This window comes from Neorhizobium sp. T25_13, from assembly GCF_002968675.1.
GTDB classification, from domain to species: Bacteria; Pseudomonadota; Alphaproteobacteria; order Rhizobiales; family Rhizobiaceae; genus Neorhizobium; species Neorhizobium tomejilense.
Window position 1 is genome coordinate 112,730 of the sequence record NZ_PVBI01000013.1, and the last position, 45,211, is coordinate 157,940.

Annotated in this window: 50 protein-coding genes and 9 pseudogenes (1 of these 59 only partly in view); 29 read left to right on the forward strand and 30 right to left on the reverse strand. The window is 60.0% G+C overall.

Going from position 1 to position 45,211, the window contains the following annotated elements; translation table 11 throughout:
* Positions 1 to 55, reverse strand: the start of a protein-coding gene (locus C5J22_RS24955; protein ID WP_105440427.1) for a zinc ABC transporter substrate-binding protein. The gene continues 950 nt to the left of window position 1, outside the view; the window shows 55 of its 1,005 coding nt (coding positions 1-55); it begins with the start codon at positions 53 to 55; the stop codon falls past the left edge of the window.
* Between the two features lie 95 nt (positions 56 to 150).
* Between C5J22_RS24955 and C5J22_RS24960 the strand changes: the two genes are divergently transcribed.
* The 3 genes from C5J22_RS24960 to C5J22_RS24970 are packed head-to-tail and all read left to right on the forward strand — an operon-like array spanning position 151 to position 2,316.
* Positions 151 to 1,059, forward strand: coding sequence for a metal ABC transporter ATP-binding protein (locus C5J22_RS24960; protein ID WP_105440428.1), 909 nt, complete (start codon positions 151 to 153; stop codon positions 1,057 to 1,059).
* Complete coding sequence (znuB, locus tag C5J22_RS24965; RefSeq protein WP_105440429.1) at positions 1,052 to 1,876, forward strand: zinc ABC transporter permease subunit ZnuB; 825 nt, start codon at positions 1,052 to 1,054, stop codon at positions 1,874 to 1,876. The genes C5J22_RS24960 and znuB overlap by 8 nt, the downstream gene beginning before the upstream one ends.
* Positions 1,876 to 2,316 carry a Fur family transcriptional regulator gene (locus C5J22_RS24970; protein WP_046667152.1) on the forward strand — a complete coding sequence of 147 codons (441 nt, stop codon included), beginning with the start codon at positions 1,876 to 1,878 and terminating at the stop codon, positions 2,314 to 2,316. Before znuB ends, C5J22_RS24970 begins: the two co-directional genes overlap by 1 nt.
* Here C5J22_RS24970 and C5J22_RS24975 read toward each other — a convergent pair.
* Entirely contained in the window at positions 2,313 to 2,840 is a 528-nt protein-coding gene (locus tag C5J22_RS24975) for a gamma carbonic anhydrase family protein (RefSeq protein WP_105440430.1), read from the reverse strand. The genes C5J22_RS24970 and C5J22_RS24975 overlap by 4 nt on opposite strands.
* A gap of 23 nt (positions 2,841 to 2,863) precedes the next feature.
* Positions 2,864 to 3,550: a fumarylacetoacetate hydrolase family protein gene (locus C5J22_RS24980; protein WP_105440431.1), complete on the reverse strand. Its 687-nt coding sequence runs from the start codon at positions 3,548 to 3,550 to the stop codon at positions 2,864 to 2,866.
* Between the two features lie 235 nt (positions 3,551 to 3,785).
* On the opposite strand from C5J22_RS24980, the gene C5J22_RS31950 reads away from it, so the two are divergent.
* Positions 3,786 to 3,920 carry a hypothetical protein gene (locus tag C5J22_RS31950; protein ID WP_256386163.1) on the forward strand — a complete coding sequence of 45 codons (135 nt, stop codon included), beginning with the start codon at positions 3,786 to 3,788 and terminating at the stop codon, positions 3,918 to 3,920.
* A gap of 50 nt (positions 3,921 to 3,970) precedes the next feature.
* On the opposite strand, the gene C5J22_RS24985 is transcribed toward C5J22_RS31950, so the two are convergent.
* Complete coding sequence (locus C5J22_RS24985; protein WP_105440432.1) at positions 3,971 to 4,876, reverse strand: AraC family transcriptional regulator; 906 nt, start codon at positions 4,874 to 4,876, stop codon at positions 3,971 to 3,973.
* Positions 4,877 to 4,975: 99 nt separating this feature from the next.
* On the opposite strand from C5J22_RS24985, the gene C5J22_RS24990 reads away from it, so the two are divergent.
* Positions 4,976 to 5,722, forward strand: coding sequence for an SDR family oxidoreductase (locus C5J22_RS24990; RefSeq protein ID WP_105440433.1), 747 nt, complete (start codon positions 4,976 to 4,978; stop codon positions 5,720 to 5,722).
* A gap of 103 nt (positions 5,723 to 5,825) precedes the next feature.
* Here C5J22_RS24990 and C5J22_RS24995 read toward each other — a convergent pair whose 3' ends face one another.
* Both C5J22_RS24995 and C5J22_RS25000 read right to left on the reverse strand, forming a co-directional pair.
* Entirely contained in the window at positions 5,826 to 6,830 is a 1,005-nt protein-coding gene (locus C5J22_RS24995; RefSeq protein WP_105415953.1) for an inorganic phosphate transporter, read from the reverse strand.
* Positions 6,830 to 7,474 carry a DUF47 domain-containing protein gene (locus C5J22_RS25000; protein ID WP_105403532.1) on the reverse strand — a complete coding sequence of 215 codons (645 nt, stop codon included), beginning with the start codon at positions 7,472 to 7,474 and terminating at the stop codon, positions 6,830 to 6,832. Before C5J22_RS25000 ends, C5J22_RS24995 begins: the two co-directional genes overlap by 1 nt.
* 94 nt (positions 7,475 to 7,568) lie before the next feature.
* On the opposite strand from C5J22_RS25000, the gene C5J22_RS25005 reads away from it, so the two are divergent.
* Entirely contained in the window at positions 7,569 to 8,102 is a 534-nt protein-coding gene (locus C5J22_RS25005; protein WP_105440434.1) for an NUDIX hydrolase, read from the forward strand.
* Here C5J22_RS25005 and C5J22_RS25010 read toward each other — a convergent pair.
* A complete protein-coding gene (locus tag C5J22_RS25010; protein ID WP_105440435.1) occupies positions 8,099 to 9,778 on the reverse strand; it encodes a Na/Pi cotransporter family protein in 1,680 nt (559 codons plus the stop codon). The genes C5J22_RS25005 and C5J22_RS25010 overlap by 4 nt on opposite strands.
* A gap of 245 nt (positions 9,779 to 10,023) precedes the next feature.
* On the opposite strand from C5J22_RS25010, the gene C5J22_RS25015 reads away from it, so the two are divergent.
* The 11 genes and pseudogenes from C5J22_RS25015 (at position 10,024) to C5J22_RS25075 (ending at position 16,848) form a co-directional block, all read left to right on the forward strand.
* A complete protein-coding gene (locus C5J22_RS25015) occupies positions 10,024 to 10,467 on the forward strand; it encodes an SRPBCC family protein (protein WP_105440436.1) in 444 nt (147 codons plus the stop codon).
* A gap of 128 nt (positions 10,468 to 10,595) precedes the next feature.
* On the forward strand, positions 10,596 to 10,928 hold the full coding sequence (locus C5J22_RS25020; protein WP_105440437.1) for a hypothetical protein: 333 nt from the start codon (positions 10,596 to 10,598) through the stop codon (positions 10,926 to 10,928).
* 108 nt (positions 10,929 to 11,036) lie between these two features.
* Positions 11,037 to 11,564 (forward strand): DUF4142 domain-containing protein, encoded by a 528-nt coding sequence (locus C5J22_RS25025; RefSeq protein WP_105440438.1) that lies wholly within the window; start codon positions 11,037 to 11,039, stop codon positions 11,562 to 11,564.
* A gap of 150 nt (positions 11,565 to 11,714) precedes the next feature.
* The gene (locus C5J22_RS25030) at positions 11,715 to 12,767 is read left to right on the forward strand and encodes an AI-2E family transporter (protein WP_105440439.1); all 1,053 of its coding nucleotides are present in this window, start codon (positions 11,715 to 11,717) and stop codon (positions 12,765 to 12,767) included.
* A 98-nt stretch (positions 12,768 to 12,865) separates the two neighbouring features.
* Positions 12,866 to 13,306 (forward strand): DUF2267 domain-containing protein, encoded by a 441-nt coding sequence (locus tag C5J22_RS25035; RefSeq protein ID WP_105440440.1) that lies wholly within the window; start codon positions 12,866 to 12,868, stop codon positions 13,304 to 13,306.
* 21 nt (positions 13,307 to 13,327) lie between these two features.
* Positions 13,328 to 13,792 carry a YbhB/YbcL family Raf kinase inhibitor-like protein gene (locus C5J22_RS25040; RefSeq protein WP_105440441.1) on the forward strand — a complete coding sequence of 155 codons (465 nt, stop codon included), beginning with the start codon at positions 13,328 to 13,330 and terminating at the stop codon, positions 13,790 to 13,792.
* A 17-nt stretch (positions 13,793 to 13,809) separates the two neighbouring features.
* Positions 13,810 to 14,235, forward strand: a complete 426-nt coding sequence (locus tag C5J22_RS25045) for a CBS domain-containing protein (protein WP_105440442.1) — start codon at positions 13,810 to 13,812, stop codon at positions 14,233 to 14,235.
* Between the two features lie 6 nt (positions 14,236 to 14,241).
* Positions 14,242 to 14,361, forward strand: a pseudogene (locus tag C5J22_RS25050) (glutathione-dependent formaldehyde dehydrogenase); the annotation flags it as partial.
* Positions 14,362 to 14,839: 478 nt separating this feature from the next.
* Positions 14,840 to 15,298, forward strand: a pseudogene (locus tag C5J22_RS32095) (hypothetical protein); the annotation flags it as partial.
* A complete protein-coding gene (locus C5J22_RS25070; protein WP_245440530.1) occupies positions 15,291 to 15,617 on the forward strand; it encodes a type II toxin-antitoxin system RelE/ParE family toxin in 327 nt (108 codons plus the stop codon). The pseudogene C5J22_RS32095 and the gene C5J22_RS25070, both read left to right, overlap by 8 nt.
* Before the next feature lie 282 nt (positions 15,618 to 15,899).
* Positions 15,900 to 16,848, forward strand: a protein-coding gene (locus C5J22_RS25075) for an IS630 family transposase (RefSeq protein ID WP_105440444.1) whose coding sequence is annotated in 2 segments (ribosomal slippage) — positions 15,900 to 16,235 and positions 16,237 to 16,848 — 948 coding nt in all. Because the reading frame shifts where the segments join, the coding sequence is not laid out codon by codon here.
* Positions 16,849 to 17,443: 595 nt separating this feature from the next.
* Here the strand turns inward: C5J22_RS25075 and C5J22_RS25080 are convergent.
* On the reverse strand, positions 17,444 to 18,040 hold the full coding sequence (locus tag C5J22_RS25080) for a TetR/AcrR family transcriptional regulator (RefSeq protein ID WP_105440445.1): 597 nt from the start codon (positions 18,038 to 18,040) through the stop codon (positions 17,444 to 17,446).
* Positions 18,041 to 18,238: 198 nt separating this feature from the next.
* On the opposite strand from C5J22_RS25080, the gene C5J22_RS25085 reads away from it, so the two are divergent.
* Positions 18,239 to 19,072: a class I SAM-dependent methyltransferase gene (locus C5J22_RS25085; RefSeq protein ID WP_172746772.1), complete on the forward strand. Its 834-nt coding sequence runs from the start codon at positions 18,239 to 18,241 to the stop codon at positions 19,070 to 19,072.
* Positions 19,073 to 19,098: 26 nt separating this feature from the next.
* Here C5J22_RS25085 and C5J22_RS31770 read toward each other — a convergent pair.
* From C5J22_RS31770 to C5J22_RS25115, 8 genes and pseudogenes are all read right to left on the reverse strand, one after another.
* Positions 19,099 to 19,313, reverse strand: a pseudogene (locus tag C5J22_RS31770) (MFS transporter); the annotation flags it as partial.
* A 140-nt stretch (positions 19,314 to 19,453) separates the two neighbouring features.
* The gene (locus C5J22_RS25095) at positions 19,454 to 20,734 is read right to left on the reverse strand and encodes a hemolysin family protein (RefSeq protein WP_105440447.1); all 1,281 of its coding nucleotides are present in this window, start codon (positions 20,732 to 20,734) and stop codon (positions 19,454 to 19,456) included.
* Positions 20,735 to 21,189: 455 nt separating this feature from the next.
* Positions 21,190 to 21,456: a DUF2076 family protein gene (locus C5J22_RS32100; protein ID WP_371412664.1), complete on the reverse strand. Its 267-nt coding sequence runs from the start codon at positions 21,454 to 21,456 to the stop codon at positions 21,190 to 21,192.
* Positions 21,407 to 21,766: a DUF2076 domain-containing protein gene (locus C5J22_RS32105; RefSeq protein ID WP_371412665.1), complete on the reverse strand. Its 360-nt coding sequence runs from the start codon at positions 21,764 to 21,766 to the stop codon at positions 21,407 to 21,409. Before C5J22_RS32105 ends, C5J22_RS32100 begins: the two co-directional genes overlap by 50 nt.
* Before the next feature lie 28 nt (positions 21,767 to 21,794).
* Positions 21,795 to 22,322: pseudogene (locus C5J22_RS25105) on the reverse strand (Bax inhibitor-1/YccA family protein); the annotation flags it as partial.
* Positions 22,311 to 22,922: pseudogene (gene trkD, locus C5J22_RS31510) on the reverse strand (potassium transporter Kup); the annotation flags it as partial. The pseudogenes trkD and C5J22_RS25105, both read right to left, overlap by 12 nt.
* Positions 22,923 to 22,935: 13 nt before the next feature.
* Positions 22,936 to 23,166 (reverse strand): annotated as a pseudogene (locus tag C5J22_RS25110) (DUF982 domain-containing protein); the annotation flags it as partial.
* A 421-nt stretch (positions 23,167 to 23,587) separates the two neighbouring features.
* Positions 23,588 to 23,851, reverse strand: a pseudogene (locus C5J22_RS25115) (Zn-dependent hydrolase); the annotation flags it as partial.
* Here C5J22_RS25115 and C5J22_RS32110 point away from each other — a divergent pair.
* The gene (locus C5J22_RS32110) at positions 23,769 to 24,077 is read left to right on the forward strand and encodes a LysR substrate-binding domain-containing protein (protein WP_105440478.1); all 309 of its coding nucleotides are present in this window, start codon (positions 23,769 to 23,771) and stop codon (positions 24,075 to 24,077) included. The pseudogene C5J22_RS25115 and the gene C5J22_RS32110 sit on opposite strands and share 83 nt — an antisense overlap.
* Before the next feature lie 38 nt (positions 24,078 to 24,115).
* On the opposite strand, the gene C5J22_RS31355 is transcribed toward C5J22_RS32110, so the two are convergent.
* Positions 24,116 to 24,292, reverse strand: coding sequence for a hypothetical protein (locus tag C5J22_RS31355; RefSeq protein ID WP_172746774.1), 177 nt, complete (start codon positions 24,290 to 24,292; stop codon positions 24,116 to 24,118).
* A gap of 172 nt (positions 24,293 to 24,464) precedes the next feature.
* A complete protein-coding gene (locus tag C5J22_RS25125; protein ID WP_245440525.1) occupies positions 24,465 to 25,310 on the reverse strand; it encodes a LysR family transcriptional regulator in 846 nt (281 codons plus the stop codon).
* A gap of 145 nt (positions 25,311 to 25,455) precedes the next feature.
* Here C5J22_RS25125 and C5J22_RS25130 point away from each other — a divergent pair, with 145 nt between their 5' ends.
* Positions 25,456 to 26,514, forward strand: coding sequence for an alpha/beta fold hydrolase (locus C5J22_RS25130; protein WP_105440449.1), 1,059 nt, complete (start codon positions 25,456 to 25,458; stop codon positions 26,512 to 26,514).
* 228 nt (positions 26,515 to 26,742) lie between these two features.
* On the opposite strand, the gene C5J22_RS31775 is transcribed toward C5J22_RS25130, so the two are convergent.
* Positions 26,743 to 26,970 carry a DUF982 domain-containing protein gene (locus C5J22_RS31775; protein ID WP_105440450.1) on the reverse strand — a complete coding sequence of 76 codons (228 nt, stop codon included), beginning with the start codon at positions 26,968 to 26,970 and terminating at the stop codon, positions 26,743 to 26,745.
* Positions 26,971 to 27,207: 237 nt separating this feature from the next.
* Positions 27,208 to 29,529 (reverse strand): xanthine dehydrogenase family protein molybdopterin-binding subunit, encoded by a 2,322-nt coding sequence (locus C5J22_RS25140; RefSeq protein ID WP_245440527.1) that lies wholly within the window; start codon positions 29,527 to 29,529, stop codon positions 27,208 to 27,210.
* Between the two features lie 8 nt (positions 29,530 to 29,537).
* Here C5J22_RS25140 and C5J22_RS31360 point away from each other — a divergent pair, with 8 nt between their 5' ends.
* Positions 29,538 to 29,849 carry a hypothetical protein gene (locus C5J22_RS31360; protein WP_172746775.1) on the forward strand — a complete coding sequence of 104 codons (312 nt, stop codon included), beginning with the start codon at positions 29,538 to 29,540 and terminating at the stop codon, positions 29,847 to 29,849.
* Between the two features lie 322 nt (positions 29,850 to 30,171).
* Here C5J22_RS31360 and C5J22_RS25150 read toward each other — a convergent pair whose 3' ends face one another.
* From C5J22_RS25150 to C5J22_RS25170, 5 genes and pseudogenes are all read right to left on the reverse strand, one after another.
* The gene (locus C5J22_RS25150; protein ID WP_105440451.1) at positions 30,172 to 31,158 is read right to left on the reverse strand and encodes a xanthine dehydrogenase family protein subunit M; all 987 of its coding nucleotides are present in this window, start codon (positions 31,156 to 31,158) and stop codon (positions 30,172 to 30,174) included.
* A gap of 4 nt (positions 31,159 to 31,162) precedes the next feature.
* On the reverse strand, positions 31,163 to 31,828 hold the full coding sequence (locus C5J22_RS25155) for a 2Fe-2S iron-sulfur cluster-binding protein (RefSeq protein ID WP_105440452.1): 666 nt from the start codon (positions 31,826 to 31,828) through the stop codon (positions 31,163 to 31,165).
* Between the two features lie 136 nt (positions 31,829 to 31,964).
* Complete coding sequence (locus tag C5J22_RS25160; RefSeq protein ID WP_105440453.1) at positions 31,965 to 32,849, reverse strand: helix-turn-helix domain-containing protein; 885 nt, start codon at positions 32,847 to 32,849, stop codon at positions 31,965 to 31,967.
* A gap of 157 nt (positions 32,850 to 33,006) precedes the next feature.
* Positions 33,007 to 33,849 (reverse strand): annotated as a pseudogene (locus tag C5J22_RS25165) (Tn3 family transposase); the annotation flags it as partial.
* A 22-nt stretch (positions 33,850 to 33,871) separates the two neighbouring features.
* Entirely contained in the window at positions 33,872 to 34,312 is a 441-nt protein-coding gene (locus C5J22_RS25170; RefSeq protein WP_105440454.1) for a hypothetical protein, read from the reverse strand.
* A 247-nt stretch (positions 34,313 to 34,559) separates the two neighbouring features.
* On the opposite strand from C5J22_RS25170, the gene C5J22_RS25175 reads away from it, so the two are divergent.
* Positions 34,560 to 35,048, forward strand: coding sequence for a DUF1403 family protein (locus tag C5J22_RS25175; protein ID WP_371412666.1), 489 nt, complete (start codon positions 34,560 to 34,562; stop codon positions 35,046 to 35,048).
* A 644-nt stretch (positions 35,049 to 35,692) separates the two neighbouring features.
* Here the strand turns inward: C5J22_RS25175 and C5J22_RS25185 are convergent.
* Together C5J22_RS25185 and C5J22_RS25190 are read right to left on the reverse strand one after the other, a co-directional pair.
* On the reverse strand, positions 35,693 to 36,052 hold the full coding sequence (locus C5J22_RS25185) for a DUF982 domain-containing protein (RefSeq protein ID WP_105440456.1): 360 nt from the start codon (positions 36,050 to 36,052) through the stop codon (positions 35,693 to 35,695).
* 31 nt (positions 36,053 to 36,083) lie between these two features.
* The gene (locus C5J22_RS25190; protein ID WP_105440457.1) at positions 36,084 to 36,326 is read right to left on the reverse strand and encodes a DUF982 domain-containing protein; all 243 of its coding nucleotides are present in this window, start codon (positions 36,324 to 36,326) and stop codon (positions 36,084 to 36,086) included.
* A gap of 513 nt (positions 36,327 to 36,839) precedes the next feature.
* Between C5J22_RS25190 and C5J22_RS25195 the strand changes: the two genes are divergently transcribed.
* The 6 genes from C5J22_RS25195 (at position 36,840) to C5J22_RS25230 (ending at position 41,042) form a co-directional block, all read left to right on the forward strand.
* The gene (locus C5J22_RS25195; protein ID WP_105440458.1) at positions 36,840 to 37,256 is read left to right on the forward strand and encodes a hypothetical protein; all 417 of its coding nucleotides are present in this window, start codon (positions 36,840 to 36,842) and stop codon (positions 37,254 to 37,256) included.
* Positions 37,257 to 37,451: 195 nt separating this feature from the next.
* Complete coding sequence (locus C5J22_RS25200) at positions 37,452 to 37,877, forward strand: hypothetical protein (protein WP_105440459.1); 426 nt, start codon at positions 37,452 to 37,454, stop codon at positions 37,875 to 37,877.
* Between the two features lie 176 nt (positions 37,878 to 38,053).
* A complete protein-coding gene (locus C5J22_RS25205; RefSeq protein WP_172746776.1) occupies positions 38,054 to 38,566 on the forward strand; it encodes an invasion associated locus B family protein in 513 nt (170 codons plus the stop codon).
* A 247-nt stretch (positions 38,567 to 38,813) separates the two neighbouring features.
* Positions 38,814 to 39,116 carry a hypothetical protein gene (locus C5J22_RS25210; protein ID WP_105440460.1) on the forward strand — a complete coding sequence of 101 codons (303 nt, stop codon included), beginning with the start codon at positions 38,814 to 38,816 and terminating at the stop codon, positions 39,114 to 39,116.
* A gap of 723 nt (positions 39,117 to 39,839) precedes the next feature.
* Positions 39,840 to 40,217 (forward strand): hypothetical protein, encoded by a 378-nt coding sequence (locus C5J22_RS25225; protein ID WP_105440463.1) that lies wholly within the window; start codon positions 39,840 to 39,842, stop codon positions 40,215 to 40,217.
* A gap of 378 nt (positions 40,218 to 40,595) precedes the next feature.
* A complete protein-coding gene (locus C5J22_RS25230) occupies positions 40,596 to 41,042 on the forward strand; it encodes a MarR family winged helix-turn-helix transcriptional regulator (protein WP_105440481.1) in 447 nt (148 codons plus the stop codon).
* Between the two features lie 882 nt (positions 41,043 to 41,924).
* Here C5J22_RS25230 and C5J22_RS25240 read toward each other — a convergent pair.
* Both C5J22_RS25240 and C5J22_RS25245 read right to left on the reverse strand, forming a co-directional pair.
* Entirely contained in the window at positions 41,925 to 42,695 is a 771-nt protein-coding gene (locus tag C5J22_RS25240; protein ID WP_105440465.1) for a hypothetical protein, read from the reverse strand.
* 734 nt (positions 42,696 to 43,429) lie between these two features.
* Positions 43,430 to 44,413, reverse strand: coding sequence for an aldo/keto reductase (locus C5J22_RS25245; protein WP_105440466.1), 984 nt, complete (start codon positions 44,411 to 44,413; stop codon positions 43,430 to 43,432).
* Between the two features lie 69 nt (positions 44,414 to 44,482).
* On the opposite strand from C5J22_RS25245, the gene C5J22_RS25250 reads away from it, so the two are divergent.
* Complete coding sequence (locus C5J22_RS25250; RefSeq protein ID WP_105440467.1) at positions 44,483 to 44,878, forward strand: MerR family transcriptional regulator; 396 nt, start codon at positions 44,483 to 44,485, stop codon at positions 44,876 to 44,878.
* 215 nt (positions 44,879 to 45,093) lie between these two features.
* Here the strand turns inward: C5J22_RS25250 and C5J22_RS25255 are convergent.
* Positions 45,094 to 45,211, reverse strand: a pseudogene (locus tag C5J22_RS25255) (IS630 family transposase); the annotation flags it as partial.

A 45,211-nucleotide genomic window follows, 5' to 3' on the forward strand; every position in this document is an offset into this window, starting at 1 on the left:
CAGCACCGATGGAGAACACCGCGGCGGAGAGGAGGGAGATCGAAGCCGGCTTCATGCTGTGTCCTTGCATTGTGTCGTAATGTTATTACATCAATTGCGTTATGCTATAACGTGTGTCATAGCCGTTGACAACAGGGAATCCCGAAAAACATGCTGATGTCCAATCGGGCTCGCGCCCCCAAAACCGAAAGCCAATTGGTATCGCTTGCCAATGCCGGCATTCGCCGGGATGGCCGATGGCTGGTGCGGGGCGTCGATTTCTCGATCCGCCGCGGCGAGGTCGTGACGCTGATTGGCCCGAACGGCGCAGGCAAGTCGACGACCGCAAAGCTCGCCATCGGTGTGTTGCGCCCGGACGAAGGATCGGTCGCAAGACTGTCTGGCCTGCGTGTGGGCTATGTCCCGCAGAAATTGTCGATCGACTGGACCATGCCGCTTTCCGTGCGCCGGCTGATGCGGTTGACCGGCCCGCTTGACGACGCCGATCTGCTGGCGGCGCTGGCGTCGACCGGCATTTCCCATCTCATCGATGCCGAGGTCCGGTACCTCTCCGGCGGCGAATTCCAGCGGGCGCTGCTTGCCCGGGCGATCGCCCGCAAGCCGGACCTGATGGTGCTCGACGAGCCGGTGCAGGGCGTCGACTTTGCCGGCGAGAGTGCGCTTTACGACCTGATCCGCTCGATCCGCAATTCCACCGGCTGTGGCATCCTGATGATCTCGCACGACCTGCATATGGTGATGGCCGGCACCGATACCGTCATCTGCCTCAACGGCCATGTCTGCTGCCGCGGCACGCCGGAAGTGGTGAGCCAGAGCGCCGACTACCTGAAACTCTTCGGCAATTCTCGTTCGCTGGCGGTCTACAACCATCATCACGATCACACCCATCTGCCGGACGGCAGGGTGATGCATGGCGACGGCTCGGTCACCGACCACTGCCATCCCGATGACGGGCACCATCATCACGATGCGCATGATCACGACCATTCCGACCATGACCATCATGGCGGCCACCATCACGGCGATCATGCCGAGGCGAAAGGAGAGGGCCGTGTTTGACGACTTCTTCACCCGCGCGCTCGTCGCCGGCGTCGGCGTCGCATTGACTGCCGGGCCGCTCGGCTGTTTCGTCGTCTGGCGGCGGATGGCTTATTTCGGCGATACGATGGCCCATTCGGCGCTGCTCGGGGTAGCGCTGTCGCTGTTCTTCCAGATCAACCTGCTGATCGCCGTCTTCGGCGTCGCGGTCGTCGTGTCGCTGCTGCTTCTGGCGCTGCAGCGGCGCCAGTCGCTATCGGCGGACGCGCTGCTCGGCATTCTCTCCCATTCGGCTTTGGCAATCGGCCTCGTGCTCGTCGCCTTCATGACCTGGGTCAGGATCGACCTCATTGCCTTCCTGTTCGGCGATATCCTCGCTGTCACGCGCACCGACATCGCGCTGATCTGGGGCGGCGGCGTGCTGGTGCTGGCGGCGCTCGTGTGGCTCTGGCGGCCGCTGATCGCGTCCACGGTCAGCGAGGATGTGGCCGAAGCCGAGGGCATGAAGCCGGCGCAGACGCGGCTGCTCTTCATGCTTCTGATGGCGCTTGTCATTGCCATCGCCATGAAGATCGTCGGCATCATGCTGATCACCGCGCTTCTGATCATCCCTGCGGCGACGGCCCGGCGGTTTTCCGCAAGCCCGGAGCTGATGGCGGTGCTCGCCTCGCTGATCGGCGCGCTGGCCGTGGTCGGAGGTCTGTTCGGCTCGCTGCACTATGATACGCCGTCCGGCCCTTCCATTGTGGTCGCGGCGCTCTTACTTTTCATTTTAAGCCTGCTTCCCGCAGCGGGTAAAAACACGGCCGAGAAGGCCGGCAACCAAGGAGTGCGATGATGAACGCACCAGTTTCGACACCGACATCCGCTCCGGCGCTGACCAAGAACCAGTCGCTTGTCTTTGACGTTCTCGACCGGTCCGATGCGCCGATGAGCGCCTATACGATCCTCGATCGGCTGCGTGACCATGGTTTTCGTGCGCCTCTGCAGGTCTACCGGGCGCTCGACAAGCTCCTCGAATTCGGCATGGTGCATCGGCTGGAAAGCCTCAACGCCTTCGTCGCCTGCGCCCATCCGGAAAGCGAATGCTGCGGCAAGGGGCATGGCCACGGGCACGGCACGGTCGCGTTTGCGATCTGCGAGAGTTGTGGCCACGTCTCGGAGTTCCACGACCACGAGGTCGATCACCGCCTCGGCGCCTGGGCGAAGGCCAAGAACTTCAAGCCTGCCAAGACGACGATTGAAATCCGCGGGCTGTGCGGCGCCTGCGCGGCCTAGAGAAGCCGGAGATCGCGCGCAAAGCGCTTCCAGTTGGCGACATAACGGACAGCCGACTGTTTCAGCTTCTCGACCGCTTCGTCGTCCAGCACCCGCATCACTTTCGCCGGCGAACCCACGATCAGGGAGTTGTCGGGAAATTCTTTGCCCTCGGTGACCAGGGCATTGGCACCGACCAGTGATTTCCGGCCGATCTTCGCGCCATTCAGGATCGTCGCGCCCATGCCGATCAACGAATTGTCGCCGATCACGCAGCCATGGATGATCGCATGGTGGCCGATCGTGCAGTTTTCGCCGATCCTTACCGGATAGCGCGGATCGGTGTGGATCATCACGCCTTCCTGGATGTTCGAACCCTTGCCGATGACGATCGGCTCGTTGTCGCCGCGAAGCACCGAACCGAACCAGATGCCGACATCCTCGCCGAGCTCGACCTTGCCGATGATGGTCGCATCCGGCGCCAGCCAGAAACGGTCGGGACCGGGCGTTTTCGGTTCGAATTCTCCAAGTGCATAGATCGGCATGGTTTCCTCCCGTCGCGGTTTCGTCAGACGACCGTCAGCGACAGCGTTCCGACGCCATCGATGCCGCAGGTGACTTTGTCGCCGCGCACGACGGCGCCGACGCCGGCCGGCGTGCCCGTCATGATCACGTCGCCGGGGGCGAGGACGAACAGTTTCGACAGTTCGGCGATGATCTCCGGCAGTTTCCAGATCAACTGATTGAGATCGCCCGACTGTTTTCGTGCGCCGTTGACGTCGAGCCAGACCGCGCCTGCCTGCGGATGACCGATCTGTTCGGCCGGGACGAGGGCGGAGACGGGGGCCGATCTCTCAAAGGCCTTGGCAGCCTCCCACGGACGGCTCATCTTCTTGGCGACATCCTGCAAATCGCGGCGGGTGAAGTCGATGCCGACGGCATAACCGTAGACCTTGGACAGCGCGTCCTCTACCGAAATATCGGCGCCGCCGCCCGAGAGCGCCACGACCAGTTCCACTTCGTGATGGACGCTGGAGGAGAGCGGCGGGTAGGGGAAGGTCTCGCCGTTATAGATGTTGTCGGCATTCTTCTGGAAAAAGAACGGCGGCTCGCGGGTCGGATCGCCGCCCATTTCGATCGCGTGGTCGGCATAGTTGCGGCCGACGCAATAGACCCGGCGAACCGGAAAGCGCTCCGCCACCCCCTCGACCGGCAGAAGAACGGTTTCGGGCATGGGGATCACGGTCGCAAGCATGGAAGACATCCTGGGAAAACTGTGGGCACAGAGCGATAAAGACGGCGCCCTTTGTCTCCCAATTCGTCGGTTAATCCTAGTACTTTTTCAAGAGCGCAACAAAAGTCCCGAAGAGCGACTTGCGCGCTTTTATCGCGTGCCTTCGTAGCCCATGCCGGCCGTCAGGAGCGATATTCCAATCTTCAGAAAGCCCCAGAGACGCTCATGGAGCGCAATTTTCAACCCATGATGATTCGTGCTGGATTATTTCAATGATTCGCTGCTCAAGAGCGCCGCGACCGCGGAAGGCGTGGAGATCTTGCCAAAACCCTACAGTCTGCGGCAGCTTTCGGAGGCTCTCCTGGCGACGATCCCGGACGCCAGAGAGTAGACACCCCGATGATTGCCGGAGGCCCCGATCGAAGCGCCGTTGTGCGAACTTCATGTTTGGATCGCTCCGCGCGCATAACGCGTCGGCGGCAATCCGACAACGCGGGTGAATGCGACGCTGAACGCGCTTGCGGAACTGTATCCGACACGTTCGGCAATCTCCTTCATGCCGCCGTCGCCACGCCGCAGAAGGTTCTTCGCCAGAGCCATGCGCCACGAAAGCAGGTACTCCATCGGGGTGACGCCCATGGCGCGTCGGAATCGATCGAAGAAGGCGGAGCGGGAGAGGGCGGCTTCCTGGGCCAGTTGCTCCACCGTCCAGTCCTGGGTCGGATCTTCGTGCATCCGACGGATCGCGACCGCGAGCCGTCCATCGGCCAGCCCGCGCAGAAGCCCGGGCGGCGCTGCGGTGCCTGCCGTGGATCGGAGCGCCTCGATGAGCAGAACTTCCAACAGGCGCGCCAGGATCATGTCCCGCGCAGGCCGCTGTTCGCGAGCCTCTTCGCGCACCAGCTTTACAAGGGTCGCAAGCCGTCTCTCGCCGCGAACGTGCACGAGTTGGGGCAGGAGCGTCACCAGCAGGGCAGCGTCCGGCGACCCGAAGACAAAACGGCCGACCATCAACCGGACTTCGGGCGGCCCATCCGGATTGCCATGTCTTATTTCGTCCGCCAACTTGGTGACGGTCAAGGGATCCACGCCCTCCGACGGCATCGGTTCCAGGTTCGACATGCTGAAGCCATAGGCCGACGGGATCAGAACGAAATCGCCCTCCCGCAGGTCGATCGGTTCCTGTCCGTCGACAGTCAGGCGGGACGAACCTTCGAGGATCACGCAGTAGAAGGGCTGTCCCGTTTCCAGGCGCTGAACACACCAGGCGCCGGCGCCGCTGACGAGTTTCGTCGAGGGGACGCTGGGTTGGAGCAATGTGACTACTTCGGCAAATGGATCGACCATTTCAGGACTCTCGCGAATGACAACCGGACTTTTGATTGTAGCCAGTCCAGTCTCTGCGGTCTAGGTTTCAGGTGCTGCAAAACACATGAAGGAGCCGCCATGAAAACCGTTCTTATCACCGGTTGCTCGTCCGGGTTCGGTCTGGAGATCGCCAGGTATTTCCTTGACCGCAATTGGAAGGTTATCGCGACGATGCGTTCGCCGCGCGAGGATATTCTGCCTTCCTCCGAGCACCTCCGGATACTCGCCCTCGACGTCACCGATCCGGAAAGCATTCGCCGAGCCATCGATGCCGCCGGACCAATCGACGTGCTGGTCAACAATGCAGGCATCGGCTGGCTGAACGCCCTTGAAGGCACATCGATGGATATCGTCCGCGAGATCTTCGAGACGAACACTCTCGGGACGATGGCCGTGACACAGGCGGTCCTGCCTCAATTCCGGCAACGGAGAACCGGCGTCGTGGTCAATGTTGCGTCGAGCGTGACGTTGAAGCCGATTCCGCTGCTTTCCGTCTATACGGCAAGCAAGGCTGCGGTGGATGCTTTCACCGAGGTGCTGGCGCTGGAACTCCAGCAGTTCGACGTGCGGGTGCGCCTGGTACAACCGGGAAGGGCGCCCGACACCCGTTTCGGGGATAACGCGCGGTCCCGCATGCAGGCTCATGGCGGCTTCCCCGAGGCGTATGCCGGTCTGGTACAATGGGTGTTCGCCGAATGGGAGCAGGAGCACTCGGCCGTCACCCGGTCACTCGACGTGGCCGAGGCAGTCTGGCTTGCGGCAACCGATCCGTCGTCGCCGGCTCGCATTCCTGCCGGCGCCGACGCCGTGGCACTGGCCGGCTGACGCTGGCTGGCTGACACTGGCGCCAACTATCTTTCAAGCGCCACGAACTGGCTTGCCGCGGAGGCCCCTCCGCGGCAAGCCGACCTTCTGGCCAAGGTTGCACCTACGGCAGCAGATCCGCCAAGCTGTAAAACGCCGCCGATATCGCGGCAGTTGCCGGCATCGTCACGATCCAGGCGATCACGATGTTGCCGGCGAGCCCCCAACGTACCGCCGAAACCCGCCTTGCGGCGCCGACGCCGACGATCGCTCCTGTGATCGTGTGTGTCGTCGAGACGGGAATGCCGAGCCAGGTCGCTCCGAACAGCGTCAGCGCTCCGCCCGTCTCGGCGCAGAAGCCTTGCATCGGGTTGAGCCTGGTGATCTTCGAGCCCATGGTATGGACGATCCGCCATCCCCCGAAAAGCGTGCCGAGAGCCATCGCGGATTGGCAGGAGATCACCACCCAGAAGGGCACGTAGAAGGTCGAACCGAGATATCCCTGGCTGAACAGAAGCACCGCGATGATGCCCATCGTTTTCTGCGCGTCATTGCCGCCGTGGCCGAGGGAATAAAGCGAGGCGGAGATAAACTGCATCACGCGGAATGTCCGGTCCACCGCAAACGGCGTCTGCCGGACGAAGAGCCAGGAAACCAGGAGCACGAGCACCAGGGCAAGCAGGAAGCCGATGGCCGGCGAGAGGAAAATCGCCCCTACCGTCTTCCCGAGACCGCTCCAGACAATCGAGCTGAAGCCGACCTTTGCCAGGCCGGCGCCCACCAGCCCGCCGACGAGCGCATGCGAGGAACTGGACGGAATTCCGAAAATCCAAGTGAGAATATTCCAGATGATTGCCCCCATGAGGGCGGCAAAGATCACCTGGGGTGAAACGATCCCGGGATCGATGATGCCCGTGCCCAGCGTTTCCGCCACGTGCAGGCCGAAGAAAAGAAAGGCGATGAAATTGAAGAACGCCGCCCAGGCGACCGCATATTGCGGCCGCAGGACGCGGGTCGAGACGATCGTCGCGATGGAATTGGCCGCATCATGAAGACCGTTGAGGAAATCGAAGAACAGAGCGAGTGCGATCAGCCCGAAGAGAAGTGGCAAGGCGAGAGAGATATCCATCAAACGTTCTCGATAACGATGCCGCTGATCTCGTTGGCGACATCCTCGAAACGGTCGACGACCTTTTCCAGTTCGCCGTAGATCTCGCTGCCGATCATGTAGGCCATCGCGTCGCCGCTCGCCCCGTGACGCCGGTACAGGTCTTTCAGGCCCTGGTCATGAAGGTCGTCCGACCGGCCTTCCACGCGGGTAATCTCCTCGGCGATCGCGGCAAGGCGGTGAGCATTGGAGCCCACCTTGTTGAGGAGGGGAATTGCTTCCGAAATGAGGTCCGCCGCCTTGACGATTTCGCCACCCATCTGCTGCATCAGCGGATCGAAGCCGGACTGCTCGAACAGCCGGATCGTCTTGACCGTTTTATGCATCATGTCGATCGCGTCATCCATCGACTGGATGAGGTCCTTGATGTCGCCGCGGTCGAAGGGCGTGATAAAACTCCGCCGGACGGCGAGAAGAACCTCCCGCGTGATGTCGTCGGCCTCATTCTCCAATGCGACGATCAGCTCGCAGTTCTTCTCGATCTCGTTGCCCTTAAGGAGCTGGTCAAGCGCGTGGGCTGCTGCAACGACAGCTTTCGAGTGCTGGGAAAACATTTCAAAGAAACTGTCTTCACGCGGCATCAGCTTCCGAAAAATACTCATCATACCGTGCGACCTTCCATGCGGCTGACTGTCATAAATGTGTCATAAACATGCTCGGGCAATTGAAGCAACACGCAAAATCGACAGTTTGATCCGCATGAAATCCACAAAAAAACGCAGCAAGCCGCGACCGAACAGATCCCAGCCGCTGCTCAAGCAGCTTGCGGCAGTTCCCGGCAGGCTATTCGCCGGAGCGTTTCACCAACAATATGGCGCCTTGTGCTTTCGATATCGGGGGGACGGGCCTCACGTTGAGATCCTGGTGATAACCTCGCGCGAGGCCGGGCGGTGGGTCATCCCGAAAGGCTGGCCGATGAAGGGAAAAAAGCCATTCGAGGCCGCGGCCACCGAAGCCTGGGAAGAAGCAGGCGTGAGCGGGACGGTGAAGAAGAAGCCGGTCGGCCGCTATACCTACCTGAAGGAACTCGACAACGGCGATGTAGCCCCCTGTATGGTCGACGTGTTCCAGATCGAAGTCACGGAGGTCACGGGTGGCTTCAAGGAACAGGGGCAGCGTATTCTCGAATGGGTCAGCCCTGATGAAGCGGCACGACGCGTTCGCGAGATCGAACTCAAGTCGCTGCTCGTCGAATTCGAGCCGCGGGGTCGCAAGAAGCGCAATCGTGGCTAGTTCTGAACCTGATCGCCGGCGCTTTGGTAGGTGGTCCTGCTCTGCAGCAGTTCACCTTGCCGTTCCAGAACCGGATAGGCCGTGGCTGCGACGAGGTGCGAATTGATCTGCTTGAAATCCCGCAACAGGTCTAGGTGGAGAGAGCTGGTTTCGGCCGTATCAAAATCGCCCTCGCGCAGCCGCTGGAAATGAGCGTTGGTTCCGTCACGCTCCGCCCGCCGGAAGACGATCTTTTCATCGGCGAGCATGCGCGCGACGCGCTCGTCCTGCGACATGAAAAGCGCAGCGGCGGTGCGCAGATTGATGGAGAGGCGGTCCAGCAGGCCGCTGAGCTCATGCTGCCCTTCTTTTGAAAAGGTCATGCCTCGGCGCAGTCTTTTGACAAGGTGGGGAAGCACGTTTTGGTCGACGACATCGCCCGCATGTTCCAGGCCGGTCGAGAACAGCAGGATCTCGTCGAGGCGTCTCCGGTCGACATCGCTGAGTTCTTCCGGGTCGATGGACGTGAGGTACCGTTTGACCGCCGTATTCAGGCGGTCGAGGACGTTGTCCTTCCGCCGCAGTTCCGCCAGGGCCCGGCGATCGGTGCTCGTCAGTGCAGCCTTGGTCCCCGCCAGCATTTCTTCCAGCACGTCGACCAGCCGCAGGACTTCGCGTGCCGCTCCCTGCAGCGCGACGACCGGCGTTTCCTTGGCGGACGGATCGAGATATCGCGGATGGCCGGGATCGCTCTCGTCTATCCGCCGCGGCAGCAGCCTGACGAGGACGTTTGCGAAGGGCGAGAGGAACGGCATGAAGACGACCGCGACCACGAGATTGAATGCCGTGTGGAAATTGGCGACCAACCGGGCACCATCGCCCTCGATCTGGATCATCAGTGCCGTAATCGGGGAGAGGAGCGCAAACGCTGCCAGAACGCCGAGGATCCTGGTAACCAGATTGCCGATCGGAAGCCGTCTTGCCGCAAGATCCTTCCCGGACTGCCCCTCGACCACGGGATTGATCGCCGTTCCCAGGTTGGCGCCGAGGGTCAGTGCGAAGGCCTGGTAGGGATCGATCAGCCCCTGGCTCGCAAGTGACATGACGAGCAGAACCACCGCGACGCTGGAATGGGCCGCCCATGTCAGTGCGGCCGCGAGCAGAAGGCTGAGGAGTGGCATGGTCGAAATGGCTGAAAGAACCGCACCGAAGGCCGGTGTATCGGCATATTCCGTCAGCACATCGAGCAGTTGATGCAGGGCGAGCAGCATGAAGCCGAGCCCGATAAACACCCGACCGAGGTCATGGACCTGCGGATTTTGCGTACGGCGGAACATCAGGACGCCGAGCAATACGAGAGCCGGCGAGGCGGCGGCCACGTCGAAGGACAGGACCTGCACGATGAGCGTGCTGCCGACATTGGCACCCAGCATGACGGCAAGCGCCGGGACAAGATCGACCAGCCCGTCGGCCGCGAACCCCGATGCCATCAGTCCGGTCGCAGTGCTGCTCTGAAGAATCGCCGTGACGCCCAATCCGGAAAAAAACGCCTTTATTCGATTGTTCAGCGCGCGGCCGAGAAAAGACCTGAGATTGGGGCCGAAAGCACGCTGGATGCCCGTCTGCACCATCCGCGTCCCCCATAGAAGGAGGGCTATGTGTCCGGCGATGGTGATGATTGCAATGATGAAGGGCATGGCATTTCCGTAAATAATCAGCCGGATGGAGAATCGCACTGGCAGCGCAGGATGTTAGCCAGCTAACATAGTTGCCGGGATCCATTGCTTTTTCAAGGCTGAGGTCTGACCGGTAGGTATTGGGGGTCTACCATCCGGCACTGCCCGGAAGGCGGGAGATTTTTTTGAGACGAGAGGATGTCGGATTGGCAAAGTCTGGTTCGTCCTTAGAGTCGTCCATTCCACATTTCAAAAGGATCACGACCATGCCGAACACCATACGCCTGCATCGCGTTCTGGCAACCAGCCCGGAAAAGATCTATCGCGCGTTCATCGAGGCTGACGCGCTTGCCAAATGGCTTCCGCCCAACGGCTTTTTGTGCACCGTCCATCACCTGGAACCAACGGTCGGCGGCAAGTTCAGAATGTCCTTCCGCAACTTCACGACCGGTAACAGCCATGCCTTCGGCGGCGAATTTGTTGAGCTCGTCCCAGGCGAACTTGTCCGCTACACGGACAAGTTCGATGATCCCAACCTGCCGGGCCAAATGGAAGTCACGGTGACGTTGAAGAAGGTTTCGGTCGGTACCGAGGTGAATATAACGCAGGCAGGGGTGCCGGACGTCATCCCGCCCGAGGCCTGCTATCTCGGCTGGCAGGAGTCGCTGCGGAACCTGGCAAGGGTCGTCGAGCCTGAGATCAACGAATAACACACCATGACGGCGCAAGCCGCGGGACCGGATCGCGTTGGTGACTTTCGCGATCCGGCACGGGTGGCAGTTGCCTGCGGGAACAATCGCGGGCCTCTTTTGTTGACATTCCGAAAGAGAAGGAAGTCATGCAGCAGCCAACGACAGAATCCGTTACCGACCGGCAGCCTCCCGCGCCGGCGCGATCCAATCCGGTCCCCCCAGCCTCCGAAGCGCAGTCAGATCGTCTGCCAGACGAGGAGCACAGTCCCAATCCGCACCAAAACGACACGAAGCCGAAATATACGCCCCAGGATCTCGTGAAGAACTATGGCCTGAGCGCGCAGGAAGCGCAGCGCCTCATCGACCGGTTCGGACCGTCCGCAGCGGAGCTTGATTTCATTCTGGCCGGGAAGGGGCGTCCCAAGAGGCATCGCCGGCAGGATATCGAACGCTCGGCCGAAGAAATCGCATTTGGGTGAGCGTGCGGCCGCACATGCGGCCCTCCGGAGGCCGAAAAGGAGATTTTCTGCTGGTCCTGGAACAACCCGAGGAATGCGTTGTTCGCGCTGATGCGAAAGGAGAATTGCATGAACAAGATCATTCTAGTGACTGCCATGGCAATGGTTACGACGTCGGCGTTCGCGCAGTCCGCGGCGGAAAAATCAGGCGTCAATTCGCTTGCGGGCATCCCTCCGAAGACCCAGGATTTCGTGACCGAAGTTGCAACGAGCGACATGTTCGAGATCGAATCCAGCAAGCTGGCCGCCGAACGGGCCGACGCGGCGACGAAGACGTTCGCACAGCAGATGATCCAGGATCATCAGAAGACGACGACGGAACTGAAACAGCTCGTCGATAGCGGCAAGGTGAAAGTCAAATTGCCGACGGCGATGACCAACGCGCAAAAGAAGTCGATCGCCAAGCTCAAGGGCTTAAATGGCGCAGAGTTCACGAAGCAATATCATTCGGACCAGGAAGACGCCCATGAAGATGCCGTCGACCTGTTCAAGCGATATGGCAAGGAAGGTGAAAACGCCGACCTGAAGGCGTGGGCGGCAAAGACGGTCCCGGCGCTCGAACATCATCTGCAGATGGCCGAGGATTTGAACAAGTAATCGCCATTCGCGGGCTTCCATCCGACGGCTGTCGCTTATGCGGCGGCCGTTGAGGCATACGCACAAAACCAAGACAGTGGGGAAAGACCGGAGCCACGCCGCAGCCGTATTTGTGTTACCATCCAAGCGGTCTCAAAGCGGAAAGGTCGAATGCCCCTTCAGCGTGTCAGTTTTTATGTGCTTCTGGTCCTGGTGACCATTGCGTTCGTCGCAGTCGTCCTGCCGTTTTATTCAGCGATATTCTGGGCAATCGTCCTCGCCATCATCTTCTTTCCTCTCCATGCTCGTATCGAGGCCCGGCTGGGTGGCCGCAGAAATATTGCCGCGGCGCTCTCCGTCCTGATCTGCCTTTGCGTCGTCATCATTCCGGGGCTGATCGTCCTCAGCTCGCTCGTCCAGCAGGGCAATCTTCTTTATGGACGCATCGACAACGGCGAGATCGATGTCCGGAGGTTTTTCCAGGAGCTGCAGGCATCACTGCCCCTGTTCGTCCGCGGCTGGATCGAGCGGATCGAGCTGGAGGGCTTTGACACGCTTCGGGAGCGCATCTCCGCGGCGCTGATGCAGGGCGGCGGTTTCTTTGCCGGACGCGCCTTGAGCCTCGGCCAGAACACCCTGCAGTTCCTCGTCGCTTTCGGCGTGATGCTCTATCTGCTGTTCTTCATGTTCCGCGACGGGCGGGTGCTCGCCCGCACGATCCGAAAGGCACTGCCTCTCAGCGACGCGCATACCCGTCGCTTCACCTCAAAATTCACCGCCGTCATCCACGCGACGGTGCGGGGCAATATCATCATCGCCATCATCCAGGGTTCGATCGGCGGCGTCGCCTTCTGGGCGCTCGGCGTCGAGCCGGCCTTGCTGTGGGGCGTTCTGATGAGCGTCCTGTCGCTGCTGCCGGCGGTCGGTGCTGCATTGATCTGGATGCCCACTGCCGTCTACCTGGCGCTTGCCGGCTTTTGGGTGAAGGCCATCGTGCTGGTTGCGGTCGGCGCCCTTGTCATCGGTCTGGTCGACAATCTTCTGAGGCCGCGCCTGGTCGGCAGAGAAACCAAGCTTCCCGACTATGTCGTCCTGATTTCTACCATTGGCGGCATTTCTCTGATGGGTATCAACGGGTTCGTCATCGGACCGCTCGTCGCCGCGCTGTTCATTGCCGCCTGGGGAATATTCGTCGAGGAGGAGGGTGTTGCCGATACCCAGTGAGGGCAACGACCTCTCCGTGCATTTTTAAGACGGCCTTCGGAACTTCCGTCTCCCTGAGGGGTTCGAAAGATTCGAACCATCATCATGGAGGTGAAGCCATGAGTGCTTCGGGTCTCACCGTCTTCGACAAGACGCTGCAAACCACCAACATATGGCTGGACGATCCGATGGCCGACCAGGGACCTGACCGGCAGCTTGCCTGGCATGTGCTGGGCGCGGTTCTCCACACGCTGAGGGATCGCCTGCCGATCGAACTGGCCGCACATCTTTCGGCACAACTGCCGCTTCTCGTACGCGGCGCCTATTACGACCGCTACGATCCCTCCAGACAGCCGACCCGTTCCCGCTCGCTGGACGAATTCCTGGAGCCGGTGAAGGCGGAGCTTTCATCGACACGTCCGGTGGACGCGAAGGAGGCGGTGCGGTCGGTTTTCCGGGTACTTTCCCATTATATCGATCCCGGCGAGGTGCGCAAAGTGCGCGAGGGACTGCCGTTGGAAGTCCAGGCGCTCTGGCCGGATCCGCAAAAACCGCACTGAAGGGTTCGGAAGGAGCGACCAATGACAATGACCCTCACCAGCCCGGCTTTCGCCGATGGCGAACGCATGCCGGACAAGTATACTCGCCTCGGGGAAAACCTGATGCCGCCTTTGAAATGGGGCGGTGCGCCTGAGGAGGCCAAAAGCTTCGCACTGATCGTGGAGGACCCGGATGCACCGAGCGGGACTTTCCGCCATTGCGGTGTCTTCAATATCCCGAAGGACTGGAACCAGTTGGGCCAGAGCGCGGATACGGCGCCCGGCGGCGGTCCGCGTTTCTCCGCGAACGACTTCGGCAACGCCCGTTACGACGGGCCTCAACCGCCGAAAGGCCACGGCCTGCACCATTACCGGTTCCGTCTCGCCGCCCTCGACGTCCCAAACCTCAAGGTGCCGGACAGCGCGGGGGTCGAGGCGATGTGGAAGGAGGCGCGCAGCCACATCCTCTCGGAGACCAGTCTCACCGGAACATTCGACGTCCATTGAACGAAGGAGGAAAGACCATGAAAGTGTCAGAGATCATGTCGCGCGATGTCGAGATCGCCAGTCCCCACCAGACCGTCGCCGAAATCGCCAAGTGCATGGCCGACAGGCAGATCGGCTTTTTGCCGGTCGGTGACAACGACAAGCTCGTCGGAACGATCACGGATCGGGATCTAGTCATCCGCGGGCTTGCCGACGGGCTCGGAGGCGATGCGAAGATCCGGGAAGTGATGACGCGTGACGTAAAGTACTGTTTCGAAGACGATGATGTCGACGACGTGGCCCGCAACATGGGCAAGGTCCAGGTCCGCCGTCTTCCTGTCGTCAATCGCGACAAACGGCTGACGGGCGTCATTTCGATCGGTGATGCCGCCCTTGCGGACGCCGCAGCCGCGGGAGCCGGATTGAAGAAGGTTTCCCGTCCGGGTGGCGCTCACGCCCACTGAGAAAAGGACGTCGGCCGGGACAACGCCAACCTGAAAGTAGGGGATCGCCTCGTGGTTCCCTTCAGGATTTCTTGCGGCGAATGCTTCTTTTGCCAGCGCGGCTTTTATTCCAGCCGTGAACGCTCTCCGCAGATCTCTCCCGCAAATCCCAGACCGCTGTGAAATTGACCCCGATAGGGTCGATGGAGTAGGGAAAGCCGACGCGGCATCCCCGCACGGGCGGGCCGGCAATCGTGCCGGTGGCCGCCTGCTCGTTTGGTATATCGCAATTCCATTTGCTAGATTGCACCGGTCCGGCCCCGAAACGCCAAGCCGAGGCGAAGGCGATTGTAAAGAAGACGGTGAAGAAAGTGACGCAAACGGCTAAAAAGGCTGGATATTCTAGAACTCCTGTTTTCGCCGTCGCCCCCATGATCGATTGGACGGATCAGCGCGAGTTTCCTTATATATAACAATCCAATACGCGAACTTAATTGTACCAAGTACCAACTTTTTTGATTGAACGGCGTATTCTTATTATGGAAACGCGATTGTCGCCGATGACCTTGCCCGGTTGAAATAATCCATTTTGAAGTAAGCTCTGGCCCACTGAGAGGACCAGGGGATGAAGCGCAACCGTTTCACAGACGAGCAGGTCATCGGCATTCTGAAGGAGCACGAGGCGGGCCGCCGTCGCGTCAGAGACCGACAACATGGAATATGTTCTTACCGATATCAATTCCGTAGACCGCGGCAGCGCGCGGCACATTGCGTTGTGGCATTGCAACCTCCTTCGGTTTGACCGCCTCATGATGCGGCAGGAGGACGAGGCGGACCATCCCATTAGTGGTGACGCCCGCAGCCAAGCGGAACGCTGTCGCGCATCTGATGGATCACCACCAGATGAGCGAACGGCGGGCGTGTAAAGCCATCGGCTTTTGCCGGATGACGATCCGTTACGTCGGATCAGTTGACCGATGGACGCAGGTTCCGAGTTTTGACTGTCGTCGACGATTGCACCAGGGAATGCCTGGGTCTCGTCGCCGATACGTCCCTTTCTGGCCTGCGGGTTGCCCGTGAGCTGTGAAAGGTCATCGCGTCCGCCTCTGGACGAAGCAGTAGCCGATATTACCTGCATTTACCGGTCAGTTCGCAGGAAATCGGCATCAACGGTTGTGGCTCGTAGCTACGTGGCGCGTCTCCGCACGTTCCTGGCGGGCCTGGAGACGTTCCCGGAACGCGGCACCATTCGGGACACGCGTGATGGAATGCGGATTATTGGCTTTGAGCGCCGGATCAGCGTAGCTTTTGTCGTCGAAGATGAGGAGGCTATCATTTTGCGCCTCCTGTATGCCGGGCAGCACTTTCCACGTGACGAGGACCCTCTCGACGACCGCGGATAGCAACAACGACGATTCTTTCAGCCGGAGTATCGTGGCTGCGCATCGGTACGCGGCGGGGCTGCGTGGCCTCTCAGATCATCGCCTTTCCCGGCCACTCCGGTGTAGCACTGCAGCACCTTTCTTCATCAGTAGCCTTTTCAAGCTTGCGGACGAGACGTCACTTGCGGGCTGGACCTTTCGCCAAGCGCGCGGCTAGGGCGGTTCATTGCTTATCGGAATCGAGTTGGGATTCCCAAATCAGCAGAATTGTAGTCCTGGGTGCTGGACTGGAGGCCAGCATCCATGACGCGACCTTATTCGAATGATCTTCGTGAACGTGTAGTGGCTGCAGTTGCGGGCGGTCAGAGCTGCCGAGTGGTGGCGGAACGGTTCGACATTGCCGTCTCCTCGGTGGTCAAGTGGTCGCAGCGCCATCGGGCAACCGGCAGCGTTTCGCCCGGCAAGATGGGCGGGCATCGGCGGCGGGTGCTGGAGCCGCACCGCGCCTTCATTGTCGAGTGGATCGAACAAGTCTCGCATCTGACACTGCATCGGCTGAAGGACGAACTAGTCGCCCGCGGCGTGGCTGTCTCCCATAATGCCATTTGGCAGTTCATGCGCCGTGAAGGTCTCAGCTTCAAAAAAAACGCTATTCGCCCTTGAGCAGGGCCGTGCCGACATTGCCCGGCACAGACAGCGTTGGAAAACTTGGCAAGCCCGCTTCGATCCGAAGCGGCTCGTCTTTATCGACGAAACTTGGATCCGCACCAATATGGCGCCGTTGCGCGGCTGGGGGCCGAGGGGCAAGAGGCTGTGTGGCTTTGCCCCGCATGGACGCTGGCGCACGCTCACTTTCCTCGGCGCTCTGCGCTGCGATCAGCTCACTGCGCCCTGCGTCTTCGATGGCCCAATCAATGGCGAGTGCTTCGAGGCTTATGTCCGCCAACAGCTGATCCCGACCCTTAAGCCCGGCGACATCGTCATCCTCGACAATCTCGGCTCCCACAAAGCCAAGGCCGTCCGCGATGCCATCAAGGCGGCCGGCGCCAGACTATGGTTCCTGCCGAAATATTCCCCTGACCTTAATCCGATCGAGCAGGTCTTCGCCAAGATCAAACACTGGATGCGCCATGCCCAAAAGCGAACCGTCGACGACACCTGGCGTCATCTCGGAGACCTCGCCGGCACCATAAAGCCTGACGAATGCGCCAACTACTTCACAAATGCAGGCTATGCTTCCGTCAAAACGTGAAACGCTCTAATAATAGAAGGGAGAATTGCCGAGAGATGGCAAGAAGCACCTCGCCGGAGGAAGCACGGCCCGTGGAGTAATTCGGGACAGGTTCTGCAACTCGTCGAGCGAGGGGAGCCGTCGATGAGGGTGTAAGTCTAAACGCTTTTCCAGAAGGAAAATGGTGCTGCTAGAGAGTTTTGAAATCTGCGTATCTATATGTATTTCAGATAGTTATGACGATTTTTGTAACGCTGTGACGAGTCGCGATTTGTTCGCCCGTTCCTCGCGGAATGGTCGCCATGTGCTCCAATCGCCGTAGACAATGGTACATTCAGTCGATTCGCCGGCTAAACACCGCCGCCCATCCGGAGATGAGCGCTCCAGCAGCCTCGGCGACAAGACACGAGCCACTGATTCGGGCCAGTAGTGGGCTGATCGAGTGCGAGGAGACATTTGCTGAGCTCAAGCCTTTCGCAACAACGCTGACGCAATGGGAGAACTGAGTCTGGCGCATTTAAAACGCCGCCGGCTGCCGGCAATTCAGAAATCCTCGCGCCACTAGCGAAACCGAGCGCCCGCTTTGATGCCTTGGAGCGGCACACAAAAGATGACGCTAATCACTAGCATCAGCGGGCGCGTCTAGCGCGGTCTTCACCCCATTTAAAACCATTTGCTGGAACATTCTGTCGATTTCGGCGGGGGTGATGTCGGTATCGCGGTCAAGCCACCAGTGCATCACCTCAAGAAGCGCGCCGACGACGAAGCGCGTGGCGATCTCAAGCTCCGCGCGACTTTCGTGGTGGCCGGAGAGACCCGCCAGTTCCCGGCGAATCTGCTTGCTGATCCAGTCATGAATCTCTTCTGGCGTTTCGCGTTTCGTGCCGCCGATCAACGCACGATGCATCGCCCGCGTCGCGAGCGCGTGCTCAAACACCGAGCGACTGAAGGAGAAGCCCTGGGTGCTTGGCGGCAGACCACGGTTTGCATCCCTCGTCTGCAGGGGCTTCAGATGCTCGTCGATCGCGGCCTTCCTTAGGCAATCCTTGTCAGGATAGTGGGTGTAGAACGTCGAGCGCCCGACATTGGCTTGCCTGCAGATGTCCTCGACCGTGACAGCGGTATATCCCTTCTCGGTGGTCAATTTGACAAGCGCTTGCTGCAAGAGGCCGCGTGTGCGGGTAACACGACGATCGATTGATCCGACTGGCACGTGGGCATCCTTTTCCGGTCACGGGACGGTCGACCGTCCAGTAATGGGCGCATGTTCGCGTCGCGGCCAGTAAAACCGGTACTGGACACGGTGTCCAGTACCGTATGCTCCTGTCAATGGCTCAGGCAAAACCAGCGAACAGGAGGCGAAGCAATGCATCAACGACTTTTTGGAAGATTTCATCAGCGACGGACGCAAATGGCGGTCATCGCCATCAAAGTGGCGGTGGTGGGCGGCGCATTTCTCCTGTTCGGACAGGCGAACGCGCTCTTCTCCTTGAGTATTCCCGCCCTGATGCTTCACGCCGGCTTGCTCCTCGCAATCGCCATTCTGGCAATGTGGCCGAACGTTCACGGCCGGATTGCCGTGCCGGCTCAGGAATCGGCTTCTCCGGAGACGAAGGCGCCGCATATCGGCATCCTGCTACACTCTGCCGCCCGATATGACGCGTTGGCATGGCTTCTGACCGGCGGCCGCGAGCGTGTTTTCCGTGAAAGGATCCTGAGTTTCGCGAAGCTGAAGCCTGGAGACGCGGTCCTCGACGTCGGCTGCGGTACCGGCACCATCGCGCTGCTTGCCAAACAAAAGGTTGGTCCGAACGGACGGGTCGAAGGGATCGATGCGTCTGGCGATATGGTCGCACGAGCCATAGCGAAGGCCGAGCAGGCAAAACTACCGATCACGTTTTCGACGGGAACTGCTCAGAACCTGCCTTACAAGGATAGGGAGTTCGACGTTGTCCTCAGCACCCTAATGTTTCATCACCTGCCAAAGCAAGGCCGCGAAGATTTTTGCCGGGAGGCGCTTCGTGTGCTGGGACCGAATGGTCGCCTAGTCATCATCGACTTTGTAAAACCGCCGCACCAAAGGAGTTTCTTTCGTTTCCACCGCCATGGCCACGTCGATCTCGACCGGGTCGCAATTAACCTCGAAGGGTCTGGGTTCAACATCGTCGAGCGTGGTGAGGTTGGGACCAAGGGGCTGTGTTACCTCGTTGCGCAGCCGGTCTCCAGCATGCCAAGTCCAGCGTAAATCGAAGGCGATTAACTTAACCTTCCTTAGATGGCTTGAGGTGGCCGGAACTGCCACAACAGCAGCGAGTCGTATGTGATTTCAGAGAAGAGCAGATCGGGAACGGCCACACTCGAAAGGACGCAGCGAAGAGAGCACCGGTGAGCGTGGGGCTTGCGGCTGCAGCAAGGCTTCGTGGCACGGATGTGAAGCTCGCCGCAGCAGCACGCTCGGCCTCCGACACGACCGCATGGGAAGAGCGATGCACGCCTGCTCGTCTGCAGCCGCTTCGGTGGCAGGCGGCCGCGTGTTCCACTCATCGTCGCTTACCTTATAGGCTAGGCGCCGCCTCGCGGATGGACCGGTTCCCTTCGTCTCGTCGCGATCAAACGTCGAACCGATTCAGTCTGCAGCCTTCTTGACCAGCAGCTTGTCGACGCGTCGGCCATCAAGATCAATCACCTCGAAGTGCCAGCCCTTTGACGTGAAGCTTTCTCCCAGGGAGGGGAGGCGTTTCAGTTCATCGATCACGAAGCCGGCGACCGTTTCGTAATCGGGCTCCCCAGTGACGACAAACCCCATCTCATCTGCGAATTCGTCGATTGGCATCCATCCGGCGACGAGGAAGGACCCGTCGTCGCGTTTCACGATCGCAGGCTCTTCGCTTTCACCTTCCTGGAAGACGCCGGTGATGGCCTCGAGAACATCCCCCGATGTGACGATGCCTTCGAAATGACCGTATTCGTCATAGACGAGGACCATGTGAGAAGGCGATTTACGCAGCGATTGAATGACATTCAGAGCACCGGTGCGGTCCGAGACGACAGGCGCCTCCCGCATGAGGCTCCGCACATCGAGGTTGGTTCCCTGCAGGAATGCATCGAGCGCGTCCTTTACGAAGAGCACCCCCAGGATCTCGTCCGAGGAACCGTTTCTCACAGGCAGACGCGACTTTTGGGAATTGCGCAGCTGCTCGCGGATTTCGGCCAAATCATCCTCTATATCGATGACTTCGACGTCGCGACGAGGCGTCATCAATCCGCGGGCGGCCCGATCAGCCAGACGCATGACGCCCGAAATCATCTCTGACTCCCCGGTCTCGATGACACCAGCAATGTGGGCTTCAGCGAGCACCGTGCGAATTTCCTCGTCGCTCATCCTCTCGTCCGTCTCGCCCTTCTGACCGAGCAGCGCGAGAACGGCCTTTCCTGATGCACTCAAAAGCCAGACCAGAGGCATGGCGATCTTGGACAGGAGCGCCATGGCTGGAGCGACCTTCGAAGCCACAGCCTCGGGGGCCCTGAGCGCAATCTGCTTCGGGACGAGCTCTCCGACAATGAGCGACAGATAGGTGATGGCCACGACGACCGACCCGACACCCAGACCATCAGCCATGGCTTCCGACAAGCCTTGAGCTTGAAGCCAGCCGGCAAGCCGCGCGCCGAGTGTAGCACCAGAAAACGCGCCTGACAGAACGCCAACCAGTGTGATGCCAATCTGCACCGTGGAGAGAAAGCGGCCGGGATCTTCGGCAAGGCGAATGGCGATCGCGGCACCCCGGTTGCCCTGATCGGCAAGAAGCTTTAGTCGGACCGGGCGGGAGGAGACGACGGCGAGTTCCGACATGGCAAGAACGCCGTTTATAACGGTTAGCAGGATGACGATGGAGATTTCGGTTAACACGAGAGGTCCATTGATTAGGTCGAGACGTTGCCAAGCAAAAATGCTTGCGTATCCGGGATGCCGATGAGCCGGCCGATCCCCACGTTTTCACTGTTTGAGAAGAAGCCTGGATTGCGAAAGCGTCGGCATCCACTCATATAAGTCACGACCATGCTGTCGCGCAACCGAGGTGCCACGCGGCGCCAGCAATCATCTCGGAGACGGCGGGATCGGCGTAATGTATGTCGAGGACCCGACGCCCTGGCATCGACGAGGCTGCCATGGATCGTCCGGCCTGGCCGCGCGGGGAGTGCCATGCCAGGGTGTTGTCCGCACCGGAACTGAGATAGCCTCGCTCGGCTCGCCCAGGCAGCGAGCTGAGAACATGATCCAGTCGTCTGTTCAGGTTCTCGATGAGCCGCCGGAGCTTGGGAGGATGGGACGCGCCCGGCGGCTCAACTCGAACGGTGACGAGATCAGATGTCCTCGTCGCCGCCGAAGTCCATCTCATCTGCCGGAACTTCGGCCTCCGGTGCGGCTGCCTCGGGTGCTGCGGCTTGCGCCTTGTCGGCGCCGAACATGCCGCCGATCGCATTGCCGAGGAGAACACCCCCGGCGACGCCCATGGCAGTCTGCGCTGCGCCGGCGAGGAAGCCGCCACCGCCGCGCCTCTGGGTCGGCATGCCGTTCGGGCTATACCCCTGGCTCTGCCCGCCCCACGGGGAACCGGGAGCCGCGCCCATCGAAGGACGGCTGTGGCGGTGCGGAACGCCGCGGAGGGGCGTTGTTGCCGAACATCGAGGAGAGGAAGCCTCCTCCGCGCGAACTCTGTGTTTCTTGAGCTTCAAGCTCTTCAATACGGCGCTGTGCCGCTTCGAGAGCCTGTTCCTGCACCACGATGGTCTGGGCCATATAGTAGGGCGCGCCGGGCTGTTGGCTGATCCGCTCCTGGATGAAGCGTTCAGATTCGGCATCGCGATGGCCGGCCTGGCGCTCGACATGGGCGAGCTTGGAGAACAGGCCGTCAATGGCCTGCTGGTCGTTGCGATCCATGAGATGTCTCCTTGGGTATGGACTGCTGTTACTCTTCGCGCTGCCCAGTGAAGTTCAGCAGCAGCTGGAAGATGTTGACGAAGTTCAGGTAAAGCGACAGAGCGCCAAATACGGCAAGCTTCTGCTGGGATTCCTGGTCGTAGTTGTCGGCGTACTGCTCCTTGATGTTCTGGGTGTCCCAGGCAGTCAGGCCGACGAAGACGACGATACCGATGACCGAGACGGCAAATTGCAACGCACTGGATCTGAGGAAGATGTTGACGATCGAGGCGATCATCACGCCGATCAGACCCATGATCATGAACGACCCGAACTTGGCGAGGTCACGCTTCGTCACATAGCCGTAAAGGCTGGTCGCGCCGAACATGGTGGCGGCGATGAAGAATGTCCGCGCGATGCTCGCTCCCGTGAACACCAGGAAAACCGATGCGAGGGACAGGCCCATGACCGCGCAAAAAGCCCAGAAAGTCATCTGCGCTGCGGACGCCGACATCGAATGCATCTTGAACGAGAAGAAGAAGACGAAAGCCAGCGGAGCCAGCATCACCACCCATTGCTCGCCGAGTTCGACGACGCGGTTGGGCGGAAGTTTGAAGTAGGCCGAAGGGTCGATCCCGAAGTCTGCGAGCGCGATGTAAAGCTTTTCCTGCCAACTAGGCAGTCCGATGTTGGGCGTCGCGATCAGGTTTCGCCGCCCGAGATAAAACGAAGTCTGCATGATCTCAAACTTGAAGCCCTTCTTCTTGCAGAGCGTGAGGGCCTTGGTGACGTTCGGCTCATCCATGAAGCCAAAGTTGATGTCGAGGCGAGTGAAATGCTTCGATAGCTTGGTCATCTCAACCCTCTCACCGGCAGGTACGTAAGGTTTGTCCTGGGTCCAGATCGTCAGGATTACGTTCTGTTCGTGGAGAACGTGGTTGTGCTTGAAGTTATGGAGAAGGACGCTCGGTGTCTTGTCAGGCACACTGGTCAGGAGGATGGCCGTTCCGGGGACTAAGACCGGAGCGCTGTTGGATTCCCTTTCAATCGAGCCTTCCAGTGACGTGATGAAAGTCTGTAGTGGAATATCGTTCTTGGCGATCTTTTCCCGCAGATATCTTGAACCTTTGGTCCAGGTCCACATGATCAGGATGATAACGCCTGCCAGCGCGAGGGGATACGAAAGCTTCTTGGGCGATGTCGGAAGGCGCGGAATTATCCACTGCGGCACGGCATTTGCGAACCGCCCGGCGCCAAAGTTCCCCGCGACGCGATGGCCATTCGTTCTCGAGAAAATCCAAGGCGTCGTAGGCATTGTGAAACGTATGCTCAAGACCTGATTGCAGACGCGTAGTCACCGGACGCTTGAATGGGCTATCTGGAATTTCCATGATAGCCTCCTTTCCTGCCCACGGGGGCATCCCAAGTCATCACTTTAAGGTTGACACCCCCGAGACTAGCCCCCAGCCGAAAGTCGGAGATCATGAGCAACGTCATCTGGACGCGATCTCGTCAGAGGACAACAGCCCTTAGTTCGACGGTGCAGGCGTTGTTGGTGCCGGAGTGGTCGGGCCGGTCCCGGTAGGGGGGGTGGACCCCGGCATCAGGAAAATTGCCGCAAGGACGATAATTATCACCACTGCCGCGCCGATGATCATGTTTCTGTTCGTCAAGGGGGCCTCCGATCCATTTCCAGCGATCAATAGATAGAGGATTATCGAGCGCTGTGGCGATAGTGTGGCTTACTGACTGATCAAGAATGTCGGTTGATTGGGATAGGACTGCCGATGAAAGAAGTCATAAGTGGGCGCGAACTCTAGCACGTCAGGGAGGCAATTCAGCAACAGCCTGGTCTTCCGGCGAGGTAAATTCGATCGGGTGGTGGATCACGCCGTCGCGGCTCTGCACCGTCAGAACCACGGCAGTGCAGACGTCGGAAACCGCGAGGGCATCATGACCACCGATCGTATCAAGGCGACGGGCGGTCTGGCCGAGACGCGCCGCAGCACTTTCGGCCAGCGCGATGAACCCCGGCGCGAAAGCTGCCGCCTTGCGGCGGTCGATCGAGCGGATCTCCGAGGTCACACCGGCCTTCAAGGCCAGCTCGCACGCTGAGCTTCAGGCCGCGCTTGCCGGACTGGGGATAGCGCTGCTGCCTTTGGCCCTCACGGCTGTCCACCTACGGTCAGGTGAGCTCAAGCAATTGCTGCCGGACTTCGGTATTGACCGCGGAGAGCTTCATGCCGTTCACGCCAGCAACCGCCATGTGCCGGCTTCTCTACGGGCCTTCCTTGATTTCGTCGTGGAGAAGTCCAGGGGCAGGCAGGATTGAGACAGAGGCAGGACGGATCTGCGCGGGTCCGTCCTGCCTTAAGGCATTCGGTATTGCAGGCGCTGCGTTGTCAGGGGCGGCACGGTCGCCGCTCCCGATACGGCTCCAGCACTCGAAGAGGCGATGCCCAGGCGATCGGCACGGCGCTTGCCGAAGAGATCGCCGTGCGGAACTGCATCGGCGAGCAAAGCCTTCTTTCCGATTACGGGTGTCATGCCGCTCGCCGGAGATCGCGCTGCATTTCGTGGCCTGCGATGCGCCGATGGGTGGAAGCGGCAAGGCGGGCTTCCGCCAGTCACCCGGCATTGGTCAACGCGCTGCGCAGGCGACCGGTCACCACGCCCACCGTCTGCCGCTATCCCCGCGGGGGACAATCTGAACGCTTTATCAGCTGCCCGGCGTTGCTTCGGCAGCAACAACAGCCAACACCTTCCAGACCTTGTCGATGACGGTGCGGCGCGGCCGGCGCCGGGCGATCGCCGAAAGAGGGAAGGCCGGCAACCTGCCATCGGCTATCGACGCATAACGTACGCCTTCGAACGAAAGCACCTGTGTCGATCGCGGCAGAAGTGCGGCCCCCAGGCCAGCCGAGACCAGCGACAGCATGGTGAGGGCCCGCGTAGCCTCCTGGACGATCCGCGGCTCCTGGCCAGCCGCGGCAAAAGCATCCAGGATCTGCGCATGTGTCGCCGGCCCCTGTTCCTTTGGAAAAAGCACAAGTCCGCGCGCCGCAAGCTCACCAAGGGTCACCCTATCCGGGCCGCCGTCCTTCGGCAGCACGGCGATCAGCTCCTCATCCGGAAACGTCAGGATATCGAGACGTTCGCCTGTGCCGAACGGCGGATGGGTAAAGCCGATATCCAGGTCGCCTTCCGAGATCGCGGCGAGTTGGTCATTGCTGCTGAGCTCGAACAGATGAGGCCGCACCCCCGGGAGTTCATCCCTCAACCGGCGCAGCAGCCGCGGCAGATGCCGGTAGAGTGCGGCCGAGACGAAACCGAGGCGGAGTTCACCCGCCTCGCCATCCGCTGCCTCGCGCGCCAGCGCCATGGCGGCGTCCGCATGCCGCAGTGCTGCGTGCGCATCGTCGAGAAAAACCCGGCCGGCATCGGAAAGAATTAGCCTTCGGTTGATGCGTAGGAAGAGCTTGATGGCGAGTTCCTTCTCCAGCCGGGCGATCGATTGGCTGAGCGGCGGTTGCGCCATGCCCAGCCGCCGGGCGGCGCGGCCCATATGCAGCTCTTCTGCAACGGCAAGGAAATGTCTGATGTGCCGGAGTTCCATATCGCGACAATATCAAAAAGCCTCATGCGCGTCATCGATTCCGGATCCGTCTCGTCCAAATATGGCTGTGAAATAAAACGGAAGGAATTCAGCCATGAACATCATGTTCTCATCTGCCGTGATCGTCACCCTTGCCCTTGCCGAGACCATCGGCACCGCCGCTTCGGCGGACATAGAGCGCACCGATCGCTTCGTCGAGCTTGCCGGCGGCGAGCGGCTGTTCATCCGGGAGGTAAAGCGCCCAGTGGAAGTACCCGGGAGATCAGCGGTACTGCTTGTGCATGGCGCGCGCGTTCCCGGGCTCGCCTCCTTCGACCTGCCGGTCGAGGGCGGATCGCTCGCTGCTGATCTCGCAGCGGAAGGCCACAAGATCTACATTCTCGACCTCAGGGGGTATGGCGCGTCGAGCCGGCCGCCGGGTATGGATGGGCCGCCGGAAGGCGGCGCGCCGCTTGCCCGCACGGCCGATGCCGTTGCCGATATCGGCGCCGCGGTGGATGCCATAGCCGGATGGAGTGGCGATGATCGGGTGTCGTTGGTCGGCTGGGCCACAGGCGGCCACTGGGTCGGCGCCTATGCGAGCGAAAACCCGGAAAAGGTCGAGCGTGCCGTTTTCTACAACACGCTCTACGGAGGGTCCGACGAGCATCCTGCACTGGGGCGCGGTTCACCGCTTGACGACAAGGAAAATCCTGGAACCTTCGATACGGCTACTTTCGGTGCCTACCGTCTGAACACCCGGGAGAGCCTGTTTACCACCTGGGACAAGAGCATTCCCGCCGCAGACAAGTCGCAGTGGCGAGACCCGTCGGTGGCCAAGGCCTATGGCGATGCCGCGCTCGCTTCGGACCCAACGACGTCGGCGCGCAATCCGCCGAGCTTTCGGGCTCCGAGCGGTGCAATGGCTGATAGTTTCGAACTCGCGCTCGATCGCCGGCAATGGGACGCGTCAGCGCTGTCCATGCCTGTGCTGGTGATCCGGTCCCAGTTGGATTTCTGGAGCAGGTCAGCAGATGCCGAAACCATCACCAGGGAAGCGCCCAATGCGCAACTTGTCACCATTCCGAATGCCACGCACTTCGTGCATCTCGACCGCGACAGAGCCGGACGGACGGCCTTCATGTCGGCGCTCCTGCGCTTCCTGAGGACGTGATGCTGCTTTCGATCGCAGAACTGCGCCAGACCGTCTGAAACTCTTACAGTGACCCCGGAGATGGTGCCTATGGTAGAATTTTGCCATGGCACATCTTTCTGGGGCAGATTGCGCGCAGCTGTTTCTCCTGCCGGAGGTGGGGATGATTACGTGAGACGACCTCGATGACCAACGGGTAGACAACGGCTACATCACGAACCTGAACTCCCAACGTCATCCGCCGTCGTATTAATGGAGAGTACCTTTCGCGACTTGCTCGACGGCTGACCTGGCTTCCTCTGGAGCCAATTCGCCATTCCGTGCCGCCTGGCAGGCTTCCCAAGCGCTACGCCCCTTCTGACTTGTTTGCTTTCGTTCATGCATGAGCCAGTTCATCGCCTCCTCGGCGGATGCTATAGAATACCGAATCCCGCGGTCATCGACTACCACCGGCATTCCCCAACGTGTGACGAGCATAACTCAGCTCCCTTTTAAACGTTCGCCTACGCTGCCAAATTCAGTTGCAGCAAGATCGTTCCCACATTTCTGACCTCAGAGATGCGGGATGCCATTGCGACCTCTCGCCGGTCCGCGGCTTCAGCCTCCGATTCCTGAATAGACGTCGTTATACGTTCGTTCCGAACCCTATTGATGCCACATGAGGTCACGGCAATTCGCGACCTGCGCGGTGATGGCGAGATCGATTTTCCGGCATCAAATGGAAGTCAACGGCAAGGCAGGCAGCACTTTGTCCAAGGTGATGGGAAATTCGCGTACCCGAATCCCGGTCGCATTGTAGACGGCGTTGGCTACGGCAGCGCCCGCACCGCAGACTCCGAGCTCGCCGAGGCCCTTTGCGCCGAGTGGGTTGGCCTTGTCGTCATGTTCTTCGAGGAACACGACCTCCATCGCTGTAACGTCGCCATTGACCGGGACGTGATACTCGGCAAGGTCGTGATTGACGAAGTTGCCGAAGCGCGGATCGAGCACGGTCTCTTCCATAAGCGCCGCGCCGATGCCCCAGGTCATGCCGCCGAGGATTTGCGAGCGCGCGGTCTTGGCGTTGAGGATGCGGCCTGCGGCCATTACAGCCAGCATGCGGCGCATACGGATCTCGCCGGTATCGCAATCGACTTCAACCTCGGCGAAATGGGCTCCATAGGAATGCTGGGAGTAGGCCTTGTATGACTCGGTGGTAGCGCCCGCGGCCACGGAGCCTTCGGCCTCGAACCCGTCGGGAGCGATCTTGCGGATGAGATCGATCAGGCTTGCCAACCTTTGGCCGACCGTGACCTCGCCGTCGGCAAACCGTGTCTCGGTGGCATTCGCTGTGTGCAAGGGCGAAGCTTCGCTCGTCCGCGCCGCCTCCAGGATCTGCCGCTTGAGGGCATTGCACGCGTTATGCAGTGCTGATCCCGCGCTGGCCGCACCCCAGGAGCCGCCGGAGCCGGCGGTGCGCGGGAAGCGGCTGTCGCCGAGCTCCATCGTGACCGACGCGATCGGCAGGCCGAGGTTCTCCGCGGCAATCTGGGTCAGGATCGTATAGGTGCCTGTGCCGATGTCGGTCATGTCGAGGCGAGCCGTCACCTGGCCGTCCCGGTCGATTGAGACCCGCGCCGTCGCCGCGCCGATGTAGTTCGGACGGATCGCAGCCGCCATGCCGTAGCCAATGAGCTTGCGGTCCTCCAGGACGCGGCCTGGTGTCGGGTCTCTGCGCTGCCAGCCGAAGCGACGCGCGCCTTCCTCCATGCAGGCGACGAGGTTGCGGGTGGAGAAGGGCACGCCGCGTTCGGGATCCTGCGCCGGTTCATTGCGAATCCTGAGTTCGATCGGATCGAGGCCGAGCCGCTCGGAGAGCTCATCCATGGCGCATTCGAAAGCCAGCATGCCGGGCGCTTCACCGGGCGAGCGCATCCACTCACCACGGTTGATATCCAGCGGAACCAGCCGGTGGCGAGTGATACGGTTCGGCGCCGCATAGAGCGAGCGGGTAAAGGCTGCCGTTTGCTCGCAGTACTCCTCGAAGCTGGATGTCGCGGACCATACGTCGTGTGCGATCCCGGCGAGCCGGCCGTCATTGTCCGCGCCAAGACGCACTTGCTGGATCATCTCCGCGCGGTGCCCGGTATTGGCGAACATCTGTTGTCGCGTAAGCGCGATCTTCACCGGACGCTGCAGGGCCTGCGCCGCGAGTGCGGCCAGTATCGTGTCGGCATGGGCGATCAACTTACTGCCAAAGCCTCCGCCGATGAAGGGGCTGACGATGCGTACGCGCTCCGGCGCAATGCCGAGCGTGCTGGCGACGCCCGCCCGGAAGTTCGCCAGGGTCTGCGCCGACGTGTAGATCGTCAACTCGTTGCCCGACCAAGCGGCGAGCGTCGCATGGGGCTCCATCGGATTATGATGTTCGAACGGTGTTCGGTAGGTTGTGTCGATTTTGACCGGAGCCGCCGCAAAAGCATTATCAAAGTCGCCGATCACGCTGTCGGTCTGTAGGCCGGCGTTGGTCCGTTTTGGTCTATAGGCGTTGGCGATACGCGTCCGGAAATCGTATCGACCCGGATCCTCCTCATAGCGTACTCCGATGAGGCCCGCCGCTGCACGTGCCGCCTCGAACGTCTCCGCGACAACTAGCGCGATTGGTTCGTCATGGTACCGCACCCGGTCGCTGTTGAGCGCTGGCCGGGCGCGCGTGAAGACCTCCGGCACGGTCGACGTGGCGGCCGGCCCGAAATCCGGCTGGGCCGGCGCATTGCGGTGCGTCATGACGTGGAGCACGCCCGGCGCCCGCTCGGCTTCGGCCGTGTCGATCTCGGCGATGCGGCCCTTGGCGACGGCGGCGCCGAGAATATAGCCATAGGCCATGCCGTCCAGCGTGTGCTCATAGGCGTAGGTGGCCCGCCCCGTCACCTTGAGCGGGCCGTCGACGCGGTCGATTGACCGGCCGATGAAGCCAGCATTGGGACGAGGCTTCACACTTGAATCGGTGGCGGAGCCGGTCGAATCGGCAGGCAGTCCAGGTTTGGTCTCGTTCATAAGTCACCTTGAGCTTTTTCATTTTGGCGTTCGAAGGCATGGAGGCTGCGACGATGCCTCATCCTCGCACCTTCATGTTCATCGCGCGGCGGCCGGGCTCATGCGGCGATCTCGCCGAAATACTCGCGAAACTCGACCAGCTTCCCTGTCGAGCCGGCTCGCATGAAGATCGCATGCAGGCCAGTGTACGGCGCGCCACCGATTGTCCCGCTGCCGCGATCGCAGACGATGACCCAGTCGGCGGCGAAGAGCTTGAGATCGACTGTCGATTCCGTGATCCTGTTTCCCTGCGCTTGATGCGCGGCGGTCCAGGCTGTTAGTGCCCGCTTGCCGTCGGGGGGGGGGCGTGCCGACCTCGTTGTTCGCCGATAGGGAATTGGAAGGTCATCGTCTCATCGCAACAATCGAGGAATGCCGTCCAATCGCCGGAAGCCCAGCCGGTAAAGAAGGCGTCGACGGCCGCCTCAAGCATGCGACGAGCTCCCGGATCAGATGTGGCGCCCCAAGCTGCGGCGGCAGAGACGAAAAGGGCGCCACTCGAGGCGGCAACGGCGCGTCGCGTAAGTTTCATGTCGATCTCCTGTTAGGCGCCTGCATCTGAGAACAGTCGTTCGGGGTCGTGGTCTCTGTCATCGCATCACCTCATGCACGTTCGACGGCGGCGGCGAGCGTGTGCCGCACGGTTCGTTTGGCCAGCGGGATCTTGAAATCATTGCCGCCATGACCGACCGCTCCGGCGAGTGCTGCCTCAGCCGCGTCGGTAATGGCGGCATCGGACGTCGCCGCTCCCGCAAGCCTTTGCTCGGCTGCCGTTGCACGCCAAGGCTTCGCTGCCACGCCGCCCAGGGTGATCCGGGCGTTTCGGATGCGATCGCCGCTTTTCTCGACGATCGCCGCCACCGAGACCAGCGCGAAGGCGTAGGAAGCTCGGTCGCGCACCTTGCGGTAGACCTGACGGCCGGGTGGCGGAGGCGGCAGGGTAACCGCAGCAATCATCTCGCCATGGTTGAGCACAGTCTCCACCTCGGGCATCGTGCCGGGCAATCGATGGAGATCGTCGATCGGGATCGTGCGCGTCTCGCTGCCGGACGATATGGTTTCGATCCTGGCATCCAGCCCGGACATGGCGACCGCCATGTCGGAGGGATGGACCGCGATGCAGGCTTCGCTCGCGCCGAGTACCGCGTGCATGCGATTGAAGCCCTGGAGCGCCGCGCAGCCCGAACCCGGCTCGCGCTTGTTGCAAGGCATGTTGCGGTCGTAGAAATAGGGGCAGCGCGTGCGCTGCAGGAGATTGCCGGCGGTCGAGGCCTTGTTGCGTATCTGGCCGGAAGCTCCCGCCAACAGCGCTTGTGTGAGCATTGGATAGCGTGACCTTACCCGCGGATCAGCCGCGAGATCGCTATTGCGGACCTGGGCACCGATCCGAAGCCCGCCTTCATCCGTTTCCTCGATCCGATCGAGCGGCAAGCGGCTGATATCGACGAGATGTGCCGGCCGCTCGATCTCGAGCTTCATCAGGTCGAGAAGGTTGGTGCCGCCGCTGATGAACCTGGCGTCCGGCCGAGTCGCAACCGAGGCGACCGCCTGCTCGGCGCTTTCCGCGCGTTGATAAGTGAAAGATCGCATTTGCTCACGCCTCCCTTGCCGCGTCGCGGATCGCGGCGACGATGTTCGGATAAGCGGCGCAACGGCAGATGTTGCCGCTCATCCGTTCACGGATCTCGGCGTCGGTGAGAGCGGTGGAAGCCGCTGCCATGTCGGCGCTCGCGTGGCTAGGCCAGCCTGCCTTGGCTTCGCTCAGCATGCCGACCGCGGAACAGATCTGGCCTGGCGTGCAGTAGCCGCACTGGAAACCATCGCGGGCGATGAAGGCGACCTGGACCGGGTTGAGCCGATCGCCCTCGGCAAGGCCCTCGATGGTGGTTATCTCGTCGCCTTGGTGCATTGCGGCAAGCGTCAGGCAGGAATTGATCCGGCGCCCATCAACAAGCACCGTGCATGCACCGCACTGGCCGTGGTCGCAGCCTTTCTTCGAGCCGGTGAGGCCGAGATGGTTGCGCAAGGCGTCGAGCAGCGTCGTGCGCGGGTCGAGCTCAACGGCAAAGTCCTTCGCGTTGATCCGCAAGGACATCGGCATGGTCGGCGTTGGTGTCGGTATTGGCGCCGGCGATGCGGTGGCGGTGTCCGCCTGCTCGGCGGCAACCGGCATCCCGGTTGCCAGGAACAAGCCAGTCGCGACTCCGCCTTGCAATACTGTTCGACGCGTCGGCCCTTTCCTGTGGTCTATTTCAGCCATGCATGATCTCCCAATCGCAATGAAGAACGTTGACGGCAACCGACCCGATAGCGTGCGCGTCTCGGGTGGTGCTATTCATCGATACTGGAGGTGGAGAGGCGTGCGGCGGCTTTCTTTCAGGAAATCGGCAGCAATGTCAGGATCCCGGAGAAAAATGCATCCGATAGACCCGAGGGGTCATGCCCCTCAGACGCCGAAATGTCGTTGTGAAGTGGCTCTGACTTGAAAAGCCGAGCCGAAAGGCAATCGTGCCGATCGGCAAACCTGTTTCGCGTAGCAGCGTCTCAGCTCGCCACACACGTTCCTCGATCACATAGGCATAGGGCGCAAGGCCGGTCGTCGCTTTGAAGCGGCGTGCGAAACTGTCGACGGCCATGTCTGCGACGGCTGCCAGTGCGCTCAGCGAAATGTCGGAATTCATGTGTGCATCGATATAGTCCCGAACGCGACCAAGCGCCCGACGGCTGAGGCAGCCGTGACCCTGAACCGAGTTGTGCTCCTTGTTCAGGGTCGCCACGCGGAAGCCAACAAGGGCGACCAGATGCTCGACATAGGCGGTGTCCGGCTTATGGCCGAGCGCCATCTCGTCGCGAAGCGAGCCCACGAGCGTGGCGATGACCGGGTCTTTCTTGTTCACCAGGATTGGCAAATCCCCCAAGCTTTCACATCCTGAAATCCTGGCGTCGGGATCGATCCATAGGGCCGAGTAGGTGAGGTCCACATTCCGGTAGAAGCCGAATCGCTCGGCACCCGCGGGCACGAAGGTGAGGGCCCCTGGGCGATCCTTTCCGTCGTACACGGATTTTGCCTCATGCCGGATAGACGTTTGAGACGTTCCGCCTTCCTCGGTCAGGACGACCAGATGATGAGGAGCTGTCCAGCGAAGTTCCGCCTCCCGGCACGCCCACCGCCGATTGTCGAAAACGATCGACGATCCGGCCCATGACGCCGTTTGCAGCGGCTCAGACCTCTCCTCCTGGCTCCGAATCCGTCCGTCACCAAGTAGCGGTTTGAATGACATTGCGGCATCTCGCTGGTTCATTGACGGAGCCGCACCGGCTTCATCTTGAGCATCGTGTGCCGTCCACCTCCGTCGCTGCGCATATGGGGCAAGCATCGGGCCTTGATAACCGCGCCGCGTTCAAGAATTCGTGAGACCGGCAAAATGGGGCCGGAACGCGCTTCAGCTTATGCGCTGCCTCGCCCTTATTGAGGCCGGCCTGACAGCGCCGCCGCAATGCCGGGCTTGAGTACCATTCGATTATGAAGAGCGACCTCTCGATACGGCCGAGTTCTCGCAGCGCCCTTGCGAGGTGGCTTTGCTTTGGAGATGCGGACAGCTTCTTCAGGATCTTAGACGGCACCCACGGACCGCGTCGTGATCGACGCCGCGAGATGGAGCAGATCGTCCCAATGGTCGAGAATGAGAGTGGTGTCGATCGGCGCTCCGATGTGGTTCGACAGGGCCGGATATGCATCGCCCCTCTCGAACGTGTGGAACTTCCGGTCTTTGAGATTGCGCAGTCGCGGTGCGAACCGCTTGCCGATCAGGGCGAACAACCCGAAGATGTGATCACTCGCACCGCCCGTGTCAGTAAAGTGTTCCTGGATGTCGAGCTCCGTGTCCTGATCGAATAGCCCATCGAGCACATAGGCCGCTTCGCTTTCTGTCGGACTGATGGGCAAAAAATGCTGAAGTAGCCGTACTGATCTGACAGATGGCTGTAGAATTTCGTCCCGGGTTCGCTGCCATAATGCAAATTAATGTCGCCGCGCTTTGCGGCTCGGTCGCTCGCGCGGAAGAATTGGCCATCTGACGAAGATGTCGTGCCGTTGCCCCACAGGCGGGAATGCGGATGTCGGGTGTGCGCATCGGTATTAGATGCTTGCGCGGCACGATAGGTCTCCGACCGAGCATGGAAGGTGCGCATCCAACCGATCTGGTGAGCGCTGATCCCCTTGGATGCGCTCGCCATTCTCTTCGGGCCGAGGTTGGTCGCATCCGCCAGTACGCCGGCGAGCGGCCGAAGCCGAGGAGCAGTATTACGCCATGATGGACGCACCAGCCATGGCCGCATAACTTAAACCAAATGGCCTCAGGCAAACCCGGTGCGGCTCAGTGACCGCGCCACCGGCACAGGCGGCGATATAGAGGCCGACGGTGTGCGGGTTGGGTGGCAGGATTTCCAGCCCTTGCCGCCGGCACCATCCGGAAAAATGCTTCCAGTCGGAGGCATATGCTTTGCGCGTATTGGCGGAACTGGCCGCCTCGACATAATTGCGCGCTTGGTCGGCAAGCTGCTCGAGGTGGGCGGGCAATGCGGCGCCCGCTTCCGGAAGAGGGGAGGGGAGGCCGCCCTGCTCGCTAAGGGTCACGGCCGACGTCCGCGGCTCGGAAATATCACCGTCGGCCCCTGTGCTGAGAGGCGGAGCAGAGCTCGCCTCGATGGAAATTTCGCTGTTTTGCTCGATAATTTGGCCCATTCTTCTATAATGACAGAAATGAACGATAATGGAAGTTTATCGTTCACTATTTCATGCCGACATGGCGTGCGGTTATGAGCGTATCTACTCTCTTAACCCGCACGCATGATTTAAACTCTGCCGCATGGGTTCGTTCGTTACGCCGTCACCGCTGACCCTGACCTGACCGCCGCGCCTGCCCGAATGGGCGATGATGCGCTGACGCGATCACACGGAAGCGGACGCCGCCTTCGCCGCCGGCATAGCATTGAAATCACCTGACGATCTCGTGCGTTCAGAGCCGGCCTGGGCTCACTGCTTGCGGTCCCGAAAGGCCCTGAAATGCGCCGCCGCCGTGCGCCTGATGGGTCCAACCGAAGACGAGACCGCACTCCGTGACGCTGTGCTGCTCGTCGCAGCGGGCGACGATCCCGGCCCTGCCGGCAGGGTGTTCTCGGTCGACAAAAGGCTGCCCGCACGAGGACCCGGGCTTTCATCGAAGCTGGTCGCCGAACTCGCCGATCTGCTGGGACTGGCCTGGGACGAGCGGCTGGCGACCGCCGTCGATCTTGCCGACGCGGCACGGCAGTCCGGCCGCCCGGATGCCGAAGTGATGGCCGACGTGCTGATCGCCGCGGCGCTGAAATGGTCCTTCCCTGCCTTTGCTGATGACCGAACGTTATGGACCGGCGTTCCGGACGATCGGGGGCAGGGGACGGGTAGCCCACCCTTTGTGGCCTCGGGACGTTTTGGCTGATGGTTAAATCCATCGCGCTTACGCGAGGTTGAACCAGATGCAACGCAATGGAAGGAATTGACGCATCTGGAGAAGGCTGTCGCGAAAGCGTGCTCGGTGGGCGACAACAACGTCGCCGGAGGAAATTCCCTTGCGACATCGCGGGAAGAGCCTTGCGCTGAGTGCTTCCGGATAAGGAGATCTGAGCCGCAACAACCGGAGATCAGAGGTGAGCAGCCGGAGCTTGACGGTCGTGGAGAGCATAGTGCACTCCAGGTTATAGAACCGTCGTCGGGATCCACGGGCGGCATTTGGCCCCTGTTGCCTCGATACGCAGGCAGTCAACCCCAAAGATTCCAAGACTTTCGTCTTTCACGCCCTCGGCATTCCCTAAGGGCGAAGCGCCTTCCCCTTTTCTCTTGTGGCACCCTGAAAAGCTACCTACGGAAATGTCTTGTCGCCCGACAGCATCATGAGCAACTGACGCTCCCCTCTTATTCCGTGTTGAAACAGATCGATCAGATCTCTTGCTATCCGGGTGGCTTTCGGGCTTCCCTTTTCGAAGCGCCGCCGCTCGCACAGTTGATCGAATACCTTTTGGAGCATGTCCAGATCTTCGGGATCAAGAATAGACGCTGACTGAGAATGATTCTGAAGCATCGTTCCTAGTCACTTGTAAAATCGAGAGCGTTTGAAAGGGAGCCCTCGAGAGAGACGGCCACGACGGGTGCCTTTTCGAGTAGTTCGAAAACGTCACGTTGTTCTGCAGAGTGTTCATGCCGGTGATCGACAAACGCACCGGCTTCGATCGCTGCAGCGACAAATGCCAATCGAGCGGCCTCTGGCTTTTCACGGCCAGCTCGCGCGGCATAGCAGGCGTCCATTGCTATGAGACGGAAATTTCCGGTCCTCACTGGCCATCGATCGAAAAGCGCGACCAGCGCTTCGTCAATTCCGCTCACAGAATGCACCAAATTGTCATCGGTCTGATAATAGACGCACGAGCCCCACAGCGCGGTCTCCATTTTTACCCCCTTGTCCAGATCTTGCTCCAGTTTATGGCGTGAGCTGTGCCTCCTTCAGAGCGAGACTGAAGCACGCTCTGGCGTCTTCGATCGACCCACGGCCATCCATGGCTGCGAGCACAGCCGTTTGAGCTTTCGCGAACTGCAAGCCCTTCACTGCGGGCCACCGCACATTCTGATTGGTTCGCGAAGCCATGAAATCATATGCTTCGAACGGGCCGTGAATGACGATCCCGCATATGAAAACCGGAGGATCCCAGATTATTGTTCTCATGAAATGCCCCTTCCCGGAATGGAAAGGTAGTCAGATTTTCTCGCGTGACAAAGCGGAAATGTGGAATCCGCCCGTTCAGTGGTTCAACGAGGGGACTGAAAAGCGATGTGGCCCGTCCGGAACCCCATGGAAATCAGGCGAAAATAAGGATCTCGGCTCACCCAATCACAATTACGTGTTTAAGTTTAGGATGAAAGTTCCGAAATATTCTTCAAATGATCAATAGTAAATATCTTATCTGGCGCATTAATGTTTATCTGTTTAAGAGCAATGTTCAAGCTGAACTAGCCGCAAAAGAAGATCATCCGCCTCGTCACGAGGCATATGACTGGCGGAAAGTGGCGAGCTTAATGCGTCAGACTCGGGCCGAACTCAGGCTACACTATTGTTGCTTAGAGGTGAGGCAAAAATGTTGAAGCCAGCCGCGGGATCAAGTTTTTGTGATCTCTGCCGAGGTTGCCTCGAAAAGCTATTTTTATATCATGCCGTGACACAGAGGTGAGGAGAACAGCTATGCAAGCTTTCGGAGGTGGTGGACGCTCTTCGTTTCGTCCGTCCAAAATCCTGTGGCTTTGGTCGCTGGTCGGCGCATCGGTACTGACGATGATCGTTGGCTTCACATGGGGAGGCTGGACGACATCGGCGAGCGTGCGAGAGATGAATATGGTCGCAGCGCGGGATGCACGAGCCGATCTGGTTGCCGACATATGTGTCCACGACTTCATAAGCGCGAGCGATGCCGGGAAAAACTTACAAGCCCTCAAGGCCACCTCGTCTTGGGAACGCGAGAATTTCATCAAGGAGGGCGGCTGGACAAAGGTCGCCGGGATCGAGGGGCCCGTTATCAATGCGGCGAATAACTGCGCGGAACAACTAATGGAAATGAAAGAGCTTCCGCAACAAGCCTCATCGGCAGTGACGGACAGCTAACCTTCGAGTGGATGTGATGAGATGTCCAGTCGAACAGGCCCGCCTGAAATGACTTCGGGCGGGCCTAACGGGGATCGAGGTCGCGGCGGCCTGACGAATGGCGTATTGTTGGTGCGTGGATCGACGCACAACTTTCAATGCTCAAATTTTTACACGATTGCCGTCTCCGTCAGGGGGCGACGCGAGGAGCTAGGATTGCAAAACGAGGATTTTGAAGAAACGGCTGTGGAGATCCACTCTGCACCATACAATCCGAAGCCGTTTCACAAGCACATGATGAGCCCCTCCAGCGAAGTGACGCTTCTGGTCACGTCGATCATCACCAATGGGATTTGGTGCGAGGTTGTAAGGGCTGACCAGCAGCCGCTGCTTGGTACCGTCGCATTTATCGGCCGCGGCGATCCCCTCTTGCGCAATCGAGACCCAAGTGAATTCACTGATACAATAGTAGGGGCGGAGATTAGGCTCAGGGCCGTAACCGATGGGCGCGGACTGCGAAAGACGGATGTCCTGTCGTGGAGCATCAACCGGCATCCGGCGGTAATCCTCTCGCAAAATATCGCGTCAGATACATTGAACATTGAGTTAGCTGAGCGGGCCACTGACGTGCCTGCCGAGTAGCAGGCCTCCAAAGCACTCCGACCTTGTTCGATGCCGTCGATTGGGATGCGTCAGCCCACAAAAAAGCGCGTTTGGATTAGTCCCGCGACACTCCCACCGCGGCGCCCGAGTTTAGTGGAGCGCCGTCCGTGGCCGACTTGGCCTCAATCCCGATTCAGTCCAGTCATGGAGACGAGATGTCCCTCAAAACGTTCGCGCTCACCGTTGTTGCCCTTGCTGCAATCGGTCCGGCATTGGCTAATGCGCAACCCGGTTCAACGCCGACGATGATCAAAACGTTTGGAGCCTGGGGTCTCTATTCGTATTCAACTGATGGTGGGAAACGCTGCTACGTACTCTCCACGCCACAGCAGGCTCAGCCGGCGAATGTGGACCACGGCAACAACTATATCCTGGTGGCCCCAGACCCACGGGCCGGCAGCTATTATCCGCAAGCGGTAATGGGCTATGACGTGCTCGGCGGCTCAGAGATAACGGTGTCGGTCGATGGCCGGAATTTTTCGATGACGTCGAAAGGGAATTCCGCCTGGACGAAAAACGCGAGCGACGACGCGGCACTAATTGCGGCGATGAAAGCCGGCAGTTCGATGACGCTGAGCGCGACCTCGAAACTAGGCACGCGAACCAACTACAGGTACACACTTGCGGGCATAACAGCGGCGCTTACGGCAGCGGCAAAGTGCGGCTGAGCCCAAGCTTGTTTGATTTCTGGCGTAGGGGCTGGTTTTATCCTGGCGGCTGCCGATCATGCGGTATCGTCAGGGTGATCCCCTCGAAATACTACAAATCGAGCGCGTTTTGCCTCTCACGGCGCGATAACGCTCCTGTGTCCGCCTCTGTCTTTTAACGTTTATCACGTTATGATATATTTAAATAAGCGATCAATAAGAATCGCGGGTGGGCAGCTAACAATCAAAAAAGCCGGGGAGGGTGCATATGAAGGATATTGCTGAAGTTGCCAAGTTGACGCTGTTGCTTGAGCGAATCCTGCGGGAACGCGGGCTTCTGGATCAGGAACAGCTCTGTGTGACGGCGTTGCCGGTTGATCTCCAGAAGAGGATGGACGGCCTCATCGAGAATGCCTCCGAGTTGCAAGGCCTGTTGAGGATTGGCCATGCTGCTCGTCTTGGTGAAGCTCTTTCGCCGCCCGTCCTCGAGGCAACCCGAGTCATGGTCCAGGAAGTGTGCGAGGCATTGTTGGACCATGACAAGGTTCAGATTGAATCCACAGTGCATTAGTGGGGCATGCCTATGTCAATGTCGTCCCCCGCGCGCGGCTCTGTGCAGGTTTGTTTTCTTGCCGCTGCGTTTTCAGCTGTGTCGCTCTCATTCGCCGTTGCTGGAGAAACCTCGAACTGTGCGGACTCTGCCAAGAGCGTGATGGATCGGACCCCCGGCCAGGTTTTGTCGGTCACATCCGTGAAGGGGCGCTGCGTGATTGTTTTTCTCATGCACCGTGAGGGGCAACGACCGAAGAGGGTGGTGCTGGATCTCACGAACGAGATGAGGCTCCATCACGGCGTAAAACCTAATCAGCCCGCCCTCGGTCAAATCCGGGCAGTGAGTGAATGAGGCATTTGCATCTTCATCAGGAGTGACGAAGCTTGTTGAACGCGGCCTTGCAGTTTTACATTTCCAAAAGTGAAGGTATGTGGATCGGGCGAATAGGCGATGCGCCCTGGCTGGTTCTTGCCTTGATGCTGATATGGGCAGGCAGCGCGCAGGCTGCAGCGCCAAACCCCCTGCAGAGACCTCCTGCGTTGAAGGCCAAAGAGGCCACGTACATCACCGACGTGATAGGCAAGCGCGTTCGAATTGTTGGACCACGCTTTTATCCCAACCCTACGAAAACCCTAACGTTTCCCGGCCGCGGAGCGAGTTCGCCGGACCGGCCAAAACGTTAGCGAAAGTAGGCGCAGGCTGTTGAAGGGCAGGGCGCGAAAGCACAAGGAGGTGTAACTGATGAATCGACGTGAAGAAACCAGAGCGGCGGTCATAAACTATCTCCGATCTATCCATGCGACGCCCGCCGCGCCTGTCAATCTGCGCCAGCTGACAGTCGCCCTGGCCAAGGCGAACTTCACGCAGGAGGAGATCGTAAGAGCGTTGTTCTGGCTGGAAGCTGATCGCGTCCTGGAGCTCATGCGAGGCTCTGACGTGAGCGGACAGCTCGGCCCAAGTGAACGGAGCGGTGCAGTAGATCTCTCCACGGTGGAAAACTCGCAATCGACGATCTCGATGTCCGCGACCGATTACTCCAAGCAGTTGCTTCTCGACCCCGTTGAGTTCCGAAATTGCCACCGCAACCTCCTCTCCTGTCGGCCTCTCATCAGGGTTTAACCCCTCCGTTCTCATGGTTGAGGCAGGTCGGACATCATCGGGCCGTCTCCGCCGACGTTACCAAGGAGGTCATCCATCGTGTATCCACTGGGCTGGTTCTCCTGAAGCGTCGCGCCAAGACCTTGTTGCGAAGTCGGCCGATTGCGGGCCTTGAGCGCAGGCAATGGCTCCTCTCCGCATCCAGCTGAAACTCTCCCCACGTTCAATAGCCCCCTCTTACTGTCGCCGCCTAGACAATCTATGATTCGCGCGCGCGCAACGGACATTGTGCTCGAGGCGGACCATGCCGAGTACATCCGCCGCGCGCACGCGAACCGTCCTCCCTATCGCGGACACCGGAATTATATATCACAGCGTGATTCAATAAAAGGTTTTTGGATGCCCAGTACAGAAGAAGTTGACTTGAAAAAGGAATTGCCTCCTGGCTTGTACGGCGCGCTGGCCGGGTTCCGGCTCGCGATGCGTCGTTTCCTGGCACTCAGCGAAGCAGCACTCGCGGAGGCCGAGGTCACATCTCAGCAATACCAGGCAATGCTGGTGATCAAGACGGCGGACGGCGGGCGCATAATGATGAGGGAGTTGTCAGAGCAGATGTTGATGCAGCCTCACGGTGCAGTACAGCTCGTCGACCGCCTCTCGTTGGCTGGTCTCGCAAATCGAATGCCCTCCGAAAATGACAGACGAAGTGTCTTGATCGGATTGACGCCGAGAGGGGAGGGCCTCCTTGAGGCGCTCGCAAGAATCCATGTCGAAGGCTTGTTGGCCAATCAGCCCTTACTGGCCGAGTCGCTGTCGAAACTGCGCGACTTGGGTGAGATAGAATAGCGTCATGCGGCGAACTCCGGGATAGGCTTGTCAGAAGGGTAGCATCTGATCACTGACAACCGGGATATGGGCCGTGGCCAGCGTGAGGGGAGCGAGCCATAGGGCAGTAATGATACTCCCAAGCAGCCAGAAGATCGTGTCGAAGTTCATGCTAGAGCGTTGCTTCGGCCGTCGTAAGGCGCCAGACTTTTGCGAAAGCTTCCAGGTCACGCCTGCAAAGAAGACGGCGCTGAGCAGGCTCCCGAAGATAGCCACGAAGTAGAAGGTGATCGTCACGAGACCGGCAGCAAACCTGACAGCAAAGGTATCCCCGCCTCGGCTGAAGACAGCTATACATGTGGCCCCAATGAACATCGACGTCGGCGCCAAAGGCCACCACAGAACAAGCCAGCCGAAAGTATCTTCGATGCCTCGCGCGGCCGCCTTGAATGCGAGCGCAACACGACCAGCATATAGGCATCCTGTTACTCGTGGCAGTCTCACCGGCTCAGGCTTCCAGATTGGTAGGACTGCGGGCTATTCTATATCATGGAGTGATGCATTTTAAGGTGGCGCGATATCACCTTTATGCGATGCTGATCACACGCCCAAGTCACTTGACCGTGTCGGACACATTCCACAGAAGCCAGAGGGACCGCTGTGCATCGGTAATCTCAACTGGTCATCCAAGACGAGCCTGAAAAGTCTCCCGAACCGATCGCCGGGCTTGCGGGATATTCCCCGAAGGCCTGTGACCGCTAGGGTGCATTAGGGGGCCTGATTGATCATGACTTTCCAGCAGTCCGTCGCGCTCTGATCGCGGCGACTGTGAATTAAAGTTAGGCACTTACTGCCTTGTCGAACGGGGTCAACCGTCGGTGCTGTTTCACACTCGTGAAGCATCTAGTTCTCCACCAACTCTTCCGCGACTGCGCTGGCCAGGACCTGATCAGTTCCACGAGGATAGCGGGGCAGGGTGAGCGTGATGGCAATGTCGCGTCCCGCGACGTTGGCCGAATAGCGCCTGTAGATCGTATCCTGGCCTTGCTCCTCCCCGAGAAGCCTGGCCTGGACCAGGCCCGTCAGACCTTTCTCGGCTGCCCTCGCGTCGCTCCCGGCAGAGGCAGTCGTGCAGCCTTCGACCGTTCTCTTCCCCACCATCGCCCTGTAGACGACCAGGGCCTCGAACGGGGTTCTTTCGCCATCGCCGATCGTCCAACTCTCGATCGCGATAGGATCATCGACTGGCGTAAAGGCCATGACCATGTCTGCTGCCAGTGGAGCCCATCCCTCCTGCCGCGCCTTCGACAGCGTTGCCTCGAACTTTGGTCCTTCTCGCAAACAATGGGAGACGAACAGATCGACGCTGGTCTCAGCTCCGTTGGCGGTCGCGGGCATAGCTATCATTGCAGCGAGCAAGATCGGCAAAACAGATATTTTCATGCTGGCTCCCAGGAACAAGCCGTTATACCCGCCGCTACAGCTGCCACCACTTTCAAGACAATACCGCCAAGGCTTCAAGGCTTTTTGATGCATTTCCAGGAGGCGCGTCGGATTACGACCGATTGCCTCGTCGATGCATGTGAGGGACTGCAATTTACGCTGCTGACAGATTGCCTCCGCGTAGCTCGATGCGCCGAGGGAAGAAGCCAAGAAGATTGCAAGCGGGTTCAACTAACATCCGGATCCTGTCGCCGAGGTGGCGAATTTGGCCTTGCCCCAAAGGGGACTTGGGTGATCCGGAGGTAGGCCTGCAAAAACGCCGCCAGGTCGGCGACCGGCTTCCGGCGATATCTCCGCACATGCAATTGTTTCCGTTTATCGAGGCCTGTCGCAAGGCACTCGATCAATCGGCCATGGCCGCCGGCTAACAGAATCAGGCGTCGCCACTCGACGACCGCAAAGTCATCATCGACTATCAGCCAGTCACTTGTGTGATCCGCAAGCCGTTCGACGCAGCGCGTGCGAATAGCTGTCGACAGGCTGGTTAGAAGTTTTGTCGGGTAGATGCCAGTAAGGTCGGGAATGCTCAAAAGGCGCCGAGTGAGGACCTTGCTGGATGGAGAGCCGGTCACCGCCGGCAGTCGGGTGATATAGTCGATACATCTGTCGAGCCGTCTTGACGCTGTGCTGATGCCGATAGCCGATGAGCGACGCTACCGGAAGATGTCTTGCCATAGACGCGTTCAAACGTTCCGCAAAACTAACTGAGATCGTGTACCCGACTACCGCCAACGTTAATTGCTGAAAACGGACTGATTGAGGTCGGCTTCATCCCTTCAAGCCAGTCATTGGCGATCCACTGTTTGCGCAAACTTCGAGCGAAAACGACGCCGCGAGAGGAGCGGTGACGCGGCCGTTCGGAGAGATTGCAGCGCCGCCACCGGCGACGCTTGTTGGCAGGTCGTCTATACGGTGATCCCCTGGACTGCGGAGGCGAGTGGCGCGAGTCTTTCCATCTCCGGCACGGTCAGTATCATGGACGCCGCCGCGACGTTTTCCAAGAGACGGCTGCGCTTCCGCGTTCCCGGAATCGGTACCGTTTTCACCTTGAGCTTGCGACTTTGAGCATAAAGCCAGGCAAGCGCAATTTGCGCCGCCGAAACGCCGCGCGCCGACGCGATGTCCTCGATCTTTGCGACCAGCAGCATGTTTGCCGCACGGTTCTCGTCTGAGAACCTCGGGAAATACTGGCGCGCGTCGGTGTTGGTCAGGGATGTTACGAAAGCTCGGCCGGTTAGCATGCCGCGCCCAAGCGGGGAGTAGGGCACCACCGTTACCCCGAGTTCGGCCGCGGCCGGGACCACGTCCTGTTCGATGTCGCGCGTGAAGATTGACCATTCCGATTGCAGCGCCGCGATGGGATGAATGGCATGCGCCGCGCGCAGCTCGGCCGCGCTGACAGCGGACAAACCGAGCCACTTCACCTTTCCCGCTTTGACCAGATCGGCCATGGCACCGATGGAATCCTCCAGCGCCACGCTGTCGGTCCGGCGATGCATGTAATAGAGGTCGATCACGTCGACGCCGAGGCGCTGGAGAGACCGGTCAACGGCTGCCCGGATGAAGTCCGGACGATTGTCGATGCTCCAATCGTCGGGGCTTTCCGGCGTGCGGCTGTAGCCGAATTTCGTGGCGATCGTGATGCGCTCGCGGTTGGCCGAGACGAAGGGAGCCAGAAATTCCTCGTTGGCACCAACGCCGTACATGTCGGCGGTATCGAACATGCTGATCCCGAGTTCAATCGCCCTCTCCAGCGTCAACCGTGACTCGGCTGTGTCGGTTTCTCCGTAGAATTCGCTCATACCCATGCAACCGAGGCCTTGAGCGCCGATCATGGGGCCATCCTGGCCGAGTTGAGCTTGAGGCATGGACGTGTTTTCGCTTGTCATGTTTGGTCTCCACATTTCGACAAGCACCGTCTATAAGTGTGGAGTGCACTCCATGGTCAAGGGTTCAAAATGCTGATTTCGGAATTTGCAAAAGTGACGGAACTCCCCGTCGATACGATCCGGTTTTATATCGCCAAAGGTCTCCTGAAGCCTGACCGTAGCCTCAAGGGCGGCTCGAATCCTTACCAACTGTTCAAGCCTGAGGATGTGACCGCCGCTCGGATGATCCGGCTTCAGCAGACGCTCGGCTATACGCTTGGAGAAATCCTTGCTCTCAACGAAGAGTACCGCGCAGGGGAGCACTCCATGGAACGGACCATCGAAGTCCTCCAGATGCAAATCGAAAGATTGCAGCAACGCAAAGCGGCGCTGGATGCAGCCTTGACCTTTCTTCACGGCAAGGTCGACTGGATAAAGTCCGGCAAACCTGGCTCCGCGCCGCGCCTGGAAGACTACCAGTGCTGAACTGGCCTTCCAGCAATCCCGCTGCTTAGGATTGCCGAACAGTGATCAGTTCGCACCGGGCTTGTTGCTTCAATGTCGCATGATCGCTTAGGGCGCATTAGACCTGATGGGTGACAATCGGCGCGCGGAGTACGTTCCAACGCTACGGCTTCCCCGAGCCGTGCTTCCCCGGCGTTAGCAATCAAGGGTGACACGCGGGAGGGTTCTAGAGCGGTTCATGTTTTGACGGAAGCATATCCTGCATTTGTGAGATAGTTGGCGCATTCGTCGGGCAGGATTGTTTCGACCAGTCTGCCGATGTGACGCCAGGTGTCATCGATGGTGCGCTTTTGT

Coding starts and splice junctions, on each gene's coding strand:
- C5J22_RS25015 (WP_105440436.1), top strand. CDS start 10,024: ATGCCGAACACCATACGCCTGCATCGCGTTCTGGCAACCAGCCCGGAA.
- C5J22_RS24995 (WP_105415953.1), bottom strand. CDS start 6,830: ATGGATATCTCTCTCGCCTTGCCACTTCTCTTCGGGCTGATCGCACTC.
- C5J22_RS25020 (WP_105440437.1), top strand. CDS start 10,596: ATGCAGCAGCCAACGACAGAATCCGTTACCGACCGGCAGCCTCCCGCG.
- C5J22_RS32100 (WP_371412664.1), bottom strand. CDS start 21,456: ATGGGCGCGGCTCCCGGTTCCCCGTGGGGCGGGCAGAGCCAGGGGTAT.
- C5J22_RS25230 (WP_105440481.1), top strand. CDS start 40,596: ATGCCCAGTACAGAAGAAGTTGACTTGAAAAAGGAATTGCCTCCTGGC.
- C5J22_RS25030 (WP_105440439.1), top strand. CDS start 11,715: ATGCCCCTTCAGCGTGTCAGTTTTTATGTGCTTCTGGTCCTGGTGACC.
- C5J22_RS25155 (WP_105440452.1), bottom strand. CDS start 31,828: ATGGCTGAAATAGACCACAGGAAAGGGCCGACGCGTCGAACAGTATTG.
- C5J22_RS32105 (WP_371412665.1), bottom strand. CDS start 21,766: ATGGATCGCAACGACCAGCAGGCCATTGACGGCCTGTTCTCCAAGCTC.
- C5J22_RS24985 (WP_105440432.1), bottom strand. CDS start 4,876: ATGGTCGATCCATTTGCCGAAGTAGTCACATTGCTCCAACCCAGCGTC.
- C5J22_RS25040 (WP_105440441.1), top strand. CDS start 13,328: ATGACAATGACCCTCACCAGCCCGGCTTTCGCCGATGGCGAACGCATG.
- C5J22_RS32110 (WP_105440478.1), top strand. CDS start 23,769: ATGAACCCCGGCGCGAAAGCTGCCGCCTTGCGGCGGTCGATCGAGCGG.
- C5J22_RS24960 (WP_105440428.1), top strand. CDS start 151: ATGCTGATGTCCAATCGGGCTCGCGCCCCCAAAACCGAAAGCCAATTG.
- C5J22_RS25195 (WP_105440458.1), top strand. CDS start 36,840: ATGCAAGCTTTCGGAGGTGGTGGACGCTCTTCGTTTCGTCCGTCCAAA.
- C5J22_RS31355 (WP_172746774.1), bottom strand. CDS start 24,292: ATGACACCCGTAATCGGAAAGAAGGCTTTGCTCGCCGATGCAGTTCCG.
- C5J22_RS25035 (WP_105440440.1), top strand. CDS start 12,866: ATGAGTGCTTCGGGTCTCACCGTCTTCGACAAGACGCTGCAAACCACC.
- C5J22_RS25170 (WP_105440454.1), bottom strand. CDS start 34,312: ATGGGCCAAATTATCGAGCAAAACAGCGAAATTTCCATCGAGGCGAGC.
- C5J22_RS25150 (WP_105440451.1), bottom strand. CDS start 31,158: ATGCGATCTTTCACTTATCAACGCGCGGAAAGCGCCGAGCAGGCGGTC.
- C5J22_RS25025 (WP_105440438.1), top strand. CDS start 11,037: ATGAACAAGATCATTCTAGTGACTGCCATGGCAATGGTTACGACGTCG.
- C5J22_RS25250 (WP_105440467.1), top strand. CDS start 44,483: ATGCTGATTTCGGAATTTGCAAAAGTGACGGAACTCCCCGTCGATACG.
- C5J22_RS25245 (WP_105440466.1), bottom strand. CDS start 44,413: ATGACAAGCGAAAACACGTCCATGCCTCAAGCTCAACTCGGCCAGGAT.
- C5J22_RS25130 (WP_105440449.1), top strand. CDS start 25,456: ATGAACATCATGTTCTCATCTGCCGTGATCGTCACCCTTGCCCTTGCC.
- C5J22_RS31775 (WP_105440450.1), bottom strand. CDS start 26,970: ATGCTCGTCACACGTTGGGGAATGCCGGTGGTAGTCGATGACCGCGGG.
- C5J22_RS25010 (WP_105440435.1), bottom strand. CDS start 9,778: ATGCCCTTCATCATTGCAATCATCACCATCGCCGGACACATAGCCCTC.
- C5J22_RS25190 (WP_105440457.1), bottom strand. CDS start 36,326: ATGAGAACAATAATCTGGGATCCTCCGGTTTTCATATGCGGGATCGTC.
- C5J22_RS24975 (WP_105440430.1), bottom strand. CDS start 2,840: ATGCCGATCTATGCACTTGGAGAATTCGAACCGAAAACGCCCGGTCCC.
- C5J22_RS25225 (WP_105440463.1), top strand. CDS start 39,840: ATGAATCGACGTGAAGAAACCAGAGCGGCGGTCATAAACTATCTCCGA.
- C5J22_RS25185 (WP_105440456.1), bottom strand. CDS start 36,052: ATGGAGACCGCGCTGTGGGGCTCGTGCGTCTATTATCAGACCGATGAC.
- C5J22_RS25160 (WP_105440453.1), bottom strand. CDS start 32,849: ATGTCATTCAAACCGCTACTTGGTGACGGACGGATTCGGAGCCAGGAG.
- C5J22_RS25000 (WP_105403532.1), bottom strand. CDS start 7,474: ATGATGAGTATTTTTCGGAAGCTGATGCCGCGTGAAGACAGTTTCTTT.
- C5J22_RS25045 (WP_105440442.1), top strand. CDS start 13,810: ATGAAAGTGTCAGAGATCATGTCGCGCGATGTCGAGATCGCCAGTCCC.
- C5J22_RS25205 (WP_172746776.1), top strand. CDS start 38,054: ATGTCCCTCAAAACGTTCGCGCTCACCGTTGTTGCCCTTGCTGCAATC.
- C5J22_RS24990 (WP_105440433.1), top strand. CDS start 4,976: ATGAAAACCGTTCTTATCACCGGTTGCTCGTCCGGGTTCGGTCTGGAG.
- C5J22_RS25210 (WP_105440460.1), top strand. CDS start 38,814: ATGAAGGATATTGCTGAAGTTGCCAAGTTGACGCTGTTGCTTGAGCGA.
- C5J22_RS25125 (WP_245440525.1), bottom strand. CDS start 25,310: ATGGGCCGCGCCGCCCGGCGGCTGGGCATGGCGCAACCGCCGCTCAGC.
- C5J22_RS25085 (WP_172746772.1), top strand. CDS start 18,239: ATGGCGGTCATCGCCATCAAAGTGGCGGTGGTGGGCGGCGCATTTCTC.
- C5J22_RS24980 (WP_105440431.1), bottom strand. CDS start 3,550: ATGCTTGCGACCGTGATCCCCATGCCCGAAACCGTTCTTCTGCCGGTC.
- C5J22_RS25140 (WP_245440527.1), bottom strand. CDS start 29,529: ATGAACGAGACCAAACCTGGACTGCCTGCCGATTCGACCGGCTCCGCC.
- C5J22_RS25005 (WP_105440434.1), top strand. CDS start 7,569: ATGAAATCCACAAAAAAACGCAGCAAGCCGCGACCGAACAGATCCCAG.
- C5J22_RS24970 (WP_046667152.1), top strand. CDS start 1,876: ATGAACGCACCAGTTTCGACACCGACATCCGCTCCGGCGCTGACCAAG.